Consider the following 55,455-nt stretch of genomic DNA (forward strand, 5'->3'; position numbering starts at 1 on the left):
ATCACCATCGCAAATGCAATCCTGAAAACAGGAGAGGTATGGCGTCAACAGCTCAATCAATAGACACAATTGCTAGCCTCACGCCCTCGGCTTCAGCACGACCTTTGTCCATTCATTCTGGTTGCCGTGGAAGTTCCGGTAACCCTCGGCGGCGTCTTCGAGGGACAGCCGGTGAGAAATCAGGAAGGTGGTGTCGATCTGGCCTTCGAGGATGCGTTGCATCAGCTGGTGGGTGTAGGCCTGCACATGGGTCTGGCCGGTCCGGATTTGCAGGCCCTTTTCCATCAGCGCGCCAAGCGGAAATTTATCCGCCATCCCGCCATAGACGCCGGGTATCGACACCCGGCCACCCTTTCGCACCGCCATCAGGGCCATCCGCAGCGCATGTGCCCTGTCGGCTCCGACGCCGACCTTCTGCTTGAGGGTGTCGAGCAGGTTGTCCGGCGAGAACCCATGGCTTTCCATGCCAACAGCGTCGATAACGGCGTCGGGGCCGATCCCGCCGGTCATCTCCATAAGCGCTTCCAGCACATGGGTTTGGGTGTAGTCGATTGCCTTGGCACCAAGGCCTTGCGCCAGCTGCAGCCGATGGGGGTGGTGGTCGATCGCGATCACCTGCGCGGCACCCATCAGCAGGACTGACTGCACGGCGAAGAGACCGACCGGACCGCAGCCCCATACGGCAACTGTATCACCGGGCTCGATCTGCGCATTCTCTGCCGCCATCCATCCTGTGGGCAGGATATCTGAAAGGAACAGCACATCCTCGTCAGGCACGCCTTCGGGCACAACAATAGGCCCAATATCGGAGAAGGGCACCCGAACATACTCCGCCTGTCCGCCCGGATAGCCCCCAGTCAAATGGGAATAGCCGAACAGACCACTGACCGCGTGACCGTAGGCGAGTTCCGAGGCTTCCTGTGTTTCCACCGGGTTGGAGTTGTCACAGGCGGAAAACAGCGCCTTGTCACAGAAGAAGCACTTGCCGCAGGAGATTGTGAACGGCACCACCACCCGATCCCCCTTTTTAAGGGTGGATGCCTGGCCGGTCTCAACCACACGCCCCATGAACTCGTGGCCAAGAATATCGCCCGCCTTCAGGCCCGGGATCACAGCGTCATAGAGATGGAGATCCGAGCCACAGATGGCCGTCGAGGTCACCTCGATGATTGCGTCCCTAGGGTTCACGATCTGCGGATCGGGCACTGTGTCGATGCGGACATCATGTTTCCCATGCCAGGTCAAAGCGCGCATCAGGCCACCCTCCGGTTCTCTGCCGTGGCGATTTCGCCGGTTTCGATCAACATCTTCAGACGTTTGAGTGCCAAGCGTCCCAGAAGGATCGGGTCCAGCCCCCGAAGCCGTGCATAGAGGCTGCCGAGTGTTCCCCAGCGGGGTTTCCAGGCGAGCAGCAACTGTACTTCGGTGCCGCGCGATGCGGGGCTGTCGCGCAGGAGGAGCTTGATTTCCAGGTCGGTATCCGCAGTGTCCACGCTTCGCCACGAGAGCACTTCGGGTGCACCGTGCTTCAAGTTCAAGGTCTCGATGCCCTCAGCGTCCCCGTCCACATGCCATGCAAGATTGCCATTCGGCAGGGCACGGGCTTCCAGCTTTCCCCCGAAGATCAGATTGAGCGTCGGCAGATCATGCAGCTGTCTGAGAACATCATCCGGCGTTGCGTTGATCGTGACGGTGCGTCCGCCGACCTTGAACCCGCCAAAGTCCTCGTGTTTGGCTGTCCGGCCCGGTGCATCATCATCGGGCGTCTGATCATGGTTCATACCAGTGCCTCCTCCGCATAAAGCTGGCGCATAAAATTGGCACCGAAAGCCTCGCTTCCGGTGCCATTTGTGTCAGACTTTTTGCGCTGCCGCATTTACCGCGGTTTCCGCGAGACCCGTGAGCAACTCGTCGGTCTCGCTTTCCTCGGCAAGCGTCTGCTCCAGCAATGCGACCGCGTCTTTCAGGCCGAGCTCCTTTGACCAGGTGCGCAGAGTGCCATATCGGGTAATCTCATAGTGCTCGACCGCCTGGGCCGCAGCCAGCAAACCGGCATCCAATGCAGGGCTGCCCTTATAGTCCTGGAGGATCTCTTCACCCTCTTCGAGGATACCCTCGATGGCGGCGCAGGTCTTGCCACGCGGATTCTTCCCGATGATTTCGAAGACCTGCTGCAGTCGTTCCACATGCACTTCGGTCTGTTCGCGGTGGTGCTGAAACGCCTCTTTCAGCTTCGGGTCCTGCGCACCGCGGGCCATCTTCGGAAGAGCGGAGAGGATCTTTCGCTCGGCATAATAGATGTCCCGCAGAGTATCGTGGAATAGGGTGTCGAGGGTTTTATCAGCCATGGTACAGTCTCCTTTCATGCCCACTGAACCGCAAACGGGTCGAGTTGTTCCCAAGGTTGCCGGCAGGCCTGAGATCTTCTGAATCGGCGATACTCCAGCAGTGCTGCAGGAAAACGGCGATTTTTTCTCAGACATTGCGTCCGCCGCAAAACGACAGGGCAGTCACATTGCCCGCTTCATTCGTACGCGGCTCTCCGGTCGCGCAACGACCGAGCCTTTCCGCTATCGTCATCAACGTGATCTGGCGAACATTGGCAAACGCGCGGCGGTGGTAAAATTCGGGAAGCTTCGCCTGCAAGGCGCACGTGCCTGGTAGATCTGGGGTATCGCGCATATCTTCCTCCTGATTGGCACCCAGAGCCGGGCGGCGGTCACATGGAACTGGCTCTGGACCTATCCTGCAGGGCCAGAACAGCGGCCGCCTGATCGCTCACCCGAACCCGGAGACGACCCTGCCATTGACTGAGCCTGGAGCGGGCGCTTCTTACGGCATCAGGTACCGATCCGGTGCCTGACCGGCGGGATCGGTTGCTGTAGTCAAGTGACAGTCACGCAGGAGTGCGGTCAACGCCTCGCTCTTCGTATCCGCTGGGCAGGAACATCGTATTGCTCTGCAGGTTGCACTTAACGCACGTCTGCAGAGGAGACAGCCAGATGGTGGAAAAGAAGATCCCCGCGAAGGAAAATGCAGCATCGTTTAAAGATCCGAAGGGCCCTTCGGACCCGGGGGTGAAGGTTGACGCTGGTGAAGAACATCACCTGAAACAGGCGGCGGCGTCGCTGAATGAGCCTGATGAGACGGACGCTACGGGCCAGGGGCAACGCGAAGACCAGCCCTTGCGGCATGTCAATGACACGACGCAGCAGGAAGAGAATGCAGGTGAGGCTGCGAATGTGCCTGATGATTATATCAGGGTAGCCGGGCGCAAGGAAATGCAGATGCCACCCAAAAAATGGGACAAGGTGGATGAAGAGAGCGACGAGTCCTTCCCGGCCAGCGATCCTCCCGGAAACTACTGATCCCTTGACCTACGTCGCGCCTGGACGTCCCCGGCCGGTGGTTCAATTCGTGGTCTTGGGTTCCTCAGCGGCTTTAACGGCTGAGATAATAGCCCAGGACGGCAGCAAGAAGGATCGCAGCTCCGAGGAGGAGCTTAACGCCGCCGTTTCCAGTCCAGCCGTCCAGCTCCGGTCGTTGCGTCGGTTGCTCTTTTACCTCATGTCTGCGTGCCATTGCGATCTGTTCCGATGTCGGCGGATGGCCGGCAGCTTCGTCATCAGTTCCGAGAGGCGCTGCTGCGGGATCCGGAAACGACACTTTGTCTCCAGCCTGACCGTGGTCGATCTCATCGCGAAGTTTGGCGGAGGTTACAGGTTCTTTCATGGCTCGTTCTCCTTCGTCTCTCGACTCGAACCCATGGCGGCACGACATGTTCCTAACTTGCAGGTCTCCCGGAACGATCCGCCGCATCACCGGTTATGCCCAGAAGCCCCGAACTTGAGGTAATGTCCCATGGCCCCACGCGCGAATTGGAAAGGCACGCTGAAGATTGCCAAGCTGGCCTGCCCGGTGGCGCTTTACACGGCGGCCTCCACTTCTGACCGGATCGCCTTCCACACGATCAATCGCGCCACCGGCAACCGGGTGCGGCGGGAATTTGTCGATGCCGAAACTGGCGAGCCCGTTGATCGGGACGATCAGGTCAAGGGCTACGAGGTCTCGGACGGAGAGCATGTGCTGCTTGACCCCGAAGACATCGCAGCCGCGGTTCCCGACAGCGACAAGGTGCTGGCGATCGAAGCCTTTCTGCCATGTGGAGAGGTGGATGATGTCTATTTCGACAAGCCGTATTATCTGGCGCCCGCTGATCATTCGGGCATGGAAGCGTTCGGTCTGATCCGTGACGGTCTGGCGGCAAAGAAGGTCGCCGCCATCGCGCGTACGGTGTTGTTCCGGCGGATGCGGACGGTGCTGATCCGCGCCGATGGGAAAGGGCTGGTCGCGACCACGCTGAACTTTGATTATGAAGTCCGCTCAGTAGAGGCAGCCTTCAAGGATGTTCCTGCCCCCCGAGTTGCGGGCGAGATGCTGGATCTGGCCCGCCACATCATTCAGACCAAGTTGGGCAAGTTCGACCCTGCCGCGTTTGACGACCGCTATGAAGCCGCGCTGGAGGAGCTGGTCAAGGCCAGGATGGAGGGCCGCAAGATCAAACCGCGCGCAATCGAAGCGCGCGGCAAAGTGGTGGATCTGATGGAAGCGCTGCGCGAAAGCGCTAAACTGGAGGGCAAGCCCGGCCCCGCCCGAAAACCGCGCGCCAGGTCGCCTGCAAAGCCCGCGGCAAAGCGCAAGGCGGGTTAAGTCATGGCGCTGGAGCACTATCGCCAAAAGCGTGACTTCACCGCCACCTCTGAACCAAAGGGCAGGAAGGGACGTAAAGGCGGCGACAATTTTGTCATCCAGAAACACGCGGCCCGCCGCCTGCACTATGATTTACGGCTGGAAATGGACGGCGTGCTGCGCAGCTGGGCGGTGACGCGCGGCCCCAGTCTGGTGGCAGGGGAAAAGCGGCTGGCAGTGCATGTCGAGGATCACCCGCTGGCTTATGGCTCGTTCGAAGGCACCATTCCGAAAGGCGAATATGGCGGTGGCACCGTGCTGCTGTGGGACCGCGGCACGTGGGCCCCCATTGGTGATGCAGCCAAAGGCTATGCCAAGGGTCATCTGGAATTCGAACTGTCGGGCGAGAAGTTGCAGGGCCGCTGGCATCTGATCCGGATGCAGGGCAAGCCGGGCGAAAAGCGCGAGAACTGGCTGCTGATCAAGGCGGATGATGAGGTCGCCCGACTGGGCGATGCACCCGACATCCTGGAAGAGCTGCCACTGTCGGTCAAAACCGGTCGCGACCTCTCCGAAATCGCAGGCGATGTGTCAGGCCAGTCTGTGAAAGACGGGACACCCCGGAAGGCCCGCGCAAAGGCCAAATCCGCAGAACTCGACGAAACCGAAACTGGGCTGCCCAATCCCGCGACGATCAGGGCCGCAAAGAAAGAACCTCTGCCGGATTTCATTCCGCCGATGCTGGCGACGCTTGCCCCCGCTGCGCCGAAGGGGGATCGTTGGCTGCATGAGATCAAGTTCGATGGCTATCGACTGCAAGCCTGGATTGACGCCGGGCAAGTCAAACTTCTGACCCGCAGCGGGCTGGACTGGACCGACCGCTTCGGCAAACAGGTGCCGACGGCCTTGCGCGACCTTCCCGTCGGCACCGCATTGATTGACGGCGAGATGGTGGTCGAAAGCGGCAATGGCGCCTCGGATTTTTCCGCCCTTCAGGCAGATCTGAGCGAGGGGCGCGAGGACCGATTTCTGTTCTACGGCTTTGACCTTCTGCATCTGGATGGTCACGATCTCCGCGGGCTGCCGCTGGTGCAGCGTAAAGAGATGCTGGAGCACCTTCTGGCCACATCAGGCGGCCCGTTGCGCTACAGCAGCCACTTCGAGGAAAGCGGTGCCACGGTTTTGCGACATGCCTGCCGCCTGAGTCTTGAAGGGATCGTGTCCAAACTGCGCGACTCGCCTTACCGGCAGGGACGCGGCAAGGCCTGGATCAAATCCAAATGCTCGGCCCGGCAGGAATTCGTCATCGGCGGCTATATGCCCTCGACCGCGTCGCCAAACGCCATCGGCTCGCTGGTCCTCGGTGTGTATGAGGGGAATGATCTGAGCCATGTCGGCCGAGTGGGCACCGGGTTCTCGGCCCGTATCGCGCAGGATCTTTTCCGGCGGCTGGAGAGGATCCGCAGCGATGACAGTCCCTTTGCGGCCCCGTTGACGGCGGAACAGGCGCGGCACGTGCGCTACCTGCGGCCCGAACTGGTGGCCGAGGTCGAATTCCGCGCCTGGACGGCGGACGGCCATCTGCGCCACGCGTCGTTTCGCGGGTTGCGGGAGGACAAGCCCGCCAGTGAGATCCGCCGGGAGGCTGCACCTGCCGTGGCGAAACCGGCGAAAGCCGCGCCGCGCCCGAATGTCAAACTGACGCATCCCGACCGCATCTATTGGCCCGATGAAGGCATCACCAAAGAGGGTCTGGCGGACTACTACAGTCACGTCTGGCGGCAGGTCGCGCCTTTTGCGGTCAATCGCCCCCTGGCGCTCTTGCGGTGTCCCGAAGGGATCACCGGGCAGAGCTTCTTTCAGAAACACGCATGGAAGGGGCTTAACAGTAATATCCGGCTGGTCGAAGACCCGAAGGATCCGGGTGATCCGCTGATCAGCATCGACAGTCTGGATGGGCTGATCGGCCTGGTGCAATCGGCGGCGCTGGAGATCCACCCCTGGGGAGCTTCGCTTGAGGATTGGGAGCGTCCCGACATGATCACCATGGATCTGGACCCGGGCGAGGGTGTGGAGTGGCCGCGTGTGATCGCCGCAGCACATGAGGTGCGCCAGCGGCTGGCGGACGTGGGGCTGACCGCCTTTGTTAAGACTTCGGGCGGCAAGGGGTTGCATGTCGTGGCGCCCCTTAAACCCCATGCCACATGGCCCGAGGTGAAGGCGTTCACCAAGGGTGTGGCTCTGGCGATGGCCTCCGATGCCCCTGGCGACTATGTGGCGACCGTTGCGAAGGCCAAGCGCAAGGGGCGCATCCTGATCGACTATCTGCGCAACCAGCGGGGGGCAACGGCGGTAGCGGCCTATTCTACCCGCGCCCGGCCCGGTGCGGCGGTCTCGACCCCGTTGGATTGGGAAGAGCTTGGAGCCGAGATCGGCCCGACGCATTTCACCCTGACCAATCTGCCTGCCCGACTGGCCGCGATGACACGTGATCCGTGGGAGGGGTTTCGCAAGGCCGCCGCGCCGCTGAAACTTAAGGCGCGATAGCTATTTTCCCTTCTTCTCGGCGGCAAGGCTGCGTTTCAGCGCATCCATGATGCTGACGACATTGTCCTTGGCCGCAGGTTCAGCCTTCGCCTTGGGCACACGCTTGCGGCCCCTTTTCTTCGCGGCGATCAGATCAAGTAGCCGCGCCTGGACAGGGTCGGACGCCATGTCAGGCGACCAGGGTTTTTTGCGCTCATCTATCAGATGCTTGACCAGCGTCATCAGTTTGGGATCGGGCTTCTTGTCCTCGACCTTGCCGAAATATTCCGCCGCACCGCGCACCTCATCGCCATAGCGCAGGGTCCAGACCACGATGCCATTGCCGCGCGGCTCCAGCATCACAGCGCGTTCGCGGCGATAAAGGACCAGCCTTGCGATGCCGACCGTTCCGGTATCGGCCATGGCGGCGCGGATGACGGAAAACGCCTCCTCGCCCACCCGATCCGCCGGCGAGAGGTAGTGCGGCGTATCATACCAGATCCATCCGATGGTATCGGCAGGGACAAACATGTCGATGTCGATGGTGCGTGTGCTTTCCAGCGCGACCTGATCGATCTCGTCATCCTCAAGGATGACGTAATCGTCTTCACCCCGGGCATAGCCCTTGACCTCATCCTCGTCGCGCACTGGCTTGCCGCTGACACTGTCGACATACCGGCTGACCACACGGTTGCCGGTTTTGGAATTCATCGTGTGAAAGCGCACCTTTTCGGCCTCGCTGGTCGCTGGGGCCATGGTCACCGGGCAATTGACCAGCGAGAGTTTCAGATAGCCTTTCCAGAACGGCCGGGGTGCCATGCGTCACTCCTCAGCAGTCGTTCTCTTTGTCGACCCGGCCGGGATGGTCGCGGTCCTCGCACATGGCTGTGTCAGGGTTGCGCCCGCGCGGGATCGAGGGTTCGTCGGTCCCCTGTGCGATTGCATGGTTGCGCACTTCCTCCGGGGTGACGCGCTTCTGTTCGGGCGTCAGTTCATCTCCGCCAGGGACAGCAGCTTCAGCCTGCTCGGCCGGGCTGGTTGCTTCCCAAGCCTGACTGGTCAAATCGGCGTCAGGGCTTTGCCCCAGTGATTTCTGCTTCGGATGAGTGGCGGGGTCTTCGGTTTTACGGTTCATCGTACCTCTCCGATTGATGGATATCCAACCATTCAACACGCGCCTTGTTCCCCGTGGTTCTCCCCCGCCCCCGCTATCGATGTGGGAAGTGGCGCTGACGGGACAATGAGCTCACGGTCCCGCTGGCTCGTGTCGCGCGGTCTGTCTGCGAAACTGGAGCGGGCATTTGCAGGGTCGGGATTCCGAGCTCCGCCAGCAACGCCACGCATGTTCTGGATCTTTGATCACTCAGCGGACGGTCAGCTATCCTTGCGCTGAAATCTGCCCGCTCTCCTTCAGCGACAGCAAGGGCCGCAGCCCGTTCCAGGATCAGACCGACAATGTTGAACCCTCGCGCTTCGAGATGCGCCGCCATTGGAATAGCGACTTCAAGCCGGTCCTCAATGATCACCACATTTCTGGTCATGGGATCGCTCACTGCCTCCACTTAGGCGCAGGTGTGGCGCGGACCCAACTGTCTCCGCCACAGTTCGGGCAGGGCGCGTGGGGGTCAGCAACCATCCCGCAGTGCTCGCAACAGGCAGTAGCGCCCCGGTCAGGCACATCGCCTTTAACTTCCTCCCTCGGCGGCATGATCGAGAGGCCAGGCTGCGGGTTTTCTGCCGGAAACATCGATAACTTGCCGGAAGGCTCGAGATACACAACGCGGAGGGAGGCAAGGTTCTCAACGCCTTTAAGGCGCAGCATTTCCATCAGCTCAAGTGATCCGAGCTGGCGGGCGCTCAGGCCATCACAAAGAATAACGCCATTGCGCAGGATCGCCACAGGTTGTCCTTCAATGATGCGTTTCGCGAGGCGGTACCGCCGGATTGCATAATCGACAGCTTTGTCCAGCACCACGAGGACGGCAATGACCAGCATGGCATGGGCGAGCGGCACCTCGGGGTAGAACATCGCATCTCCGACGGCGGCGCCGAGTGCGATGACAAGCAGGAATTCGACGACCGAGAGTTGCGAGATGCTGCGCCCGCCAATCCAGCGCAGCAGCGCCATGGTCCAGATCCAGATGACCAGGATGCGAAAGACGATTTCCAGGTAGAAGAGCGGCGGATCTTCACCAAGGAACAGGCGAACCCAGTCAAAGGGAGTTATCGCTTGCATGTGGCGGATTTCCTTCCCCGAGCACTGCGGTGAGAGATTCAGTGCGAGGTCAACTGGCTGGCCGTGCAGACATCTGGTCAGTCAGCAGTCCCAGCCCACCAACAACGGTCAAGAGGGCAGTGAGGTTCCTGTACTGCCAGAGTCGGAGGGACATTGGCCGTTCGCTGAAGAAGCGTTCTCATTTCCCATGATCCGGCTGTGCCAATTCAGTCCGATACGCAGCGACATAAGCCAATGCGACCAAGGCACCGCCGATCAGATTGCCCATCGTTGCAGCGAGAAGATTGGCGAATATCCCGATGACGGTGACGTCATAGCCCGCATGGTCGCCCTTTATGAAAAGGGCATATGGCAGCAGATACATATTCGCGACCGAATGCTCGAGCCCGGCGGCGACGAAAGCTGCAATGGGCAGGAGCAGGGCTGCGAGTTTCTCAGTCACAGTCTGACCGCCATAGGCCATCCAGACCGCAAGGCAGACGAGCATGTTTGCCAGAATGCCGCTGGCGAGCGTGACGCCAAAGGATTTGTCGAGCTTGGTCAGGGCGAGATCCAGCGCCGCCCTGCCGACCGCTCCATCGCCGCCCGCATGGACGTCGGCGAGGGCGATCAGCCCGGCAAGAGTCACCGAGCCAACAAAGTTCGCGATATAAACGATGCAAAGCGCGAGCAATGCCCGAGATGCCGCCAGCTGGCCGAGGGCAACCGGCCCTACCATCAGGGTATTGCCCGTGAAGAGTTCGGCACCTGCGACCAGAACCAGCACAAGGCCGAGCGCAAAGACCAGACCTGCAAGGGCCTGCGCCACACCGAAGGGCAGGTCATCGCCTTGTGCAAGCGCAATCGTGGCAAACAGCCCGCCCAGCCCGATGTAGATGCCTGCAAGGACGCCAAGCACAACCATAGGACGTAAGGACAGATTGGCCTTGTCGGTCACAGCGTCGAAGACTGCCTTCGTCAGGACGGGCGGTTCCGGCAGCGTAGTATCAGACATGTGCCTGGGCCTCCGAACTGACCCGCACCGGAACCGATTTAGCGGCCGGTGTCTTGCTCTCCTGTGCATATTGCCACAGCGGGATCAGCGCGTTGCATTCGGGGTAATAGGCGGCAATGGTGCCTTCAGGGATATCATAGTCGATGACCTGCAACCCGCCGACACTCCGCGACACACCATCTTCCGCCGCAGTGGTCAGCCTTGCCACGCCGTCCTTTGCAATCTGGAAACGCATCCGGTCGTTCGGGTTCATCATCACGATCATGCGCGAGCCGTGTATGCCGCGCAGCCGATCGGCATTTCCGTAGATGGTGGTGTTGAACTGGTCGTTCGACCGCAACGTGATAAGGCGCAACACACCGGGATCATCGTCGGTATCAAAGCTGGCATGCAGGGCCGAAGGCGTCTTGAAGTTCGCTTTACCGGTGTCGGTCTCCCAGATGCGTTCACGAGCCGGAACAGGGCGCGGGAAGCCGCCGGGCAGGTCGAGGCGGTCGTTGAAATCGTGGAAGGCGTCGGGAAAGATCGCTGCGATCTCGTTCCGGACCAGCCCGTAGTTGGCGACCCAGAGATCCCATGGCACCAAAGGGTTCTCTGGCAATGTGGCTTTGGCAATTTCGGCCACGATCTTGGGCTCAGACAGCAGTTGGGGGCTGGCCGGGCGGTATTTTCCGCGCGATGCGTGAATGCAGGTGGTCGAATCTTCCATCGTGACGATCTGTGGCCCAGACGCCTGTTCATCGATTTCCGAGCGCACGAGGGTCGGCAGCAGATAAGTCGTGCGCGCGATTATCAGATGGCTGCGGTTGAGCTTGGTGGCGATCTGCACAGACAGATCGAGATCGCGCCATTTGCGCTCCATCAGCTCGCGCTCGGGGATGGCCCGGACAAAGTTGCCGCCCAGCCCGATGAAAGCGCGGACCCTGCCGGCGACGATACCCTCGCAGGCCTCGACGGTGTTCATGCCGTCTTCGCGCGGCGGTGTGAACCCATAGCGCTCTGCCATCGCGTCGAGCGGCACCAGCGCGGTCTTTTCGGCAATGCCCACCGTGCGTTGGCCCTGCACATTCGAATGCCCGCGCACAGGGCAGATACCTGCGCCGGGCCGGCCCATATTGCCGCGCATCAGCAGCAGGTTGACCAGCATCTGCACAGAGTCGACGCCCAGCTTGTGCTGTGTCAGGCCCATACCATAGATGGCGATGACCGATTTTGCCTCTGCATATGTCCGTGCTGCCGCCTCGAGAGCCTCGCGCGGCAATCCGCAGGCGGCTTCGATCTCGGGCCAGGTGGTGGCGCGCACCATGGTCTCAAATGTCGCGAACCCGTCGGTATGGGCGTCGATGAACTTGTCATCAAGCACGCGCGGCTCGCCCGCAGCCTTTGCGGCATCGTCCCAGGCGAAGAGTGCCTTGGCCATGCCGGTCATCACCGCGATATCGCTGCCCGCGCGCGGTTGGTAGTATTGCGTTGCGATCTGCGTGGCCTTGTTGGTCAGCATCTGTCCCGGCCGCTGCGGATTGACGAAGGCTTCCCAGCCTCGTTCGCGTAATGGATTGAACACCACGATGGGCACGTCACGTTCGCGCACCTCCTGCAACGTGTGCAGCAGTCGTGGCGAGTTGGTGCCGACATTCTGGCCGAAGGACAGAATGCAATCCGTGTCCTGAAAATGCTCGAGCAGTACAGTGCCAACGGGGGTTCCGATGCTCTGCGGCAGCGCCACGGAGGTGGTTTCATGGCACATGTTGGAACTGTCGGGCAGGTTGTTGTTGCCATATAGACGGGCCAGCAGCTGATACATGAACGACGTCTCCAGCGAAGCCCGGCCCGAGGCGTAAAACACCGCATCCTTTGGCGCATAAGCGCGAAGATGTGCGCCGATATCGGCAAAGGCTTCGGCCCACGGCACCTCGACATAGGTATCGCTTGCGGCATCGTAACGCATGGGTTGGGTCAGCCGTCCCTCGTTCTCGAGGTCGTAGTCTGACCAGGTGAGCAGCTCAGTGACTGGATGACGGGCAAAGAATTCTGGCGTCGTGCGCCGGGCGGTGAGATCCCAGAAAGTGGCCTTAGCACCATTCTCGCAGAATTCCGCCAGATGGGGTTCCCCGGGTTTAGCCCATGCGCAGCTTGTGCACATATAGCCCCCGATTTTGTTGTGATCGCGCATCAACCCGACACTGGTTTGAACGGCGCGCTGTTTGACGGAGTGCTTGACCAGTGACTTGACCGATCCCCAGCCCCCCGTAGGTTGACGGTAGGCTTCGTGGTTGGCGCGATCAGACATAGCTCTCTCCTTGCTGCTATGTCTATGAATTGTCTCCGGTGCCAGTTGTTCCCACTTGCCACACGATCGTTATTCTATGGGAAGGGTCTCATCGGATCCGGGTCCATGCATCGGGTGAAACAATGATGGTTGCCCAGATCATTCCTCCTGACGCAGGCGGTTCAATACCCGGACAGGTGATCATACTGAGGGCTTTATCTTAGCGCCGGAATGATCCGCCTAAGACCCTTCGACGCGCAAATTTCGAGCCCTGGTAGCTGCACATTGAATAAACCAACCGTGACAGAACCCAGGAGATCGCGCCTGACGGAGGTGTGGTCAGAAGGCGTCCGCGTGATCGTCAGGTGACGCTAAGGAACGGCCTGTGACGTGAGGCCACGTGTCTCATTATGGCCTCCTCCTGGTTTGCGGTTGAATCAGCTATCGCGTGCCATGTTCTGCTGAGGAACATATCGCTGTCCTGTCCGGGAACATCATCAAAACCAAACGGTTTCAGATAGTCCCAATCCGGGGAGATGGGTGTGATCTGAGAGGAAGCTGTGGATACCAAGAGTTTTCAGCTCTGCAGACCCGAATAAGCAACTGACGAAAATCACGCAGGAGGAGTCCATGGCGAGCAATCTGCGATTGAGAACGATATGCATTGATTGCTGTACTGATGATCTGACCCAGGCCGTATCCTTCTGGGCTGATCTCCTCGGACTGCAATCTGAAGGGCCTGAAGCGGGAGCTGATGGTGACCCGGCGCGATATGCCGCCCTTAGGGGGACGGTAGGCCATCCCAGGTTCTTGCTCCAGAAGGTGGACCATGCTCCGCGCGTACATCTGGACTTCGATTCCGACGATCCAGTTGGGGAAGAGGCGCGGATCGTCGCATTGGGTGGAAAAGTGGTAAGCCGACAGAAGGACTGGACCGTCATGGAAGCGCCGACGGGCCACAGGTTCTGTATAATGGCATCGGGCGATTGACTGAGGAGATCGCATGACGTCTGCGCGGAGAAACGGCCATCGCAGCTGGGAATGGTCCACCTGCAGAATATATGTTGGAGGTGCCAGACCTTCGCGCAGTTTGGCGACACGGGACTGCCCGACCAGCGCTATTCGGATTCTGCAAAACAGCCGACTCAATGACACCTACACCGCCATTCGACCCTGATCTGGACGCTTGTGCCTTGGCACGTGCTCTGATCGGAGCTGCGCTGCTGGTGCGTGGTGTCGGTGGTGTCGTGATTGAGACCGAGGCCTATGCAGCCGATGATCCTGCATCTCACAGTTTCCGCGGGCTGACTGCCCGGAACCGCGCGATGTTCGGTCCCCCGGGGCATGCCTATGTTTATGTCTCATACGGGATGCATCTTTGCCTGAACGTGGTGGGACGCCCGGGCGAGGCCGTTCTGATCCGCGCGCTGCGTCCTGAATGGGGATCGGACGTGATGCGGCAACGGCGCCCGAACGGACTGTTATGCGCGGGTCCGGGTCGGCTGTGCCAGGCACTGGACATACGGATTGAAGACAATGGCAGGCCTTTTGACGGCAATGATCTGGTCCTGAATCCGGCATTAACGCCTATCGCAGGTATAGTGAGTGGCCCCCGCATCGGAATTTCACGTGCAGTGGACCTGCCCTGGCGCTTTGGATTGGCAGGGGAGAGGGGACTGAGCAGAAAATTCTAGACCTCAGTTTCCCTTAGAGACGTCGTGGGGCGACGGCGCTTTGTCGGTGCGCAACGGCCTCTATCACATTGACCGGGGACGGCATGAATGCGGCACATGCCTTCCGCATCTACCGAGGCGCGAGATGTGAGCCGCGCATCCTCTTATGGAAAGGCTGGCACATCGAACCGTCCTCAAAGCTCGCGCCAATTCGTCAACAGAGCATCGGTATCGATCACCTCGATCTGCGTATCGAAGCGGCTGGAATAGAGGTCCATGAGCTCATCATGTGTCCGGTCAGACGAACTGCACAACGCATCCTTGATCAGGATCAGTCTGAAACCCCGGTCAATAGCACCAAGCGCCGTCGCCAGGACACAAATGTCCGTCTCGCCTCCGGTCAGGAAGATCGTATCCACCTGTCCACGAGACAAAAGCTGATCCAGCGCGGCGGTCTCCCAGGGGGAATAGACCATCTTATCAATGACCTTTGCCGGCGGCGCATAAGGTGACAGGTCAGGCAGCAGGTCCACAGCCTCATTCCCGATGCGATCCAGGGTAACGCACTCCCATTTATGGTAGTAACGCCGCCAGGTACCCTTTGCATATTCGGCTCGGGCAGGGGGGAGAAACCGCGTAAAGATGGTGCGCGAAGGGTTGTGGCCGCAAATCGCAGCCACATTCGGCAAGATCCGCTCTAGCCACGGTACGGCCCAAGGGTATCCCGGGCCGAACAGACGCTGCATATCAACGCAGATATGCACGCAATCCGGCCCTAGAGGCCCATATCGTAAGCCCTCTCCCATTGCGCGTCAGGGTTTGAGGACACGCTCGCGCGCCCATAGTCGCAGCGCACGGCAGGCGGCTACGAAATCTGCGCTGCTGCCGGGTTCCAGAGGGATCAGCCCTTCATCCGCCGCGGCGTCGATACCGACTGCCTCCAACAATCCTGCGGCCCCGGGCGTATAGGCGATGAACTTGCGATGCGCGAAGGCATCGCTGACAAAATCGCGGGCCGCCACATCGCCTGCCAGCCGGTCTGCACCCTCTGGCGTCAGGATCAGCGCAACGGCGTCGAACAGCACCGATGGCCCTCCATCGATCATGTGCATCGCCGGGGTCAGGCTACCATCTTTTGCTCGGGCGCCACCCACCTTGGGGGCAACAATCTCCAGCGTGGCGCCTTCATCCGCCAGCGCGGCGGCCAGATCGGCGACTAGAGCCGCGTCGATCCCGTCGCAGATCAGCGCTCCCACCTTGCGACCCGCAAAGCTGGCGGGCGGGTTGCTGATAATGCTGAGCGCGGGAGACGGATCCAGATCACGCGGCGGCGTCGCGGCATCGGCGGGGTCGGGCAGGGTTTCGATCCCCAGCTTGTCGGCGACCATCTCGGCCAGCGGGCCGTCGATGTTCAGCAGATGCGAAACCATACGCTCGCGGATCACCGGAATTTCGCATTTCGACAGCTCGAAGATCAGTGCATTGGCAATGTGTTTTTGTTCGATCGCTGTCTGGCTGAGATAGAATTGCCGGGCCTGACTGTAGTGATCGGCGAAGCTTTCCGGGCGCAGACGCTGTTTCGGACCTTCCGGCGGGGTGGCGTGACTGCGGTGGCCGCGTGTCGGATCTTCGCGCGGGCCGCTGCCATGCGAGTTCGGCTGATAGTTCACCCGACCGACCGGATTGCGCATTGCCATATGCCCGTCCTGTTGGAAATGCGCGAAGGGGCATTTCGGCGCGTTAATCGGGATATGGGTGAAGTTCGGGCTACCAAGACGTTTCAGCTGTGTGTCGAGATAGCTGAAATTGCGGCCTTGCAGCAGCGGATCGTCGGAAAAGTCGATCCCCGGCGGCACGTTCTGCGTCATGAAGGCGACCTGTTCAGTCTCGGCGAAGAAGTTATCGGGCATCCGATCCAGCACCAGCCGCCCCACCGGAACAGGTTTGATCACCTCTTCGGGAATGAGTTTGGTCGGGTCCAGCACATCGAAATCAAAACTGTCAGCGAAATCCTGATCGAAGATCTGCAGACACAGCTCCCATTCCGGGAAATCTCCGGCCTGAAGGGCATTCCATAGATCGCGACGATGGAAATCGGGATCGGCGCCGTTGATCTTGACCGCCTCGTTCCACATCACCGATTGCAGCCCCAGCTTGGGCTTCCAGATGAATTTTACGAAGGTAGATTTGTCATCCGCATCCAGAAGTCGGAAAGTGTGGACGCCAAACCCTTCCATGAAGCGGAACGAGCGCGGGATCGCGCGATCTGACATCACCCACATGATCATATGCATGGATTCCGGGGTAAGGCTGATGAAATCCCAGAAATTGTCATGCGCCGACTGCGCCTGCGGAAAGGCACGGTCAGGCTCGGGCTTCACCGCATGGATGACATCTGGGAACTTGATGGCATCCTGAATGAAGAAGACCGGGATGTTGTTACCGACGAGGTCCCAGTTGCCTTCCTTCGTGTAGAACTTCACCGCGAAACCGCGCACATCGCGGGCCAGATCGAAACTGCCCTTTGAGCCGGCGACGGTGGAGAAGCGAACAAAAACAGGGGTGATCTCACCCGCCCGCTGAAAGATGTCGGCGCGGGTAAAGTGCGCAAGCGATTCATAGGTCTCAAAGAAGCCATGCGCGCCGTAGCCCCGGGCGTGAACCACGCGCTCGGGAATCCGCTCATGATCGAAGTGGAACATCTTCTCGCGGAAGTGGAAGTCCTCGATCAGCGCCGGGCCGCGTGCGCCGATCTTCAGGGAATTTTGGTCGTCCGCGACAGGCCCGCCTTGCGCAGTGGTCAGCGTTTCGAACCCGGCATCGGCGATCTGGTGCAATTCGCCACCACTCCCCCGGGTAAGGGTCTGGTCATGTATCCTGGCGTTTTTGGATTTCGGCATCTTCGTCTCCATGGCTGGCATTTGGCGTGCTGGTCGTCCCGGACCCGCCGGGCTGTTTGGTGTTGCCACTGGGCCGGGCATCCGGGTCGATACGGTGCCTGCCTGCGGGGTCGATCTGTTGCTGGCGCTGGTCGATGACATTCGGTGAAGGACGGCGCAGCGCCTCGGGAGAAACCTCCCCGGCGCCGCTTTCCTCGGAAGGGCGCTCCTTCTGCGGAACGGACTTTGGGTTTTTGGTCATGACGGGCCCTGGCGATGATGTCCCCAGTCGAACCGCCGCCTGCGCGAAATGTTCCGGTGCCGGGCCCAGTCCGCTTTGGCGGGTTCTGACCTCGTCTCGATAAAAACAGGGCGCACAGGAACATTGTCGCTGATGTCCTGTTCAACCCCCGCATGCCGAAGTCATCGCATGTGCAACTCAGAAACATGGCAGCGCCGACTGGTCACTGCCGCAGGTTTTTCCGACGCCTCGCCACGGTGCGTCGCGCCCGGAATATGCCAGAACCCCTGAAAGTGGAGGAAGAAATGCCTAGAAACAATGATATGCCCGAACGTGACTCGCGCGGCCGGTTCGTCAGCGATGACGATAATCGCGGCGGTGGTCGTTCCGGGAGCAATGATCGTGACCGCGATTCCCGCGGCCGCTTCATGAGTGACGACGATGATCGCGGCCGGTCAGGCCGGTCGGGCAGCTATGCCAGCGACGACCGTGATCGCGACTCGCGTGGTCGATTTGTCAGTGACGACGATGACCGTGGTCGGTCTGGGCGCAGGTCGGGTGGCTATGATGATCGCGGCGATCAGGACCGGGATTCACGCGGCCGGTTTACCAGTGACGATGACCGGGGCCGTGGCGGCCGGTCGATGAGCCGCCATGACGATGATGACCGTCGCTATTCCCGCAGCCGGGATGACGACTATGGCCGCGATCATGGTCAGGGTGGCTGGTTCGGCGACCGGGAAGGTCATTCGGAGGCATCGCGGCGGGGCTGGGAAGGCCGGCGCGATGATGATCGCGGCTCCTCCAGCCGGGCGTCCGGTCGTTACGATGATGACGACCGCCGCTACTCCCGCAGCCGGGATGACGACTATGGCCGCGATCACGGTCAGGGTGGCTGGTTCGGGGACCGGGAAGGTCACTCCGAGGCCTCGCGCCGTGGCTGGGACAACCGTCGGGACGACGACAGCCGTGGCTCCTATAGCCGTTCGTCAAGCCGTTATGACGATGACGACCGCCGCTCGTCGCGCGGCCGGGACAGTGACTCTGGTCGCGATCACGGTCAGGGCGGCTGGTTCGGGGACAGCGAAGGCCATTCCGAAGCGTCGCGCCGTGGCTGGGAAAATCGCCGCCGCTGATACCGGCATCGGCAGGGGGGCTTCGTGCCCCCCTGTTTCTTGGCTTCACGCTGATCCCGATGAAAAGGACAAGCAAAATGGAAGAAATTCGCAGAAATTATACTACATGGCTGCGCGATGCGCATGCCATGGAAGAGCAGGCGTTGACGATGATGCGGGGCATGCTGTCGCGTCTCGAGAATTACCCCGACCTCAGCGCCAGGATCGAGCGGCACATCGGTGAAACAGAGCGTCAGGCCGTTGCCTTGCGGGATTTGCTGAACAGCAGCGCCGAAGGCACTTCGATGCTGAAGGATGCGATGGGCAAAATGGCGGCGACCGGTCAGGCGCTGAGCGGGATATTCGCCAGCGACGAGGTCGTTAAGGGCAGCATGGCAAGCTACACCTTCGAGCATATGGAGATCATCGCCTACAAGGTGCTGATCGCCGCCGCCACCCAATTGGGGGACACCACCGCAGTCGCCATTTTCGAGCAAATCCTCGCCGAAGAACAGGACATGGCGGACTGGCTGTTTGACCACATGGACGAGACCGCGCGCATCTTCCTGTCCCGCGACGAGTTGGATCTCCAGGCCGGTCGCTGAATATGGCCCCGAAACCCGCAACAGTCCTGCGGGCGCTGCGCCGAAAGGATGTGCTTGATCAGGTTGCGGCCTTGCCCTGGCGCAAGGGCGAAAGCGGGGTCGAAATCCTGCTGATCACCTCGCGCCGGACAAAGAGGCTGATCATTCCGAAGGGCTGGCCCATGCGCCGTCACACCGGCCCCGAAGTCGCCGCCATCGAGGCGATGGAGGAGGCGGGGGTTGCGGGTCGGATCAAGGCCCGTCCGCTGGGGCACTACAGCTATTCGAAGGTGTTTGACGATTGTGCGCTGCCGGTGCGTGTCGCGGTCTTTCCCCTGCGGGTGAAAGAGGAGTTTTCCGAATGGAGAGAGGCCGATGACCGCAGACGAATATGGCTGAGCCGCTCAGAGGCCTGTGCGGTCGTGACGGATGCGGGGCTCGCGCGGCTGTTCTCCCGGATCTGACGAAACCAACCGTGTCGCCGCGGTCCGGCGACTGAATGAAGGAGGAGAAGACAATGAAGAATTTGCTTTTGACCACGATGCTCGTGTCGGCCTTTGCAGCCACATCTCTCATCGCGCAAACCACCGATCCGGCGGTGCCGGGCGACGGCGTCATGATGCCGGAAATCACTGCGCCGGAAGGCTTCGTGCGGCAGGACATCTCCCTGACCGCCGAAGATTTGTTGGGTGCGACGATCTATGACGCCACTGGCGATTCCATCGGGGATGTGCATGATCTGGTGCTGGACATCGGTGCATCAGGCGGCAGTACACCCGAAGGCGTTGGGGGCATTCTCCCTGATAGCAGCACAGATACCGATACAATGACCGGGACCGGCATGTCGCCCGACAGCAGCGGCGGCACGACTGGCGCGATGCCGGAAGGGTCGGCCACAGACGGCGCCATGGATGGCAGCGCTGCGCCGGATGCAGGCACCATGGGCACGACAGGAACTCCGTCTGGCGATGCGGGCACTGGAGAAAATGATGGCGCCAACACCGGGACGGCTGTCGAAGGGTCAACCAGCACCGATCCGATGATGTCGTCCGATGGCGCCAGCGGAACCGGCACGCCTGAGACCACGGCGCCCTCGGGCAACGCGGACACCGGAGCCACCGGAGATACGGCGGATGGTGCAGCAACCGATGGCACCGGAACTGACCCTGACGCAACTGCGACGGGCGCCACAGCGCCGACCGTCGGCAATGATACCCCGACCCCGGGCGTGACGGCCGGTGACGGCCAAGCGACCCATGCCGTGCTGGACATTGGCGGCTTCCTTGGCATGGGCGAGCATCGCATCGCCGTGCCGATCACCGATCTGGCGATTTATCGCAGCGACAGCGAAACCCGGGTCTACCTGCCCTGGACCCGCGAACAGCTGGAAGCGCTGCCGGCCTATGACGAAAACGACCCGACCACCCTGGGTCGCTCGAACATGCCGATGGCCAACTGACCGGACCGGGACGCGGCCCCGACCGGGGTCGCGTCCCTCACCAAATGGGAGCAGCACCATGCGAGTTCGCCCACCACTTTGCGTTTGTGCGATCCTGGCCGTCGCCAGCCCGCTCTGGGCTCAGCTGGAGGGGGAGGTCGGCCTTTATTCCGACGTCACCATCAACGGCTCGATCCTGGAGCCCAGCCCCATCGACATGCCGGACAGCGAAGGCCTTGCCGCCCTGCTGGACCTGCCTGAGGGGGCTCAAATCCAGGTCTTCGCCCGCGACCTGATCAATCCGCGCATGCTGGCCGTCTCGGAGGACGGTCACCTCTATGCCACCCGCCGCAGCGTCGGCGATGTGCTGCTGCTGCGGGATGAGGACGCGGATGGCGTCGCCGAGGCACCGGTCACGGTGGCCAGCCGACGTGGGATGCACGGCATCGCCTTTGACGGCGGCAGGGTCTATCTCGCCACGGTCAACGATGTCTATGTGGCCGATGTAGCTGCGGATGGCACCTTTGGACCGCTGACCCGGATCATCAACGACCTGCCCGATGGCGGGCAGCATCCGAACCGCACCTTGGGCATGGGGCCGGACGGGATGCTTTACATTTCGGCAGGATCTACCTGCAACGCCTGTGCCGAGACCAACCCGGAAAGCGCCACGATCCTGCGCGCGAAACCTGATGGAACCAGCCGCACCATCTTTGCCAAGGGGTTGCGCAATACCATCGGCTTCGACTGGCAACCCGGATCGGGCCAGCTGTGGGGCATGGATCACGGAATCGACTGGCTGGGCGACGAAGCGCAGGTCGAGGAACTGAACCAGATCCGGCAAGGGCACGGCTATGGCTGGCCCTATGTCTACGGCATGGGCGAGTTCAACCCGCAGGACAATCCCCCCAACGGGATCAGCCTTGAGGCCTGGGCGGAGATGTCCACCGATCCCGTGCTCGGCTACACTGCCCATGCGGCGCCGATGCAGCTGGCCTTCTATGATGGCGCGATGTTCCCCGAATGGCATGGCGACGCCTTTGTTGCCATGCGCGGCTCCTGGAACCGCCGCCCGCCTGCGGGCTATGAGGTGGTCCGCATCGACTTCGAGCGGGGCCAGCCGGTGGCGATCGAGCCCTTTCTGACCGGCTTTCTGGTGCAGGACGGGGAAATCTGGGGCTATCGGGGCCGCCTTGCAGGCGTGGCCGTGGCCCCGGATGGCGCCATTTTCGTGTCGGACGATGACCAGGGCGTAATCTATCGAATCTCGGCCACGGGCGCGGCGGAACCAGAGGCGGAGAGACGCGCAGAGATGCCAAACCTGATCCTGCCCCCGACCCCCGGCCCCATCGCACTTGACCTGTTCGAGGCGGGAGGCACGGTCCAGATCACCTCCTCCTTCGGGAATGCAGAGCCCATCCCCGAGCAACATTCGGCAGATGGAGACAACGCCTCGCCCCGCTGTCTTGGCAGGGCGCGCCAGAGGGGACGAAGTCCTTCGTGATCATTGCGGATGATCCCGACGCGGCCGCGCCGAAACCCTTCAACCACTGGCTGCTCTACGACCTTCCCGCCGATGTGACCACCTTGCGGGAGGGCCTGCCGACCGAGCCGCTGCTCCTGGAACCGAAGGGCGCGAAGCAGGGCACGAATGACACCGGCGCCACCGGCTACTTCGGCCCCAAACCGCCGGTGGACGACCCGCCGCGCAGCTATCACTTCCAGATCTTCGCGCTGGACGTCGGCAGCCTCGGCCTGAAGCCCGGCGCCACCCGGTCCGAGATCCTGTCTGCGATGCGGGGTCATGTCCTCTCCAAGGGCGAGATCACCGGCCAGTTCGAACGCTGACCCATCGAAGGGAGAGAATGATGTTAATCCGACTGTCCGCCCTCGCGCTTGGTCTGTCCATTGGTCCTACGCTGGCCGAATGCGATGCCATGGCCGGGCCGGGCTTCTTAAAGAGGCGGACGGCCTGATCGAAGATGCCGTAGGCCTTGCGCTGGACGTGGTGCTGATCGGTGCGGCCCAGGCCGTCAAGCATTACTAGCTCGCCCGTGACGGTACGCTGCGAGAATGGGAGAGTTCTTGGCATGAAGTGGCCCACGGTCTGCTCGGCTCCATCCTCGACGAGGAAAAGGCGGGCAATGCGAAGCTCACTGCACTGGCCGTCACGGCGGTCAATGAGGCGGGCGAGAAGCGCAAGTGATCGCGAAACTGGCGACCCCGCGATCTGGGGCCGCCAGTTCGGATCAGCGCCTGATGGCGCCGGATCCGGGGTCCACACTGACGGGGCTGCACTGCCCCGGGGCTGCGGGATACTGCTCATCAGCACGCAAGATTGGTCCGCTTCACTTCTCCCAATTGGCCGGATCAGATCAGTCCGCTTTCTGGCATTCCTTTGACGGGTCGCGGCCCGAGTGCCGCCAACTTTCAGGAGACATGCATTGACGGATCCCACTTCCGCCACCGCTCCGGCCCCAATCGAAAGCGCCAGGGCCGATATCGAAATCCGCAGCGTCGTGCTGGCGGATGCCGCGTCCTGGCGCGAACTCTACAAAGGCTATGCCGCTTTCTACAAAGTCCCGATGACGGAGGACATTCTCGACCGCACCTGGGCCTGGCTGGTTGATCCTGCCCACCCGCTTGAAGGGCTGGTGGCCGTCGTTGCGGGCAAGCCGGTCGGCTTCGCGCATTTCTGGCCGCAGCCGCGCCCGCTCTTGGGCCGGAATGCGGGATTTCTCGATGATCTCTATGTCGATCCGTCACTGCGGGGGCGGGGTGTCGGTCGCCTGCTGATCGGGGCATTGAGCCAGATCGCCCACAACCGGGGCTGGCCGATGCTGTCCTGGATGACGGCGCAGGACAATGCGACGGCGCGGGGGCTCTATGATGATGTGGCCAATGCCGCGAATTGGGTCACTTACGAGAAGCCGATCTGACATGGCGGCGGACCGGGTCAGACATCGTCCAGCCCGGGCCAGAAGGCTCCCGCCGATTTTGGGCGGGGGCCGAAGATGGCCTGACCCACCCTGACCACATCGGCGCCTTCCTCGATGGCGATCTCGAAATCGCTGGTCATGCCCATCGAAAGCCGTGTGATCCCGGGGTGGCGCGCCTGTGCCGCGTCACGCAAGCCACGCAGTAGCGCAAAGCAGCGCCGGACCCGGACCTGATCGGCGGTGAGGATTGCGAGGGTCATCAGGCCCAGCGGTCTGAGGCGCGGGAAGTCTGCCAACTGGTCGATGAAGGCGGGCAATGCCTCTGGGGGAAGCCCGTATTTACTGTCCTCACCAGAGGTGTTGACCTGGATGAAAACGTCGAGATCACGGCCCAGGGCCTCAAGCCTGCGGTTCAGTTCGGCCGCCAGCCGCAGACCGTCGAGGGCGTGAAACTCTGACGCGAACCGCACCAGATACTTGACCTTGTTCGTTTGCAGATGCCCGATGATGCTCCAGCGGATCGGCAGATCGAAGAGGGCGGCCTGTTTGTCGCGCGCCTCCTGCAGCTTGTTCTCGCCGAAATCCCGGATTCCGGCGGCAAAGGCATGGCGCAGAACTGAGGCGGGCACGGTCTTGGTCACCGGCAAGAGCCTTACCTCGCCGGGGGTGCGACCCGCGCGGGCGCAGGCGGCTGCGATCCTGTCCTGGACCAGCGCCAGGTTCTGCGCGAAGCGCTGCGCCGGGGCGCTGCCGAAGCGTTCGATATCTGCATCCGAGAGCAGGTCTGCCGGAGAAGGAACAAGGGACATGGCCGAACTTTTAACGATTGTGCGGCGCGAGGATAAGCACTGACAGGTCGCACCGATCCTGCCATTTTTACACAAATGACCAGACCATTCAGGGGCGGCGTCCCTCGTCTGTCAGATAGCGCAACACAGTCGCAAGAATGCGAATGCCCTTTTCCAGCTCGGCTGGTGTAAAGGCGGCAAACCCCATCAGGAAGCCTGGCCGAGGCCGCACGGTTGTATGCAGGGCAGAGAGCCCGGTCAGGCCGAGCCCCGCTCGGGCCGCGGCGGCGATCACCCGGTCCTCGGGCAGATCGCAGGTCAGAAGGCAGGGCATTTGCAAGCCGCCGGTGGGAACCTGCGCTGCGACCAGCCCGCTCAGATGTGTCTCAATCAGCCGGGCAAGGATCCGCATCCGTTCCGCATAGATATTGCGCATAAGCCGGATATGTGCACTGAAATGCCCGCCTTCGATGAAGCGCGCCAGCACCAGTTGCGGGATCGAGGCGGGGTGGCCGTCTTGCTGGGTGCGCGCGATGGTGAAGGGGGTCACGAGGTCCGGCGGCAGGATCAGATAGCCGATCCTGAGACCCGGAAAGAGCGATTTGGTGAAGGTGCCGATATAGATCGTGCGCTCATGCGGAACGAGACCCTGGACGCAGGCGGTGGGCCGTCCGGCATAATGGAACTCGCTGTCGTAATCATCCTCGATGATCCAGCCGCCTTGCCGCGCGGCCCAGTCGATCAGCGCGAGGCGCCGCTCAAGTGACAGCGTTGCCCCGGTCGGGAACTGGTGCGAGGGCGTGAGCGAAACCACCCGCGCCTTGTCCGGACTGGCAAACATCTGACGGACAATGAGCCCCTCGCGGTCAAGGGGGACGGGCACCGGCACCGCGCCTGCTGCCGCAAAGGCCTGACGCGCGCCGTGATAGCCGGGGTCTTCGACAAAGATCCGTTCGCCCGGGTCCAGCAGAAGATTTGCCGTCAGTGCCATCGCCTGTTGCGAGCTGGTCAGGATCAGCACACGATCCGCCGTGGCCCGCGCGCCGCGTTCGAGATTGACGTAATCGGCAATAGCCTGCCGCAACGGGGCGGCACCTTGCGGATCGGTCATCGACAGCGCAGCGGTGCCGTGATCTTTCAGAACCTGACGCTCCAGCCGTTCCCAGATGCGGATCGGGAAGTTGCGGGTTTCGGGCAGGCCCTGCTGAAACAGCCGGACCGGGCCGCCCGCATGCGTGCCGCCCTGTGCGACCATCGCCGCGCCACGGGTGCTGAGGCCCGCTCTGATCGCGCCGGTTTCCCGGGCTGGGGGGCGTACCTTCGGAGCCACGGGCAGCAGATCGCTGATCGGTGCGACGAAGCTGCCGCTGCCCACCCGGCGAATGACGAAGCCTTCGGCATGAAGCTGACCATAGGCCGTCTCGACCGTATCGCGCGACACCCCGAGCGAGGCCGCGAGGCCGCGTGTGGCGGGCAGGGGCTTGCCCGCCGCCAGCGCCCCGTCGAGGATCAACTGCCGGATGGCGCGCTGGATGCGGCTGTGCAGCGGCAGTCCCGCGTGATCGGGGCGGATCAGCCAGGCTTTGACGGTTTCGAGCTGGGTATGACGAAACAATTGGTCTGCCCTGGTTCTATAATGATGTGATCATTCCGTACCGCTTTTTTGGGCGCAGCCACAGGGCTGTCGAGGTGGTGTGACTTGCGACGTGCAGAAACGGCGCGATCTGTGTGCCAATGGTCTGCCCTTTGGGCCAGAATTGGCGGGATCGGACCACCCAGTCTGCAGCTAGGCCCGGATAAACACGCTCCGAAGGACTGCCTGCATCATGACTACCCTGGTTTCACCCCGCCCCAAAGACCTGTTGCCCCCGGTGATGGCCGGGCTGATCTCGGTCATCGTGAACTATGGCGGCACCTTCGTTCTGGTCTTTCAGGCGGCGCAGCTTGCCGGGCTTGATGCAGCCCAGACCGCATCCCGGGTCTGGGCGGTCTCGGTCGGGGTTGGCGTGAGTGGTCTCTTCCTCAGCTGGCGCTACCGGATGCCGATCATCACCGCATGGTCGACGCCGGGGGCGGCCTTTCTGGTCATGTCGCTCGGCACCGTCAGCTACCCCGAGGCCATCGGCGCCTATTTCCTCTCGGCGCTGGCTTTTGTCGTGCTTGGGCTTTCGGGGTTTTTCGATCGGCTGATCCGCCTCATCCCGCCCGCCATCGCCGCTGCCCTTCTGGCCGGGATCCTGCTGCAGTTCGGGATCGGTGCCTTTGGCGCCGCCAGTGTCGATCCGGCCCTCGTGATCCTGCTGTTCGTCAGCTATCTTGTCCTGAAACGGCTCACCGCGCGCTATGCGATCATCGGCATTCTGGTGGTCGGGCTGGTCTGGCTGCTGGTGCGCGGCGAGGTCGATCTGTCGGGGCTGCGTCTGGAGCTGGCTGTTCCGGTCTTTACGATGCCGGTGTTCACGCTGAATGCGGCGCTCAGCCTTGCGCTGCCGCTCTTCCTGATCACGCTTACCGGCCAGTACATGCCGGGCATGCTGGTTCTGCGCAATGACGGCTACCGGGTAAGCGCCAATCCAATCGTGACGGTGACAGGCCTCGGCTCGGCTCTGATGGCACCGTTTGGCGCACATGCGTTCAATGTGGCAGCGATCACCGCAGCCATCGTGACCGGCCCCGAGGCGCATGAGGATCCGGGCAGACGCTGGATCGGGGGGATTGCTGCCGGGCTGTTCTATACGCTGATCGGAGTTTTCGGCGTCACTTTGGCGGGGGTGTTCATGGCCTTTCCGGCTGGGTTCATCGCCACTCTGGCGGGGCTCGCCTTGCTGGGCACCATCGGTGGCAGCCTCACAACCGCCGTGTCCGACCCTGCCACCCGCGAACCGGCGCTGATCACCTTCCTTGCCTCGGCCGCGAACATTCAGCTCTTCGGGATTGGCGGGGCTTTCTGGGGGCTGGTGGTTGGGCTGCTCGCCTGGGGGGTGTTGTCACTCCGGCGGCGCGGGAATGATTGAATGGACCGGGTCATAGCCGGGCCTGACGCGCGGATTGCCCGCTCCCCGGCAGGGGAGGGCGCAGCCGGCACCATTGCGGTGCTGCGCTCGGTTGCCATAAATATCCGGCTCCGCGAGTGGCTCTTCTGCGTATCTCCGCCGAACCTGCTGCCCTTTAGCGGAAACAGGGGGGCGAACACCTATCGCCCGATCCCGGGACTTGACCGGGGCTGTTGCAGACGATTGACCTGAACAGCGGGTCCATCGACAAAATGCCATAAAGGTGGGCGGGATGACTGTTGGCACCCTGCACCCTTCGCAAGGTGTTTAACATAAATCTCAAGCTTGTGCCCGACGATCTCGAACCCATGCTCATCCGCGATCTTCTGCTGGAGCCGTTCGATCTCTTCGCAGGTGAACTCGATCACCTCGTCGGTTTCGACATTCACGAAGTGATCGTGGTGCTCAGAACCGCCGGCCTCGTAGCGGGCGCGACCGTCAGCAAAACTGTGGCGCTCGATCAAACCGTGTTCCGTGAGCACGTTCATGGTGCGATACACTGTCGCGATATTGATGCCCGGCTCGACCTCGGTGACCGCCGGTGCAGATCTTCCGCATCCGGATGGTCTGGTGAGGCCGCAAGCACCCGAAGGATGGTACGCAGCGGCCCGGTCAGGCGCATACCCTTTTCCATGCATAGCGCGACCAGTTTCTTCTCGAGGTCTTCGGTCATGCGTCCATCATATTGATTTGTCGGACCCGTCGATCTGGTTCTTGGATCGAGGCGGGTCGCGAGACCATATCAATCGTGGCTGATGGCGTCACCCCTGGACCGCAAGGCCAGCAAGGCACGCGTGATGCCTCGCAGGCGGTGTGCAGCCTCAGATCTTTCCGACGAGATCAAGCGCCGGGATAAGTGTTTTGCCTCCGACCTTCCACTTCGCAGAACAGACTTCCCCGGAATGCTCGCGCACATATTGCGTAGCTTCGATCTTGCGGATCACGTCCGAAGCGTCGCGTCCGATGCCTTTTGCGGTGATCTCCATCGCCTGGATCACCCCGTCGGGGTCGATGATGAAGGTGGCGCGGTCGGCCAGACCCTGCTCCTCGCGCTTGGCGCCGCAGTTGCGGGTGATGATGCCCACCGGATCGCCGATCATCGTGTAGCGGATCTTGCCGATGGCTTCGGAGGCATCATGCCAGGCCTTGTGGGTGAAATGTGTATCGGTCGAGACCGAGAACAGCTCAACGCCGAGCTTTTGCAAGGTGCAGAGGTAAGACATCGCAGGGTGGGTAGGCACCCACACGCCGACCCTCCCGCCCATTGCGCCGATACTCCGCCGCGACGAAATTCCAGAGTCGGATTATCGCTGCGGCTCAGACAGCAAGGGCAGCAATGCAGGATTGATATAGAAGTTCTCGCGCCCGATCTTCACCTCTTCGAGCAGCCCTTCAGCAACCATTGCTTTGAGGTAGACTGCGGCTGTCTGCCGTTTGGCGACGCCGGAATCGACCAGATCGCTGATCCGGCAATAGGGGTTCACAAAGATCAGCTCGACCAGTTCCCGTGAATAGATCTTCGGCTGGCTCTGGCGAAGCTGTGCCGCCGTCTGTTCCAGAAGGTCGCGGATCGCCCTGATACGGCCCGTTGTCCACTCCGCCGTCGCGCGGACGGCCTCGAGCATGAACAGTAGCCACTGCTCCCAGGCACCCTGGGTGGTGACCTCCAGAAGGTACCGATAGTATTGGACCTTGTTCTGGATGATGTGACGGCTGAGGTACAGCACCGGGATATCCAGAAGCCCCTTGTCGACCAGATAGAGCAGGTTCAGCACTCGCCCGGTACGACCATTACCGTCGATGAAGGGATGGATCGCCTCGAACTGATAGTGCATCACGGCCAAGCGGATCAGCGGGTCGATCTCTCTGGCCTCGTGGATGTAGCTTTCCCAGTTGGCGAGCGTGGTGCGCAGCAGGTCTTCGCCCTCGGGCGGGGTGTAGATTGCGGTGCCGGAGGTGTCGTTCATCAGGGCGGTGCCGGGTGTATTACGGATGTCGAGCGCAACCCCCTTGATCGTGCGCCCGCTCTCGACTGCGATGGCTGTCGAGAGCGGGCGCTGCTTGAGTATGCCGAACCCCCGGTGCAAGGCAGTGCGATAGCGTAATGCCTCCTTGGTCGCAGGGTCGGCCTGTCCGCCGATATCATTGGCAAAGCGGAACAGGCGGTCGGTGGTCGTAACGATGTTCTCGATCTCCGAACTCGCCTGCGCTTCAAGCAGCGGGATCGAGTTGATGAGTACGGCCTGATTGGGGATGATTTGGCCGGACACCCGCAGTTCCGCCAATGCTGCAAGCGCCTCGATACAAGCTTTCAGAACTGCTCTTGTCTCGATGTCCTGTTTTGGTGGAAGCGCGGGGAGGTCATTGAAGGGACGGTCGGGGCGGAAGGTCATGTCGATCACCTGAGATCTGATCGACATACAAAGCTGATGTGTCGACGCTATCGACAGGTTAAATATACATGTCGATTAGACGTTCTTATATCGACACATTGGGGATTTTGCAGGTTGGGAGATCATGTCCGGCCCCCAACTCGCCCAAGTATCGACGCCTGGTGCTTTCGGATCAAGAGCCCCTTCAGTTCACCCGCAGGTTCCGGCGGGCGGTTTCGCGGGCCAAGATTTCGCGCGCCGGATGCTCGGCTATCGGGACCGAAAGGTCCGTCGAGATCTCACCCGCCGCGATCAGTGCATGATAGCGGTTGCAGCAGACCCTCAGGAATGAGGTGAAATTGCCGAGGTCGTGATCGGCATCCATTGCCTCATGCCAGAGTCGGGTAATGAGTTGCGCGACGGTCATCCCGTCGCGCGCACCGATCTCGGTCAGGGTGTCCCAGAAATGGTTCTCGATCCGGATCGATGTGGCGACCCCGTCGATGCGTAAGCTATGCGTACGGCTTTGCCATTGCTCGGCATCGGCCTTGATGAAGAGTTCGCACATCGCAGGGACTCCCTTCCCGTTGATGTCAGAGGATCGCCATGAACTGTTTCAGCCAGGCGGGATGCGCGGGCCAGGCCGGCGCTGTCACCAGATTGCCATCGGTCACGGCCTCTGTCACCGCAATATCCGCGAAAGTGCCACCCGAGGCGGTGACCTCATAGGCGCAGGCCGGATAGGCAGAGCAGGTGCGGCCCTTGAGTACCCCGGCGGCGGCCAGCAGCTGCGCGCCGTGGCAGATTGCGGCGACGGGTTTGTTCGCCTCGAAGAAATGCCGGACCTTGGCCAGAACCTCCGGGTTCAGCCGCAGATATTCCGGTGCCCGGCCACCGGGTACCACCAGCGCGTCATAGCTGGCGGCATCCACGCCATCGAAATCGGCGTTCAGCGCGAAATTGTGGCCCGGTTTTTCGGAATAGGTCTGGTCGCCCTCGAAATCATGGATCGCGGTCTTGACTGTATCGCCCGCCTTCTTGCCGGGGCAGACGGCATCGACGCTGTGGTCGCAGGCCAGCAGCGTCTGGAACGGGACCATGGTCTCATAGTCTTCAGTGAAATCGCCGGTAATCATCAGGATCTTCGCCATCTCGCATCCTCCCTTGGCTCGCGGTGCAGAAAGGATAGGGCAGGGGGCGACGGGGCGGGTGTTAACGGAATACTACAGCCGCCCGCCACAGATGCGGGGGGGCGCTACTGAGGTGTCAGCCTTTTCGCGGGGCGAAAGACGCGCGATACTGCGACTGACGCTCCAACATCCAGCCCGGATACTCGGGCGGCAGTTTCGTTGCGCTGTCGAGTGCGGCCAGATCCTCGCTCGACAATGAAACCCCGGTCGAGCGGACATTGTCCTGCAACTGCTCGATCCGCTTGGCGCCGACGATCACGCTGGTCACCACCGGCTGGTGCAATAGCCAGGCGAGGGCCACCTGGGCCACCGTGCAGCCTTTGGCCGATGCGATCTCGGGTATCACCTCAATGGCGGCATCGCCGGGCGCCATATCGACGGGTGGGAAGTTCTCGAGATCCGCAATACGAACACCACGGGCAAGCGGTCCTCAAGTTCTTTGCTATGGACGACGCAGAGCGTGCTGACGGAATGCAGACATGATCGGGCTTAAAGGGATTGCCTTATGGTATGCGCTTCAGATGGTTCACTGATCAAGTTCTGCGCGACTGATGCGGATGGCCATCGTCGGCACTGGTCTGACCAGGACGAGGTCCGAATCGCCGAGGAGAGGCTGCGCTGCTTCCGGACGCGTAAGGCGACTGCCCGCAGGTATGGGATTTCGAGTAGCTGCTTTTGATCTGCTGGTGGGAGTATGCAGGCGGGACGCTCGGTTCGCTGGAGGCTGGCGGCGGTTTCGCCCCTTCGCATCTGGCGAGGCTGCTGCCCGTGCTGGATCCAAGGTGATCGCCTTTCCGGCGAGCGGGTCTGAATCGCGGGCGGGGTGACAGATATGCGCTGAGGGATGAACAGCCGCGCGCCGAGAGTTCAGTTGGTTGACGCCCGTCTCTGCGGTATGTGCCCTGCTCATCTCACTGAGCGAGAGTCTTGCAATAATCGGATGCAGGAGAGGGTACTGTGAATACAATGCCGCAATTTTGCGGAGCCGCTGCGTAGGTCCGGCAGGCAACACCAAACATGAGCATCTGATGTATTGACTCACAGCTCAGAATTTGACCGCCGGCAGCAGCTCCAGCTCATGCACGGTATGTCTGGTCTCAAGCATGATGGCCCCGTTTTCCTCGCGACCGATAAGCATGTCCCCGGCGACCAGCTCAATGGTCTTTCCATCGAGACACAGGATACCCCCCAGATCCACGAAAATCGTCGCGTCCTCTCCGGTCCCGAATACATCGCTCACGCAGCCTACGGGTTCGTTTCGGGATGCAAAGACGTGCTTTCCAATCAGCAAGGCGCGGGTGATCTCGGCAGGCTGCAAAGGGGTCATCATTCCTTATCCTCTACTCTGTCGGGCAGGCCATCATGTGTCGTGGAGGCGAGTTCTTCCAGCTCTGCCTCGGTCATAGTGTCGAACATTTCTTTTGACGCTCCGACAAGATCTTTGCGCTCCGTCTCACCCCGTTTCGCCGATAGCGCCGCGCCGGCTGCCTTTTGTTGGGCCTTCGATTTAGCGGGCATTTCTTTTTCCTTTCCTTCAGCTGTCTTCATCTGTGCTGGCACCATCGCCATTTGCAGCGATGCGTCGTGAAACCCGTCGCAACACCCACAGCGCGAGGATTGCCAGGACCGTTGCCATAATGGCGAGAGGCAGGAGGCCGCTGCCACTGGCGAGGCCAATTGCTCCGGCCATCCACATTCCGGCGCCCGTGGTCAGCCCGGTTACCCTGCCGCCAGAGGTGATGATTGACCCTGCGGCAAGGAAGGCCACACCGGCAGTTACTGCCTCGATCAGGCGAAGAGGGTCGGTCTGAAGCTGTGTGGCACCCCTGAACTCCTGTGCCATGATTTCGGCAGCGATCACCGTGAAGAGGCAGGCCGCTATAGAGACGATCATATGGGTCCGCAGCCCTGCAGCACTGGCATGGAGCTCTCGCTCGAACCCAATGGCAGCGCCGAGCAGGGCGGCAAAACCAAACGCAGCAAGGCAGCTTCGGCGCTGACTGCCATGAATGGGTCGCGGAACTCGGAGCTCACGAGAGCAAGAATGTTCTCGATCATCTGTCTTCACCTGATGCGAACGGGTGTCGGCGGAATGGGCCATTGGCTCCCAGAACCTTTAAGGCCTTCTCCCGGTTCCCAAGTCTGGCTGGAGCAGGCGGAAACCGACCGGCTGATCTGCCAGGTTACGGCATCTGGCTGCCGACGGGTCATCTTTCCAGCATTGCGGCGGAACAAGGGGCGCAGTGGTCAGTTTGTCTCACTGAAGGTGCCGCTTCGCATGTCAACCGGGCGTAATGGTATGATGAATGTGATGGTTTTCCCGGTTTCCCGTCACGGCCAACGCAATGGCAGTCGAGCTTCTGTCCCATTTGCTGCGGCATCTTCACCGCCCCTCGGTGCCGGAAGACGACAGCAGGGGAAAACGCGACATCAACAGGAGAGACCTTATGGACCACAGCAAACATATTCCACTGACCCAGCAGGAGTTGACGGAAGCCGTCCTGACCTCTGCGCCGATCTATGGAGCCGATGACCGCAAGGTGGGCACCATCTCGCATGTGCATGGCAGCGGCCCGACGACTCAGGTGGTCGTTGATGTCGGTGGCTTTCTTGGGATCGGTTCCAAGCCGGTGCTGCTCAGCACTGACCAGCTGAACCTGATGCGGGACGAGAATGGCGAAGTTCATGGCAAAACCGCTTGGACCAAAGAACAGCTCAAGGAACTGCCCGAGCATCGCCATTGATGGCGAAACGACGGAACCCCGGGTACGTCTCACGCGTCGAACGTCGGAATTACCGGTAAAAGGCGTTTGCTCCGGCAGGCGCCTTAGCTTCGGAAAAGGTCCTGCCCGGATGGAGCCATGGTCCAGGCATTGACCTCATCCCACATCAGGGTCCCGTCCAGGGTGGCCTTAAACCGGATATGGCTCACGGTGGGAAAGGGAGGCTTCCACCTGTCTTTTCTCAGCACAGGCGTCTCAAAGAAGCGCCCCGCCGAGCCATTGAGCCATCCATACCAACGCCCCAAGACAAAGGCCCGCCAGAAGAAGCAGCGCTCCATCCCTCGTCAGAACAGCCGCTGCCACGAGGGCAATGAAGCCGGATGCAACGGTTCCGGTGCCAGGCACCAGTTCCATGAATGGCATGACGAGGGTGAGGCCGAGGATCAGAAAAAGCCATAGGTAGAGGCAAGGCTTTTCGGTGAGGAAGGTCAGCCGTGGTTGCAGGATGTGGTCTATGACGGCAATGGGCTTGCGCAGCCATGAAACCGCTGACCTGAGGCGCTCGCCGGTGATGGCGCGCTCCGAAATGAAGTCCGGCAACCAGAGGTGACGCCGCCCGGCAATCATCTGCGTCACGAGCAGGAATTCCAGCAGTGCAACCACGGTTGTCACGCCGGGCACGATGCTGGCCGGAGAGACCGCGATCAGTGCGAAAACCAGCATGAGGGTTGCGAAGGAGCGCGTGCCCGCGGCCTCGACCACCCTGCCGACGCTCACAGACTCCGCCTCGGCCACCGTATCGAGCTGGTCCAGAACTGCGCTCAGAACATCATCGTTTTCTGACATAGCCTGGCCGGTCCCCTTCCTGTTCAAGTGAGGGGAAACCCGTTCACGACAAGACTGTTCCGAAATTCCCGGAACAATCTGCACTATCCCCGGTTCAGGGTTCCCAGAGCATCCCGGATGCCGCTTCCAGCCCAGTTCACAGCCAGGGAAACGACATGACCGCCCCACCGAAAGGTTCACCGCCAAACCGTATCGCCAATGATCCGACCAGCTACCCGCTCAGTCATCCGGGACGCCGCCAGTTTCTGAGGGTTTCCGCCGCCAGTCTTGCTGCAGCAGGGCTCTGGCCACCGAATGCGGCAGACGCGCAAACCCTGCCGCCCCTCGCTGAACACCCTCGGGTCTTTTTCTATGAAGCCGAATGGGAGTTCGTCCTTGCAGCTGTGGGGCGCCTTATCCCCTCTGACGGTGCCGGACCGGGCGCGATCGAGGCGCGGGTTCCGGTCTTTATCGACCGCGAACTTGCGGGAGAATTTGGCACCGCCACGGATTGGTATATGGATGGACCGCATCAGCCAGATGCGCCGCCTGAACTCGGCTGGCAGTCACCGCTGTCGCCAGCCGAAATCTACCGTGCCGGCATTCCGCTCTTCGACGAATGGTGTGTCAGCAGCCACGGCGCGGGTTTCGCTGATCTCACCGCAGAGGCGCAGGACGAAGCTCTTGCAGCGCTTGAAGACGGCGATGTGCCGCTGCCGCCGGAACTGCGCGATTTTTTCGACATCCTGCTCGCCAATACCAAAGAGGGCTATCTCTCCGACCCCATCCATGGCGGCAATCACGGTATGGCGGCCTGGGTGCATATCGGCTTTCCCGGTGCGCGCGCGCATTACAGGGAATGGGTGGGGCGGCACAATATCCCCTATCCGCTCGGCCCGGTGTCGATCTCGGGCGAGAGGGCCTGAGCGATGGCAAGGCAGGACCCGAAAAAAGATGTGGTGATCGTTGGTCTCGGCTGGACCGGGCGATCATGGGTATGGAACTGGCCCAGGAGGGGCTGGAGATCCTGGCGTTGGAACGCGGCCCCGACCGCCGCACCGTGCCGGAAATGAAATACCCCGATATGATCGATGAGTTGTCCCAGGGCGAGCGGCACAAGCTGACGCAGCGCCCCTCGCAATCGACCATCACCATCCGCCGCGATCTGAACGAGACAGCGCTTCCGATGCGCAAATGGGGCTCGTTCCTCCTCGGCAATGGCGTCGGCGGTTCGGGCGTGCATTGGCACGGTCAGAACTGGCGGCCGCAGCAGGTCGAAATGGAGCTTCGTAGCTATATCGCCGACCGCTGGGGTGAAGAGATCATCCCCGAAGATATGACCATCGGCGACTACCCCGTCAGCTATGATGAGCTGGAGCCGTTTTTTGATCGTTTCGAATATGTCGCCGGGATCTCCGGCACGGCGGGCAATCTCAATGGTGAGATCCGCGAGGGCGGCAATCCATTCGAGGGCTGGCGGTCACGCGACTACCCTATGCCCGCTTTGCCTGTCACTTGCAACGGAGTGAAATTCGCCGAGGCCGCAAAGGCGATAGGCTATCATCCTTTCCCGCGCCCGGGCGGCAATGCCTCCACCTCCTATGTCAACGAATACGGAATGCAGATGGGGGCCTGCAATTTTTGCGGCTTTTGCGAACGCTATGGCTGCTACCAATACTCAAAATCCTCGCCGCAGACGACAATCCTCGCGGCGCTCTTCCGCAAGCCGAATTTCAGCTACCGCACCGGGGCCGAGGTCTTGCGGGTCGAGGTGTCCCAGGATGGGCGTACCGCAACTGGTGTGACGTATTTCGACGAGCAAGCCGGGGAAGAGGTGTTCCAGCCCGCCGATATCGTCATTCTCGCCGCCTATCAGATCGAGAATGTCCGGCTGATGCTGCTCTCGGGCATTGGACAGCCTTACGACCCGGCCACGGGTGAGGGGGTGACGGGGAAGAATTACGGTTATCAGATCACCGGCTCAACCTCGCTGTTCTTCAAAGACGAGCATTTCAACCCCTTTGTCGGCTCGGGCATCAATGGCATGTGCATTGATGATTTCGGCATGAACGCGATTGATTTCGGGGCGGAAGGCTTCATCGGTGGCGCTTACATCTCATCGGCGCAGACCAATGGCCAGCCGATCCGCTCAATGCCACTGCCCGAGGATACGCCGGAATGGGGGGGCGGTTGGAAATCGGCCATCGCTGAATGGTATGGGCATGAGATGAGCATCTCGCATCATGCCTCGGTGATGTCTTACCGCGGGCATTATTGCGATCTGGACCCGACCTATAAGGATCGCCATGGCCGCCCCCTGATGCGGATCACCTTTGACTGGCACCCGAATGAGCTGCGGCTGAATGCCTTTTTGCAGGAGAAGATTGAGGCGCTGGCGCGCTCGATGCGGCCCGATCTGATAAAATCCAGCTACAAGGATTTCGATAGTCGTTATGACGTGCGACCCTATCAGACCACGCATAACAGCGGCGGCGCGATTATGTCTGAGACACCCGAGGGTGGTCCGCTGAACCGCTATCTCCAGGCCTGGGACAAGCACAATGTCTTTGTGACCGGGGCGGGGACTTTCGTGCAGAACACTCAATACAACCCGACCGGCCTCGTCGGCGGGCTTGCCTATTGGGCGGCGGATGCGATCCGGCGGCAATATCTGCGCAATCCCGGCCCTCTGGTGTGAGGGGGGCGCAGAGATGAAAACCTTCCTTCGCCTCTTCGTTGCCCTCGCAGTGGCCGGCGTGCTTGTTATCGCAGCGATCATGTGGATCCCTGTCAGCCGCTCACCCGCCTCCGAGGCTTTGCCGGACGATTGGACGCCCGAACCGGGGGAGGGCGAATACGCCATGCGGGCGGGCGATTGCATGGCCTGCCATACGATTGAGGATGGTGCGGATTTCGCAGGCGGGCGGCCGATCCACAGTCCGCTTGGCACGATCTACACTGCGAACATCACCCCGGATCCTGAAACCGGGATTGGCGGCTGGACGCTCGATCAGTTCCGGGGCGCGCTCCTCGATGGGCTGAGCGCCGATAGCAGCCATCTCTATCCGGCCATGCCCTATCAGAATTACAGGCTTCTGAGTGAGCGCGATATCCGCGCGCTTTACCGCTATTTTGTGGAAGAGGTGGAGCCGGTCCGCAACGACGTGCCCGAGCCAGAGCTGCCATTCCCCTTCAACCAGCGTTGGGGCATCCGCGCGCTGAACTGGCTGATCCTGAACCATGCGAGTGGATTCACCGGCATAATGGGCGTGCCGGAGCTGGACCGTGGCCAGTATCTGGTCGAAGGACCTGGTCATTGCGCGGCCTGCCACAGCCCTCGCACCGTCTATATGGGGCAGGACGGGATCACGGCGGATGAGCCCGCCTTCCTGACTGGCGGGCATATCGATGGCCAGGAAGTCCCCGCCTTGCGCGGTCCGGGAAGCGTGATCCGTGAGTGGCCGATTGGCGAGCTGACAGCCTTCCTTGCCACCGGGCGTAATTTCGCCTCTGCCGCGAACGGCGAGATGGGCCTCGTGGTTGAGCATTCCCTGCAGTATCTGACGGACGAGGATATCATCGCCATGGCGCGCTTTCTGAAGGCGCTGGACGGCCAGCCGCATGACCCGCCCGAGATGGCAGTGCCTCAGGGGCAGCTTTCCTTACCGGTCCCTGAGGCAGATACGCGTGGCGAGGCCACAGCGCTGATGCTCACCGAAGCCACCCCCGATATGCCTCTCGGCGCGAGGGTCTTCCTGGACAATTGCGCCCATTGCCATTTCGTCACCGGGCGCGGCTCGCCGAAAATCTTCCCCGCCCTTCAGGGCAATACGCTGGTGCTGTCCGATGAGATCACCCCTCTGGTCTCGATCATCCTCTGGGGTGCCACGGTGGAGGGAACGGCGCAGCGCCCGATGCCATTGGTGATGCAGGGCTATGATGCGCGGCTGAGTGATGACGACATCGCCGCCCTGGCCAGCTTTCTCAGACAGGCCTGGGGGAATGACGCTGATCCGGTTTCTGCCGCCGACGTCGCCGATATTCGCGCAAATGAGCGACCTGTCGCGCGCGAGGAAACCACTAGGGCATTTGACTGATCTGACGGGAACATCCCCCGCTGCGGCTGGTTCCTTTCCTGAACTATGGAGGAAAGCCAATGAAAGCAGCGACACTCGCCCTTCTGTCGGCGGCTCTTATGCTGCCGCTCAGCACATATGCCCAGGAGGCAGCCCCGGCAGCGGAGACGCCGCAGGGAACCAGAGTTACCTTCGTAAATACGGAGGGAAGAGAGACCGGCACCGCCACCCTGACCGAGACCAGGGAGGGTGTTCTGATCGATCTGGAGCTTGGCGCTTTACCAGCCAACGCATGGCTCGGATTTCACATCCATGAGACGGGCAATTGCGATCCGCATACCGCGCATGAATCGGCCGGCGGGCATTTCAATCCGACCGATGTGGAACATGGGGTGCTTTCGGCAACCGGCCCCCATGCCGGCGACATGCCGAACATTCGTACCGATGCTGACGGCTTCGCCCGGGTGCAGGTCCTCAATCCGAATGTAACGCTCGGCGGGGGCGATAATTCGGTCACGGGTCGCGCTTTGATGGTGCATGCCGGTGCCGATGACCACCGCAGCCAGCCAACCGGAAATGCGGGAGACCGCCTGGCCTGTGCGGTTATCAGATAGGGCGGGTTCCGCACAGGAACAAACAGCACCCCCGATGGTTCACCAGCAGCGCGCAGATGCAATCCGCGCAGACCGATCACCCTCCGGTCAGGGACCGGAAAACGAGGAGGAATAAGGAATGGCCAATCGGCGTTATGATGAAAGCCAGAACGATCAGCGCAACCGGACCCGCTATGAACGAGATGGCGGCGGTCGTCAGGATGAACACACAACAGCCTGGCGACCGCGCGACTACGACCAGCCCCGCGCACGGGAGGACGATGCCGAACAGCGCTTTCGCGCAGGATCCCGCTGGGATCAGAACCGGCGTGACTTTGAGCGGGCGCCCGGACGCGCTCATGACGATTACAGTGGCGAGGATTATGGGCGTCGGGATTACGGGCAACAGGACCGTGGCAATGCCTACGGATTTGCGCGCCACGAGCGCAGCTACGATGACGAATCCCGCAATCGCGCGGATGACAGCTGGCGGGATCGCGGAGAACAGGGCGGTTTCCGTGAAAGCACGGGTTATCCACCCTATGTTGCGGGCTATCCACCCCGCAGCTACGATCCGGGCATGTATTCGGCGTTCCAGGGCCAGGGCCGGGATGAACCCGGAGCCAGGGGATTTCGCGGTCATGGGCCGAAAGACTACAAGCGCAGCGACGACAGGATCCGCGAAGATGTCTGTGACCGCCTCGCCGATGCCGATTCAGTGGATGCCAGGGGCATCTCTGTCGAGGTAGGGAGTGGTGAGGTGACGCTCAACGGGCATGTATCCTCACGGCAGGCGAAACGTGCCGCTGAAGACGCGATTGAGCATTGTTCGGGGGTTCACCATATCCAGAACAATCTCCGGATCCGCGAAAGCGGGGATGAGGCCGCGTCGGATAACATTCCTTTGGCGGATACCGGTAAATCCCGCAGCAAAGGTGCCTGAGGGCCGACCTGGTGCGAGGAAAAAGTGAGAAAGGTATGGCGGCCCGCAGAAAGTCGGGCCGCTGAATTACGAGAAATCCAGCCTGTCGATGTTCTCCGCTCATTCTGTCAGCCCGGCAGTAGCAAATGACCCGGCCTGTCCCATGCCAGAGCACGGAACAGGCCGGGGAGGGGCGGGATTTCATGGCCTTATCAGCGGATACGGCACTGAACTCACTTGCCTGAAACTATGGGGCTGTCAGTTCTTCCGGCGTATTGGGCACTGGTGGGCTTTCGCGAGTGGTGGGAGGGTTCGCTGTGCTCCCGGTTTCACCAGGCTGGGCCCCTGGTTCAATCACTTCGGCAGGAATGGTCGATTGCGCGGGTTCGTTTACGGTCCCGGCATCAAGGCCGGCAGGGGGCTGCGGATCACTTTCCACGACCTCTTCTCCGATCCAGTAGACAATGATGATGACGCCAAACAGCGTGGCGGCGGCAATGCCCAGCAGAGGTGCCCAGTGCCGCTTTCGCTGCTTGTCGAGATTGGTGTTTGGCGCTGACATGGTGCTCTCCTTTCTGTACAGATCACTGCTTACAAACAGCAGCAGGGCGAGGATGTTCCCGCATATCGCCCCTGTCTCTGTCAGCTGAAGTGAGAGGGCCTGCTATCCGGCCGTCCTGGTTCTGGCGCGTTTGCTGCAATCCTGTGACCGAACAAGAGGTGCCCCGGCAGAAAGGAACAACTCTTCTATCCGGAAGTTATAACTTTCCGGAGGCATACCAGCCCGCAGGTTTCTCACCCCGCACAGGCAGATCCGGCGCAGCTGGCAGCCGAAATGGTCAGCGCGCGATCATCCGGGACTACAGAATGAGCCGGGAGCCATGCTGTGGATGCCGGTGCGGCCACCGCTGCCGCCGAAAACAGCTGAAAGGAAAGCTCATGCCCCAGACTCTGACAGCCATTCTGTTCGTGATCATCGGGATTGCCCTTGCGGTGCCCGGAGTTCTTCTGATCTTCCTCGGCGGTAGCCCGGCTTATCTGTTGATCGGACTTGGTGTGATTGTCACCGCAGCGCTTTTGTGGCGCCGCTCTGTCCTGGCACTGCCGTTCTATGGGATGGTCGTTGCGGCTGTCATGGTCTGGTCGCTCTGGGAGGTCGGGCCGGACTGGTATCAGCTGGCGCCGCGCGGCTGGCTTTTGGTGCTGATGGCGATCTGGCTGCTCTGCCTGGAGATTCTTCGGGGCGAGCGGTCCGGACTGCGGGGAACGACGCTGCTTGGGTCGGTTGTTGTCGCCTCGGGTCTGGTGGCAGTCTGGTCACTCATGCATGATCCGAAGGATATGGCAGGCGCGCTGCGCGAGGATACCGTCAATCCTGCGCCGGCGACGGGGGCAGACTTCACTGAGGCGGACTGGCAGGTTTACGGGCGGGGCAGTTACGGTCAGCGCTATTCGCCGCTTGATCAGATCACCCCTGAAAACATCGGAGATCTGATCGAGGTCTGGCGCTATCAGACGGGCGATGTCCGGCTGCCAGAGGATGTGACCGAGACTACCTATCAGGTCACGCCGCTGAAGGTGGAGGATCGGCTGTTTCTCTGCACGCCCCACAATCTGGCCATAGCGGTGGATGCCGCGACGGGGCAGGAAATATGGCGTTATGATGCCCGTTCCGGGATGGAGCCTGATCGACAGCACCAGACCTGTCGTGGCGTGACCTGGTGGGAAGATGAAACGCTCACTGCCGGAACCGCTTGTGCCACCCGGGTCTATATGCCGACCGCCGATGCCCGTCTTATCGCGCTGGATGCGCAAACCGGGCAGCTTTGCGAAAGCTTTGGCCAGGGGGGTGAGATATCGCTGTTGCCAGGAATGCCTTATCAGCCTGCGGGCTATTATTACTCCACCTCGCCGCCGGTTGCGGTGGACGGAAAGCTGATCATTGGCGGTGCGGTCAATGACAACTTTTCGGTCAGGTCGCCTTCCGGCGTGATCCGCGCCTATGATATCCGCACAGGTGCGCTGATCTGGAACTGGGACAGCGGTAATCCGGGTGATACTGCTCCCATAGATATCGCCGGAGGCGCGACCTATTCCGCCAATTCTCCCAACAGCTGGTCGATCTTTTCATATGATGAGGCGCTTGGCCTCGTCTATATCCCGCTTGGAAACCAGGTCCCCGATCAGCTAGGGGCAGGGCGCAGCGCGGCAGTCGAGGCCCATTCTTCTTCGGTCGTGGCACTGGATATTGCGACGGGTCAACGGGCCTGGGTCTTCCAGACCGTCCATCACGACCTCTGGGATATGGATGTGCCCGCGCAACCGGTACTGATTGATCTCGATCTTTCTGTTGGGCGGGTGCCTGCGCTCGTGCAGCCGACCAAACAGGGTGATATCTATGTACTGGACCGCCGTAACGGACAGCCGCTGCTGCCGGTTCGTCAGCGGGCGGCACCCGCCGGCGCGATCCCTGGTGAATGGACAGCGCCGACACAACCGGTCTCGGCGCTTTCCTTTGAGCCGCCGATGCTGCGCGAGGCTGATATGTGGGGGGTGTCGATCTTCGATCAGCTCGCCTGCCGGATCCGGTTCCACCAGCTGAACTATGAGGGGCGCTATACACCGCCCTCCATGGAGGGAAGCATTGTCCATCCGGGGAACTTTGGCGTGTTTAACTGGGGCTCCATCGCGGTCGACCCGGTGCGCCAGGTGATGTTCGGGATGCCGACCTATCTGCCCTTCACTGTGGAGCTCGTTCCCGCGACGGACATCCCGCCGAAAGGCGAAGATGAAAAGGCCTCTGAACAGGGGCTCAATCGCAATGATGGTGCGGATTACGGGGTCTTCATGGGGCCGTTTCTGGGGCCGCTCGGGGTGCCATGTTCGGCACCGCCCTGGGGTTATGTGGCCGGTGCTGACCTGCGAAGCGGCGAAATCACCTGGATGCACCGGAACGGCACAGTTCGGGATATGACGCCGTTGCCGCTGCCGTTCAGGACCGGGGTGCCGGGCATCGGCGGGCCAATCATTACCGGCGGTGGGATCGCTTTCCTTGGCGCCACCGTCGATGATTATCTGCGTGGCTATGACCTGACGACGGGGGCAGAGATCTGGCGTGCGAGGCTGCCTGCAGGCGGCCAGGCCACGCCGATGACTTATGCCATCGATGGCCGCCAGTATGTTGTCATCGTCGCCGGGGGGCATGGTTCTGTCGGCACAAAGGCCGGGGACTATGTCATTGCCTATGCGCTTTCCGGCAATCCCCCGCCATTGGGGGGAGAGGCTCGCAAAGGGCAGGAACAATCTGGCGCAGCATCGGTTTCACATGCAGACGATGACCAATCTGCACAGGAGTGAGACCGATGAAAGCGAAGACACTGGACGATCTGTTCCTCGACCTGCTGAAAGACGTCTACTACGCCGAGCGTAAAATCCTGAAGGCCTTGCCGAAAATGGCCCGCGCGGCGCAGTCGGCAGAGCTGGGAGGGGCTTTTGAAAAGCACCATGACGAAACTCAGATCCATGTCGAGCGGCTCCAGCAGGTGTTCGACATTCTGGGTAAGCCCGCACGCGGAAAGACCTGCCCTGCCATCGAGGGCATTCTCGACGAGGGTGAAGAGGTGATTGAGAGCTTCAAAGGGTCGCCGGCGCTGGACGCGGGTCTGATCGCCGCCGCGCAGGCGGTCGAGCATTACGAGATGGCCCGCTACGGCACGCTCAGGAACTGGGCGGAGCTGATGGGGCAGGGTGAGATTGCAAAAATCCTGCAAAACACTCTTTCCGAGGAAGAAGCCACCGACAGTGCCCTGACGGAGATCGCGGATGGTTCGGTCAACCAGACTGCGCTCACAGCGGCATGATATTTGTCCTGTCGCTTGCTCCCGGCGACAGGATGTATAGGGCTGGCCGTGCACTGCGCAGGGCCAGCCCGTGAAATGAGCAGGGCACCGCAACCCTTGGCGATGGGGCCATTGCCCCGCAGGATCAGGGGCAGGAGAGAACCCTCCTGCAAGTTTTCCGATGGGGAACCGTAGGCCCTGCTATGTGTTCAGATATGTCAGATCACTGCTCCGAGGATAGAACATGCGTGTCAAAACACGATATAAAGGTCGGGTCTCTCGTGACGCTGCGAAGCCCTCTGTTCTGGATGACGAGACTTATCCGGCAGATATGGAGGATCAGCGTGCGCAACCGGATGGTTTGGGCGAGGACAAGCCCGGGCCCAAAAATCCGAAGTCGATACCGAACCCCGATGGATAGTGCCTGAACGACTGTTGTCAGTCACATGTCCGGCTACGCCAGGTGAAATGATTATGACCAGGCCTCCCCCCTCACCGCGAAAACGCGAAAAAGCTGGTTTGCTGATCGTAGTGACCCTCATCGTAATGGTTACAGGATTCTTTGTAACTCGTATATTCTGGCATGCAGAGGTCCGGGAGCGTGACCCGGAGAGCCTTGAGGCCCCGGACAGGCAAAATGACGGGTCGTCGGCGCCGGCGGCTCAGTGACAGCAATCCCTTGGATATTCCATGCGAGGCAGGCTTCGCATCAGTTGGGTGTGAGGTTTTGTCGAAAGTATTTGTCCCGGTGACTCACTGATAGACCAACCCGATAATTTATCTTGATTCATTTGTGCAGGAGCACAATTATTCCGGCGCAAAATGTCGTAAAGGACTGATTTCACGGACGGGTCTACCACTATGGACAGCAAAGTTGATCGGGTCATGAATGGCCAGGTTCATGATTTTGACTGGAGCGCCACGCCACTTGGGCCACGCTCAGACTGGCCGGTCGCCCTGCGTATCACTTCGGACCTGATCCTGCGTTCCGACTTCCCCAAATGTCTGTGCTGGGGGCCCGAGATGATCACGATTTACAATGACGCCTTTGTGCCAATTCTGGGGCAGAAAGCACCCTGCCTTGGTATGCCATTCAGACGGATATGGTCCGAGGCCTGGCACGAGATCGGGCCGATCGCTGATCGTGCGTTGCAAGGGCAGTCCACGTTCATACGGAACTATGAATTGCAGATCGAACGGGGAGACGGCCCGGAATACGGCTGGTTCACCTTTTGTTACAGCCCTGTGGCTGATGAAAACGGCATCATCTTGGGGTTCATGAACACCGTCATTGAGACAACCGGTGAGGTCATGACCGCACGCCGCAGCCGGATTCTCAACGGTGAACTGCGCCATCGGATCAAAAATGCCTATGCGAAGGCCATTGCCATCGCGCGTCTGACCTTCCGCCAGGCAAGGTCGGTCGAAGGGGCACAGGAGGCGGTTGTCAGACGTCTTTGTCAGCTTGACCATGCACAGCGGGCGCTTCTTGCTGATATCGATGGGACCCTTGATATACGCAAGCTGATCACGGACGCCCTTGCTGGCAGCCTGCCTGAGAACCGCCTTACCATGCGCGGCCCCCCTGTGATGATTGAGGCAGATCAGGTTTTCGCGCTGAGCCTGGCTTTGGGCGAACTTGCGACCAATGCGCAGAAATACGGGGCATGGTCGAACGGGAGCGGCCAGGTCTGCATAGATTGGGCACAGCATCGGGGCCAGCTCGAACTGGTATGGCGAGAAACTGGTGGCCCACCTGTTACCGAGCCCGTGTACAGCGGCTTCGGGCGTGAGCTGATCGAAGATGCCCTCAGGCACGAGTTCCGAGGCGAGGCTTTTCTGGACTTCAACCCAGCAGGGGTGGTTTTCACGCTGCGGTCTTCCTCCATCGAGCTGAACTCTGTGGATCAGATCAGCGGCTTGCCACCTGTTACTGCCACGGTCGCGCCCGATATATAGCTCGACATCGGCTCGGCCAGCATTACATAGGCCGAAGCCAGCTCGACAGGCTGTGCCGGTCGCTTCATTGGGTAGTTTTCACCGAACTTTGCGACTTGCTCAGCGGACATGCTGGCCGGAATCAAAGGGGTCCAGACCGGGCCGGGCGCCACGCAATTCACACGGATCCCCTTTTCCGCGAGGAGTTGCGCCAGGCCACCGGTGAAGTTCTGGACCGCGCCTTTGGTGGTCGCATAGGCAAGCAGCGCCGGGTTTGGCATATCGGCGTTGATCGAGGCCGTGTTGATGATGGCACTGCCGGGTCGCATATGCGGAATCGCCGCTTTGCTAAGCCAGAACATGGCATGAATATTGACTGCGAAGGTGCGCTCCCATTCCGCATCTGAGATGTCTTCGAGTGCGTCGAACGTATCCTGGTGTGCGGCATTGTTGACCAGAACGTCGATGCGCCCGAATTCCGCGACGGCTTTCCCGACAATAGCCCGGCAATGCCCGGCGGCGGAGATTTCACCCGCGATGGTCAGGCAGCGCCGACCGCTCTCGCGGATCAGCTGTGCCGTATCTGCTGCATCCTCACCTTCATTGAGGTAAGCCAGCACCACATCTGCGCCCTCGCGCGCATAGGCTATGGCAACAGCTCTACCGATGCCGCTGTCACCACCGGTGATCACCGCCGCCATTCCTTCAAGACGACCGGCACCTATCCAGCTTTTCTCACCATGATCTGGTGGTGGCTGCATCCTGCGGAAGGTCCCGGGCAGTTCCTGGACCTGTTCCGGGAAGGGCAGCTTTGGGTAGTTGAAATGATTGGGTTCCATTCCACTATTCTTATCACCATCGGTTTTTTCATGTCCCGGCGCGTTGGCGATAATGGTGGGGGGGGGCAGCCTTCTCAGACGAATTGTGCATCTCGTGACCTCCGTATCACTGATTTTTGTTTGAACCGGCAAGACGGCTGCATGTTCCTTAATTGACAGAGATCGATACGCTTTGCAGCTTCACAGTCCCGGGAGAAGAGTAACACTATGAGAAATCCTGATCTGAGCTCCTTTCTCCCCGAACTTGCAGGAAAATCGGTGCTTGTCGCTGAGGATGAGTATCTGCTCGCAACTGACCTTGCACAGTTCCTGCGGCGAGGGGGAGCCTGTGTGATTGGTCCGTTTCCGACGGTGAAAGAGGCGCTGAACAGTTTACGCGCTGGTGCAAAACCGGACTTTGCTATGCTTGATGTCAATCTGAGAGGAGAGATGGTGTTTCCCCTTGCTGATCACCTCGTTGACGCGATGATCCCATTCATATTCATCACTGGTTATGACACAGCGACATTGCCGCAAGCATATGCGGAGATTCCCCGTCTGGAGAAACCGATCAATCTCTGACCCGTACCCTGGGAGGCGGACATCCTGGATAAGCGGATATCCGCAGATTCGGAGGGGGATAGGTGTAACTTTCTAATAAATATAACATTTTCATAACTGATGTGAAGGTTGCTACATTTGCATCATGCTTCATACTGGACCGGCACAGTCCGATCCGCGCCGGACCCGCAGCATCGGAACCGCCGAACCAGCCGCGAGACGGATAAGAGATGCAAAACCTTTCTGGCCGCCAAATAATGATAGTCGAAGATGACTATTACGTTGCCTGCGAACTGGCAGATCATTTTCGTGCGGCCGAGGCGACGGTACTCGGACCGTTTCCTTCGATCTCGGAGGCATCGGATTATGTCGAGGATACCGATCTCGCGGTGCTTGATGTAAATCTGAGGGGCCAAAAGGTTTATCCTCTGGCCGATCTGTTGATGGGGGCGGCCGTTCCGTTCGTCTTTTATTCTGCGCATGAGATTGCCAGAATTCCGCGACGGTTTGCCCATATTGCCCGGTTGCCCAAGCCTCATGTGGCTAACAAGGCTGTGGCATTTCTGAAAAGTCAGGTCCATGCGCAGACGCTGGTCGCGCTCCTTCCGAAGCTCAGGCTCTCCGCACGGCTGATGCTGCCTGACGGATTGGCCGCAGACCGGCTGGTCGAAGCGACCCTGATGCTTGCTCTGGAAGAACATTCCAGCCTGCCAACGCTTCCCCCTCTGGAGGAATGGCTGCAACAGCTCATGAAACGAGCCTTGGCAGAGCGAGGGTGCGATCTTCTGCAATGAGCAGTTCTCGGCGGGAGCCACTGTCGTTGTCCGCAAAGACGGACTATTGATGACGCGCTATACGCGAGACGACCGGGATATCTGATGAGCGACGCTACCCCTTCTGATCTGACGAAAGATCCTGCAGATCTTCCCCCAGATGTAGCCGCGATTGTCGGCATTGGTGTCGCCGCGAGGTCGCTTGACTCGTTACTTGGTATATTATCCTCGACAGAGCCAGGCCTTGGCGGCGCCTATCTGATTGCCATAGGTGGTAAGGATCGCCCCTCGGGTGAAGATGTCCTCGCACGGGCGACCGCTGTTTCCTCGCTCACAGTTGCCATGGCCGAGGATGGTGCGCCACTTCTTCCTGAACATGTCTATATTGCCGGTGCTGACCGGCTGATGACGCTTGAGGATGGTCGCATATGTGTGCGCGGTCAGCCCGCTGGAGAGAAGGCAGGCGCCGTCGACACGATGCTGGAGTCCATAGCGCGGGCGGCGGGACGGCATTCTGTCGCAGTCATTCTCAACGGGTTGTATGCCGAGGGGGCCGTCGGCCTGCGGGCCGCAAAGGAATGTGGCGGTCTGACCATTGGGGAATGGGATCCGGATGACGCCGACAGGTCGGACAAGGCGGGTCCTTCGGCTGTCCTTGACATAAGGGGCACTCCAGGCCGGATTGCCGCTGAAATCGACCTCTATATTGGCAATATCGCGGTCCTGCCCGAGGCGAGTATTCGCCTGACTACTGAGGCCGTTGAATCGGAGATCGCCGAGATCGTCAGCGCTTTGCGCAAGGTCACCGGCAATGACTTTCACGGCTATAAGCGGGGCACCTTCGTGCGCCGGGTGCAGCGGCGGCTTCAGGTGCTGCAACTGCCTGATATCGCGGCTTATCTTGGCCTTCTGAGGGAAAATCGCGACGAGGTGCAGCGGCTTTTTCAGGATCTTCTGATCGGCGTGACGCAGTTCTTTCGGGATCCACAGGAATTTGAGCTCCTGGAACGGGAAATACCTTCGCTGTTCGAGGGGAAGCGGGCCGGTGACATGGTGCGTGTCTGGGTCCTGGGATGTGCGACCGGGGAAGAAGCCTATTCCATTGCCATGCTCCTGAAAGAACATGCGGCAACACTTGAACAATCGCCGCGTATTCAGATTTTTGCCACTGATCTTGACGCCCGCGCTCTGGGTCTGGCACGGGCCGCTCGATACGCGCCGGGCATTGCAGATCATATACGACCTGATCGACTGGAGCGCTGGTTCACGCGCGAAGGCGATACTTACAGTGTTGTGAAAGAATTGCGCGAGATCTGCATCTTCTCGCCGCATAACCTGGTGCGGGATGCACCGTTTTCTCGTATAGACCTGCTGTCCTGCCGCAATCTGCTGATCTATCTGAATATGGAGGTGCAGGACCGCACCATACCCCTGTTCCACTTCGCGCTGAGGGCTAACGGGCTTCTGATGCTGGGCTCTTCAGAGAACGTCACGCGCCATCAGACGCTATTCGCACCGGTTGACCGCAAAAACCGCCTGTTTCGCAGGCTGGAGACGGCGACACGTGTTATCCCGGACTTTCCGCCGTCGCTACGGCCGCAAACAGGCACTGCAGTCGCCCTTGCCGCTCCGGATACATTGCCGGTGCCTTTGCCACGGCTCTCGGACAGTATCAGTCGTCAGGCTGATACGATCGCAGAGCGTTTCTCCCCTGGCTATGTCGTCATCGACACGCAATTCGAGGTGCTGCATTTTTCCGGGCGGATCGGACGGTTTTTGGAACCCCTTGCCGGTGCTGCGTCGCTGAGCCTGATCAGCCTCGTTCACCCCGACCTGCGCGGCGAGCTGCGTGCTGCGCTGTACCGGGCCATGTCAGAGGGGAAACGCGTGGAACTACCACGTCAGCTGATCCGGCATGACGATCAGGCCTCATGCGTCAACATCGTCATCGAGCCGCTCAGCCGGGACCATATCACTTCGCTGGTTGTTGTCTTCCAGCATGTCGGTCCGGCGGGGGAGGAGAGCGAGCGAGCGGCTCCCCGGGGGACCGATGACCATCTTCACAACCTGGAGAACGAGTTACGGCTCACGCGAGAGCGGCTTCAGGCGACCATCGAAGAGCTGGAATCCACCAATGAGGAACTGCGCTCTTCGAACGAGGAATACCAGTCGATCAATGAGGAACTGCAGTCTACGAATGAAGAGCTGGAAACCTCGAAAGAGGAACTCCAGTCGGTCAATGAAGAGCTTCAGACGGTCAACCTGGAGCTGGGCCATCAGATTCATGAACTGGCGCGCAGCAATTCGGACATCAAGAACTTGCTGGAAGCCAGCCAGATCGCCACGATCTTCCTCGACAATGATTTCAGATTGAGGACCTTCACCGCCTCGGCGCCGGAGCTGTTCCATCTGCTGGAAACCGATGTCGGCCGCCCGCTGGATCACGTGGTGGCTCGGATAAGCTATCCCGAGATTCATGAAGATGTGAAACAGGTTCTGCAAACTCTGATTCCGGTTGATCGTATGGTGAGCGATACAGCCCGCAACCGCCATTACGCCGTTCGGGTGCTGCCCTATCGCAGCATCGACAATTTCATTGGCGGTACGGTACTCACCTTCACCGATATGACCGCCACCAGGATTGCGGAACGGGCGCTGCTAGACAGTGAGGCAAGGCTCCATACTCTGATTGACGGATTGCCACAGTTAATCTGGCGCGCGGATCCTTGCGGTTCCTGGACTTGGGTCAGCCCGCAATGGACGATCTATACCGGCCAGTCTGCGGAAAAAAAGGCTCTGGGCGAAGGCTGGCTGGAACAGGTTCATCCCGACGATCTTGGTGCATTGCAGGCGGCCTGGGCTTCGGCCTCAAGCGTGGCTGTAACCGAAGGATTTGAGGCAGATTTCCGGCTGATGAATACGGCAGACGGAATCTGGCGATGGTTTCAGACCCGCGCCACTGCCGTCCGCGACTGCGACGGGCAGATCATAGAATGGCTGGGCACTTCAACCGACATGAACGAATTGCTCAGCCTGCAAGATCGGCAGCGCGTGTTAGTGGGCGAGTTGCAGCACCGGACCCGGAACCTGCTTTCCGTCGTGCGCCAGGTTGCCCAGCGGACCCTGCAATCGGCAAGTGATCTGGGGGATTTTGGTCAGCGTTTCCGCGACCGGCTCGAGATGTTGGCGCGGGTTCAGGGTCTGCTCTCAGATCTTGACGAAAATGCAAACCTCAGCTTCGACGTGCTGGTGAAGGCTGCGCTTTCGGCGGTGGGTGCTGATCCCGGTGAACGAGTGAGCCTTGAAGGTCCTGCCGATGTGCCTCTGAGTCCCTCCGCGGTGCAGATGTTGGCTATGGCACTCCATGAGTTGGCCACCAATGCTGTAAAACATGGTGCCCTGAGAGGCGCGGCAGGGCATCTGCATATTGGCTGGCAGATCGAGGGCGAAGACAGGTCCCGGCTGCATATTACATGGCATGAAACCGGCGTTTCCATGCCTGGGGCAGAACCTGCCTGGGGGCAGGGGCGCGAGCTGATCGAGCGCGCATTGCCCTATCAGCTCGATGCGGAAACTTCCTTCCTGATTGGTTCGGAAGGTATCACCTGCACCATTTCATTGCCGATCTGATCTTCTGTTGCCAGCAAGGGCTTGGTTCCGATGGAAATATTCCGGGAACATTCCTCGCCTTCGGTGGATTGTAGTCACAGAGCCAGACCAGATGGAGGTGATGATGGAGAAGGAACGCGAGGACCTGCCGAAGGTCATGCCCGAAGATAAGGAATTGCCCGTCTTTGACCGGGGACAGGAGGATCTGCCCTGGCCTCCGGATGCGGCATTGCCGGCCGACGATGAGGGAAATATTCTGCCCGGAAACGATCCGCTTGACGAAGACCCGAATGACAATGGTTCGGAAGAGCAATTCGATCCGGAAGATCGCCGCAACTCACCCCTTCCTGCGTCTAATCCGAAGATGCCACCGGATATGTAAGCATCCCGGTAGCAGTCAAAAATCTGATAACCGGGCGGTGAGAGGCCCAATCCGCTTCAGATGGAAAGCCCGCTGTAGTCGCCTCAGCAATTGACTGCGATCAGGTCGCGCAATTCTGTTACCTTAAGATCATCCATGATCATTTGTCGACCGCGGCTGATCCGACTTTTTACAGTGCCGATCGCGCAATCGCAAATCTGCGCCACATCCTGATAGCTTTCGCCCACCAGAAAGACGAGCACCAGCGCTTCGCGATACTGGGAAGGCAGTCGACTGATCGCCTGAATCACGTGATTGCAAGCCATACGCGCATCATGCACGGGAAAGGCGATCACCTGACCCGAGACGCAATCCTGCCCACCGACCGGCTCGCGGGAACTTTTCATGACCCCGGTAAGGAAGCTATTGCGCATGATCGTAAAAAGCCAGGCCCGAAGATTGGTGCCTGGCTGGAAGCGGTCAATATTCGCAATGGCTTTGACGAGTGTCTCCTGGACAAGATCGTCTGTCTCGGCCCACCACGTGTAAGATTTCGGGCATATATGCGCAGAAAGGGGATCATTTCGACCACCTGTTGCGAAGCTGCTCCATCCTGCGGTCGTGTCGGATTCGAGATGGTCATAATGCTTCTCCCTTTTTCCTCAGCATGGAAGGGAAACCTGGACCGGGCGTAGTAAGCTCCTGAGAATCTCGCGGGGCGGCGACATTCCGCTGCTTTACTCAGGCCGGATCGTCGTCTCGCCCATCCTGACTGGCAGGGAGGTCGGCTGAGCGCTTGTCAAGCGCCCTGCCGAGTTCGGCTGCAAGGGCATGAAGCCGATCGGGAACCGGCTGATCCATAACTGCCGAAAGCAGTTCCGGGCTCGCGGCCCGTATCAGCGCTTCTTCCTCGGTTACCTGCGGGTCAGGGCCGGGGAAAGGAATCACGGAATTACTCATCGTCAAAACCCAACATGCCATTCCTCGGCATTCACTTTACCCGGTTCCATCATTTATGACAGCCTGAATTGCGGATCTCCCAAACCTGTGTGGGAATTGGACGACACAAGGCCGTGTGTCCTTGCGCCGTCCAACTGCCAGATACTGCGCCATCGATGGTCACTTTCCGGCGCAAGAGCGTTCTAATGCCGCGAGCCGATTCTAAGCTGGCTCAGGACCTCACTGACGCCTCTGCAGCCACGGACCAGGTCCTCTGCTGCTTGTTTCTCGGTCCGGGACGTTACGCTGCCCTTCAGCGAGACAACACCGGCCTCTACCTGAACTTTGATGTCGGTTGCATCTATGTCGTCAGCCTCGGTCAGGCGGTCGCACAGATCCTCAAAGATCCGGTGATCTGACCGCGTGTAATTCATGGGACCCATGCCCCGGAAGGAATCCCGCGGTTGATCACGGCCGGACGGGGGCCAGTTTCCGGGTCCGCTTTCACGATCCAGTCCGCCATAATTACCGGGATCCCATTCTCTGCGCCAAAGATGACGTTCGTCCGGATCCCAGGATCGCAAACCCGGTGTGCGGGGCGATACATCTTTGGCATGTTCGGCCCTCTCTATGCGCCGGTGTCCGTGGTCGTCCTCATCTTCCCTGACGTTTCGCCTCTTGTTCACCATGTTGCGCCCTCCTTGCATTGCTGAACGGCCATCCGCCCGCAGATCAAAGCCAGGCTGATCAAACCTGATACATCGCAGGAATGTTCCGCAGAACTGATGTAGCGCCGCCAGGGGGAACAAACTTTACGGTCGCTGGTTCATGCATCCACCTGGTCACTGGTGTTCTGGCAGATCCGGAAACCGCGAGGTGGCCACTCATCGAGGAGGACGAAATGAGACGTCAAGGATATGCAGTCCTGATGATCGCCGCGCTGGTGGCACCATCTGTCATGCTGGCACAGGAAGATGTTCCCCCGTCGCCGGAAACCTCTCCGGCTCTGCAAGCGCAGACCATGGAGGGCCTTGCAACCGCTGACTGTGAAGAACAACATCGCTTGTTCGATATCAACGGTGACGGCTATATCAGCCAGTCGGAATCTGAGCGTGACTATGCGCGCGCTGGCATTGATGGCGTGATAATCGGGCCCGAGGGGCTGACCCGCGACCAGTTTCTCGCGACCTGCGCAGCAGACAGCTGGTCACAAAACACCCCTGAAGCGGGAGCCCCGCTGGAAGGCGCGAACAGCTTTACCGAGGAGCAGGCCCGGCAGCGGGCCATTGCCTGGAATGTCACGGATGTCTCGCCGCTCACCCTCGACGATAAGGGCATCTGGCGTGGCAACGGCAAGGTGGGCGCTGACGCAGTGGCTGTCGCCATCGACTACAAGGGTAACGTCGTCACCACGCCGTCCGCCCAGTAAACTCCGCAACTCGATAAGCAGGAGCAATAAAATGGCTGTTCTCACGAGAGTTTACGAAGATTTCGCAACGGCAGAACGTGCGCGCGCGAGCCTTGATGCCCTTGGTTGGGGGGATATCGAAGTCTCGATACTGGGCAACGAGCGGATGCGTGAGCATTACGCATCGGTCAACTCTGCGCCCAATGACATGTCGGGTACCGCGACGGGTGCGGGGATTGGTGCAGTCGCTGGTGGCGGTGCCGGATTGCTCGCCGGCCTCGGGATGCTTGCCATTCCCGGGATTGGTCCACTGGTTGCCGCAGGCTGGCTTGCGGCGACAGCGGTGGGCGCAGCCGGTGGCGCGGCGGTCGGGGGTACGATTGGCGCCCTGACGGATATTGGCATCAGTGAAGCTGATGCACCGGTCTTTCACGAGGCCATGCAGCGTGGCAATGTTGCCCTGACCGTCCGTTTCCCCGAAGAACGCCGTGCGGAGGTGACTGCAGCGCTTGCAAAAGTCCGGGAGGTTGGGATCGGCGATCTGCGCTCGCGTTTTGAGGTCGGCGGCTGGCGCTATGACGAGGCTGAGGCAGAGCGTCAGGCCCGACTGCGTGAGCATGATCCGTCGCGTATTCCCCCTCTGTAACCAGTTCCGTTGTTTTCCCGCACCCCTTTCGGAAGGGTGCGGGATTTCAGGTGACTATCGCCACCGACAACTGCCTGGAAACAAAAAACACTGGCGGCGCCCTCTCTGGGCAGGCCGCCTGTCTGCTTTGGGGGAACTGGAGCAAGGCAGCGAAAATACGCGCAATAGTGCGGCCAATGGTTAATTCCGGAACATCCTGCCCCCCTGCCAGTTGATGAACCGGCTCGCAAAGGTCGAGCAGTTTCATGGAAATGGAGGTGTACCATGGCTAATCCGAACCAGCCCGATCGTGATCAGGGCAACGACAAAACGAACCGCACCGGCAATCCCAACAATCCCGCCGGTGGCGCAAAGCAGCAGGAGCAGCAAGCTCCGCGCGACCAGAAAGGCCAGCAGGGCGGTGCCCTTGGCCAAGGTCAGCAGAACCGTGATCAGCAG

Annotated in this window: 58 protein-coding genes and 1 pseudogene (1 of these 59 only partly in view); 29 read left to right on the forward strand and 30 right to left on the reverse strand. The window is 60.6% G+C overall.

What is annotated here, in order from left to right; all coding sequences use genetic code 11:
- Positions 1-78 precede the first annotated feature (78 nt).
- The 4 genes from AC4FS3_RS24025 to AC4FS3_RS24040 all read right to left on the reverse strand — a co-directional run bounded on the left by AC4FS3_RS24025 (position 79) and on the right by AC4FS3_RS24040 (position 2,682).
- On the reverse strand, positions 79-1,254 hold the full coding sequence (locus AC4FS3_RS24025) for a zinc-dependent alcohol dehydrogenase (RefSeq protein ID WP_491022606.1): 1,176 nt from the start codon (positions 1,252-1,254) through the stop codon (positions 79-81).
- The gene (locus AC4FS3_RS24030) at positions 1,254-1,781 is read right to left on the reverse strand and encodes a hypothetical protein (RefSeq protein ID WP_491022607.1); all 528 of its coding nucleotides are present in this window, start codon (positions 1,779-1,781) and stop codon (positions 1,254-1,256) included. Before AC4FS3_RS24030 ends, AC4FS3_RS24025 begins: the two co-directional genes overlap by 1 nt.
- 72 nt (positions 1,782-1,853) lie before the next feature.
- The gene (locus AC4FS3_RS24035; protein WP_491022608.1) at positions 1,854-2,348 is read right to left on the reverse strand and encodes a YciE/YciF ferroxidase family protein; all 495 of its coding nucleotides are present in this window, start codon (positions 2,346-2,348) and stop codon (positions 1,854-1,856) included.
- A gap of 127 nt (positions 2,349-2,475) precedes the next feature.
- Positions 2,476-2,682, reverse strand: a complete 207-nt coding sequence (locus tag AC4FS3_RS24040; protein WP_491022609.1) for a hypothetical protein — start codon at positions 2,680-2,682, stop codon at positions 2,476-2,478.
- Between the two features lie 320 nt (positions 2,683-3,002).
- Here AC4FS3_RS24040 and AC4FS3_RS24045 point away from each other — a divergent pair, with 320 nt between their 5' ends.
- A complete protein-coding gene (locus tag AC4FS3_RS24045) occupies positions 3,003-3,368 on the forward strand; it encodes a hypothetical protein (RefSeq protein WP_491022610.1) in 366 nt (121 codons plus the stop codon).
- Positions 3,369-3,441: 73 nt separating this feature from the next.
- Here AC4FS3_RS24045 and AC4FS3_RS24050 read toward each other — a convergent pair whose 3' ends face one another.
- On the reverse strand, positions 3,442-3,732 hold the full coding sequence (locus AC4FS3_RS24050) for a hypothetical protein (RefSeq protein WP_491022611.1): 291 nt from the start codon (positions 3,730-3,732) through the stop codon (positions 3,442-3,444).
- Positions 3,733-3,861: 129 nt separating this feature from the next.
- Here AC4FS3_RS24050 and ku (AC4FS3_RS24055) point away from each other — a divergent pair, with 129 nt between their 5' ends.
- Together ku (AC4FS3_RS24055) and ligD are read left to right on the forward strand one after the other, a co-directional pair.
- A complete protein-coding gene (gene ku, locus AC4FS3_RS24055) occupies positions 3,862-4,710 on the forward strand; it encodes a non-homologous end joining protein Ku (protein ID WP_491022612.1) in 849 nt (282 codons plus the stop codon).
- A gap of 3 nt (positions 4,711-4,713) precedes the next feature.
- The gene (gene ligD, locus AC4FS3_RS24060) at positions 4,714-7,236 is read left to right on the forward strand and encodes a DNA ligase D (RefSeq protein WP_491022613.1); all 2,523 of its coding nucleotides are present in this window, start codon (positions 4,714-4,716) and stop codon (positions 7,234-7,236) included.
- On the opposite strand, the gene ku (AC4FS3_RS24065) is transcribed toward ligD, so the two are convergent.
- From ku (AC4FS3_RS24065) to AC4FS3_RS24085, 5 genes are all read right to left on the reverse strand, one after another.
- On the reverse strand, positions 7,237-8,034 hold the full coding sequence (ku, locus tag AC4FS3_RS24065) for a non-homologous end joining protein Ku (RefSeq protein ID WP_283180012.1): 798 nt from the start codon (positions 8,032-8,034) through the stop codon (positions 7,237-7,239).
- Between the two features lie 10 nt (positions 8,035-8,044).
- Positions 8,045-8,350, reverse strand: coding sequence for a hypothetical protein (locus AC4FS3_RS24070; RefSeq protein ID WP_491022614.1), 306 nt, complete (start codon positions 8,348-8,350; stop codon positions 8,045-8,047).
- A 414-nt stretch (positions 8,351-8,764) separates the two neighbouring features.
- On the reverse strand, positions 8,765-9,451 hold the full coding sequence (locus AC4FS3_RS24075; protein ID WP_283180010.1) for a DUF421 domain-containing protein: 687 nt from the start codon (positions 9,449-9,451) through the stop codon (positions 8,765-8,767).
- Between the two features lie 178 nt (positions 9,452-9,629).
- Entirely contained in the window at positions 9,630-10,445 is an 816-nt protein-coding gene (locus tag AC4FS3_RS24080) for a formate/nitrite transporter family protein (protein WP_491022615.1), read from the reverse strand.
- Positions 10,438-12,735 (reverse strand): FdhF/YdeP family oxidoreductase, encoded by a 2,298-nt coding sequence (locus tag AC4FS3_RS24085; RefSeq protein ID WP_491022616.1) that lies wholly within the window; start codon positions 12,733-12,735, stop codon positions 10,438-10,440. The genes AC4FS3_RS24080 and AC4FS3_RS24085 overlap by 8 nt, the downstream gene beginning before the upstream one ends.
- A gap of 609 nt (positions 12,736-13,344) precedes the next feature.
- On the opposite strand from AC4FS3_RS24085, the gene AC4FS3_RS24090 reads away from it, so the two are divergent.
- Positions 13,345-13,704, forward strand: coding sequence for a VOC family protein (locus AC4FS3_RS24090; protein ID WP_491022617.1), 360 nt, complete (start codon positions 13,345-13,347; stop codon positions 13,702-13,704).
- Between the two features lie 158 nt (positions 13,705-13,862).
- Positions 13,863-14,408, forward strand: a complete 546-nt coding sequence (locus AC4FS3_RS24095; RefSeq protein WP_491022386.1) for a DNA-3-methyladenine glycosylase — start codon at positions 13,863-13,865, stop codon at positions 14,406-14,408.
- Between the two features lie 173 nt (positions 14,409-14,581).
- On the opposite strand, the gene AC4FS3_RS24100 is transcribed toward AC4FS3_RS24095, so the two are convergent.
- Genes AC4FS3_RS24100 through AC4FS3_RS24110 form a run of 3 tightly spaced genes read right to left on the reverse strand, consistent with a single transcriptional unit; the run spans position 14,582 to position 17,528 of the window.
- A complete protein-coding gene (locus AC4FS3_RS24100) occupies positions 14,582-15,193 on the reverse strand; it encodes a cysteine hydrolase family protein (protein WP_491022618.1) in 612 nt (203 codons plus the stop codon).
- 6 nt (positions 15,194-15,199) lie between these two features.
- Positions 15,200-17,299, reverse strand: coding sequence for a catalase (gene katE, locus AC4FS3_RS24105; protein WP_491022619.1), 2,100 nt, complete (start codon positions 17,297-17,299; stop codon positions 15,200-15,202).
- Positions 17,256-17,528 carry a hypothetical protein gene (locus AC4FS3_RS24110; protein WP_491022620.1) on the reverse strand — a complete coding sequence of 91 codons (273 nt, stop codon included), beginning with the start codon at positions 17,526-17,528 and terminating at the stop codon, positions 17,256-17,258. Before AC4FS3_RS24110 ends, katE begins: the two co-directional genes overlap by 44 nt.
- A 284-nt stretch (positions 17,529-17,812) precedes the next feature.
- On the opposite strand from AC4FS3_RS24110, the gene AC4FS3_RS24115 reads away from it, so the two are divergent.
- The 7 genes from AC4FS3_RS24115 to AC4FS3_RS24145 all read left to right on the forward strand — a co-directional run bounded on the left by AC4FS3_RS24115 (position 17,813) and on the right by AC4FS3_RS24145 (position 23,583).
- Positions 17,813-18,643, forward strand: coding sequence for a hypothetical protein (locus AC4FS3_RS24115; RefSeq protein WP_491022621.1), 831 nt, complete (start codon positions 17,813-17,815; stop codon positions 18,641-18,643).
- 77 nt (positions 18,644-18,720) lie between these two features.
- Positions 18,721-19,227: a ferritin-like domain-containing protein gene (locus tag AC4FS3_RS24120; RefSeq protein ID WP_491022622.1), complete on the forward strand. Its 507-nt coding sequence runs from the start codon at positions 18,721-18,723 to the stop codon at positions 19,225-19,227.
- A 2-nt stretch (positions 19,228-19,229) separates the two neighbouring features.
- The gene (locus tag AC4FS3_RS24125; RefSeq protein ID WP_491022623.1) at positions 19,230-19,670 is read left to right on the forward strand and encodes an NUDIX hydrolase; all 441 of its coding nucleotides are present in this window, start codon (positions 19,230-19,232) and stop codon (positions 19,668-19,670) included.
- A 53-nt stretch (positions 19,671-19,723) separates the two neighbouring features.
- The gene (locus tag AC4FS3_RS24130) at positions 19,724-20,665 is read left to right on the forward strand and encodes a PRC-barrel domain-containing protein (protein ID WP_491022624.1); all 942 of its coding nucleotides are present in this window, start codon (positions 19,724-19,726) and stop codon (positions 20,663-20,665) included.
- A 58-nt stretch (positions 20,666-20,723) separates the two neighbouring features.
- Positions 20,724-22,148: a PQQ-dependent sugar dehydrogenase gene (locus tag AC4FS3_RS24135; RefSeq protein WP_491022625.1), complete on the forward strand. Its 1,425-nt coding sequence runs from the start codon at positions 20,724-20,726 to the stop codon at positions 22,146-22,148.
- On the forward strand, positions 22,145-22,492 hold the full coding sequence (locus tag AC4FS3_RS24140; RefSeq protein ID WP_491022626.1) for a YbhB/YbcL family Raf kinase inhibitor-like protein: 348 nt from the start codon (positions 22,145-22,147) through the stop codon (positions 22,490-22,492). Before AC4FS3_RS24135 ends, AC4FS3_RS24140 begins: the two co-directional genes overlap by 4 nt.
- Positions 22,493-23,088: 596 nt before the next feature.
- Complete coding sequence (locus AC4FS3_RS24145) at positions 23,089-23,583, forward strand: GNAT family N-acetyltransferase (protein WP_491022627.1); 495 nt, start codon at positions 23,089-23,091, stop codon at positions 23,581-23,583.
- Between the two features lie 17 nt (positions 23,584-23,600).
- Here AC4FS3_RS24145 and AC4FS3_RS24150 read toward each other — a convergent pair whose 3' ends face one another.
- Positions 23,601-24,392 (reverse strand): YggS family pyridoxal phosphate-dependent enzyme, encoded by a 792-nt coding sequence (locus tag AC4FS3_RS24150; protein WP_491022629.1) that lies wholly within the window; start codon positions 24,390-24,392, stop codon positions 23,601-23,603.
- Positions 24,393-24,480: 88 nt separating this feature from the next.
- On the reverse strand, positions 24,481-25,986 hold the full coding sequence (gene pdxR / locus AC4FS3_RS24155; protein WP_491022630.1) for a MocR-like pyridoxine biosynthesis transcription factor PdxR: 1,506 nt from the start codon (positions 25,984-25,986) through the stop codon (positions 24,481-24,483).
- Positions 25,987-26,197: 211 nt separating this feature from the next.
- Between pdxR and AC4FS3_RS24160 the strand changes: the two genes are divergently transcribed.
- The gene (locus AC4FS3_RS24160) at positions 26,198-27,385 is read left to right on the forward strand and encodes a benzoate/H(+) symporter BenE family transporter (RefSeq protein WP_491022631.1); all 1,188 of its coding nucleotides are present in this window, start codon (positions 26,198-26,200) and stop codon (positions 27,383-27,385) included.
- 179 nt (positions 27,386-27,564) lie between these two features.
- Here the strand turns inward: AC4FS3_RS24160 and AC4FS3_RS24165 are convergent, their stop codons facing one another.
- The 10 genes and pseudogenes from AC4FS3_RS24165 to AC4FS3_RS24210 form a co-directional block, all read right to left on the reverse strand.
- A complete protein-coding gene (locus AC4FS3_RS24165; RefSeq protein WP_491022632.1) occupies positions 27,565-27,912 on the reverse strand; it encodes a Fur family transcriptional regulator in 348 nt (115 codons plus the stop codon).
- 333 nt (positions 27,913-28,245) lie between these two features.
- Positions 28,246-28,671, reverse strand: coding sequence for a redoxin domain-containing protein (locus tag AC4FS3_RS24170; protein ID WP_491022633.1), 426 nt, complete (start codon positions 28,669-28,671; stop codon positions 28,246-28,248).
- A 57-nt stretch (positions 28,672-28,728) separates the two neighbouring features.
- A complete protein-coding gene (fic, locus tag AC4FS3_RS24175) occupies positions 28,729-29,817 on the reverse strand; it encodes a protein adenylyltransferase Fic (RefSeq protein ID WP_491022634.1) in 1,089 nt (362 codons plus the stop codon).
- A gap of 184 nt (positions 29,818-30,001) precedes the next feature.
- Entirely contained in the window at positions 30,002-30,364 is a 363-nt protein-coding gene (locus AC4FS3_RS24180; RefSeq protein ID WP_198839191.1) for a ribbon-helix-helix domain-containing protein, read from the reverse strand.
- 25 nt (positions 30,365-30,389) lie between these two features.
- Positions 30,390-30,947 (reverse strand): DJ-1/PfpI family protein, encoded by a 558-nt coding sequence (locus tag AC4FS3_RS24185; protein WP_323718388.1) that lies wholly within the window; start codon positions 30,945-30,947, stop codon positions 30,390-30,392.
- 115 nt (positions 30,948-31,062) lie between these two features.
- A pseudogene (locus AC4FS3_RS24190) lies at positions 31,063-31,416 on the reverse strand (aldo/keto reductase); the annotation flags it as partial.
- 615 nt (positions 31,417-32,031) lie between these two features.
- Complete coding sequence (locus AC4FS3_RS24195) at positions 32,032-32,316, reverse strand: hypothetical protein (RefSeq protein WP_491022635.1); 285 nt, start codon at positions 32,314-32,316, stop codon at positions 32,032-32,034.
- On the reverse strand, positions 32,313-32,504 hold the full coding sequence (locus AC4FS3_RS24200) for a DUF3008 family protein (protein ID WP_491022677.1): 192 nt from the start codon (positions 32,502-32,504) through the stop codon (positions 32,313-32,315). Before AC4FS3_RS24200 ends, AC4FS3_RS24195 begins: the two co-directional genes overlap by 4 nt.
- A gap of 16 nt (positions 32,505-32,520) precedes the next feature.
- Positions 32,521-32,946, reverse strand: coding sequence for an MgtC/SapB family protein (locus AC4FS3_RS24205; protein WP_491022678.1), 426 nt, complete (start codon positions 32,944-32,946; stop codon positions 32,521-32,523).
- Positions 32,877-33,044: a hypothetical protein gene (locus AC4FS3_RS24210; RefSeq protein WP_491022683.1), complete on the reverse strand. Its 168-nt coding sequence runs from the start codon at positions 33,042-33,044 to the stop codon at positions 32,877-32,879. Before AC4FS3_RS24210 ends, AC4FS3_RS24205 begins: the two co-directional genes overlap by 70 nt.
- Before the next feature lie 389 nt (positions 33,045-33,433).
- Here AC4FS3_RS24210 and AC4FS3_RS24215 point away from each other — a divergent pair, with 389 nt between their 5' ends.
- Positions 33,434-33,730 carry a PRC-barrel domain-containing protein gene (locus AC4FS3_RS24215; protein WP_491022636.1) on the forward strand — a complete coding sequence of 99 codons (297 nt, stop codon included), beginning with the start codon at positions 33,434-33,436 and terminating at the stop codon, positions 33,728-33,730.
- A 234-nt stretch (positions 33,731-33,964) separates the two neighbouring features.
- Here AC4FS3_RS24215 and AC4FS3_RS24220 read toward each other — a convergent pair whose 3' ends face one another.
- Positions 33,965-34,555, reverse strand: a complete 591-nt coding sequence (locus tag AC4FS3_RS24220; protein ID WP_491022637.1) for an exopolysaccharide biosynthesis protein — start codon at positions 34,553-34,555, stop codon at positions 33,965-33,967.
- Positions 34,556-34,710: 155 nt separating this feature from the next.
- Between AC4FS3_RS24220 and AC4FS3_RS24225 the strand changes: the two genes are divergently transcribed.
- The 5 genes from AC4FS3_RS24225 to AC4FS3_RS24245 all read left to right on the forward strand — a co-directional run bounded on the left by AC4FS3_RS24225 (position 34,711) and on the right by AC4FS3_RS24245 (position 40,146).
- A complete protein-coding gene (locus AC4FS3_RS24225; RefSeq protein ID WP_491022638.1) occupies positions 34,711-35,460 on the forward strand; it encodes a gluconate 2-dehydrogenase subunit 3 family protein in 750 nt (249 codons plus the stop codon).
- Between the two features lie 65 nt (positions 35,461-35,525).
- A complete protein-coding gene (locus AC4FS3_RS24230; protein WP_491022639.1) occupies positions 35,526-37,232 on the forward strand; it encodes a GMC family oxidoreductase in 1,707 nt (568 codons plus the stop codon).
- Positions 37,233-37,245: 13 nt separating this feature from the next.
- Positions 37,246-38,631, forward strand: coding sequence for a c-type cytochrome (locus AC4FS3_RS24235; protein WP_491022640.1), 1,386 nt, complete (start codon positions 37,246-37,248; stop codon positions 38,629-38,631).
- A 59-nt stretch (positions 38,632-38,690) separates the two neighbouring features.
- A complete protein-coding gene (locus AC4FS3_RS24240; RefSeq protein ID WP_491022641.1) occupies positions 38,691-39,224 on the forward strand; it encodes a superoxide dismutase family protein in 534 nt (177 codons plus the stop codon).
- Between the two features lie 118 nt (positions 39,225-39,342).
- Positions 39,343-40,146 carry a BON domain-containing protein gene (locus AC4FS3_RS24245; protein ID WP_491022642.1) on the forward strand — a complete coding sequence of 268 codons (804 nt, stop codon included), beginning with the start codon at positions 39,343-39,345 and terminating at the stop codon, positions 40,144-40,146.
- A gap of 226 nt (positions 40,147-40,372) precedes the next feature.
- Here the strand turns inward: AC4FS3_RS24245 and AC4FS3_RS24250 are convergent, their stop codons facing one another.
- Positions 40,373-40,687, reverse strand: coding sequence for a hypothetical protein (locus AC4FS3_RS24250; protein ID WP_491022643.1), 315 nt, complete (start codon positions 40,685-40,687; stop codon positions 40,373-40,375).
- Positions 40,688-41,064: 377 nt separating this feature from the next.
- Between AC4FS3_RS24250 and AC4FS3_RS24255 the strand changes: the two genes are divergently transcribed.
- The 3 genes from AC4FS3_RS24255 to AC4FS3_RS24265 all read left to right on the forward strand — a co-directional run bounded on the left by AC4FS3_RS24255 (position 41,065) and on the right by AC4FS3_RS24265 (position 45,923).
- Positions 41,065-43,482: a membrane-bound PQQ-dependent dehydrogenase, glucose/quinate/shikimate family gene (locus AC4FS3_RS24255; RefSeq protein WP_491022644.1), complete on the forward strand. Its 2,418-nt coding sequence runs from the start codon at positions 41,065-41,067 to the stop codon at positions 43,480-43,482.
- A gap of 5 nt (positions 43,483-43,487) precedes the next feature.
- Positions 43,488-43,985, forward strand: coding sequence for a YciE/YciF ferroxidase family protein (locus AC4FS3_RS24260; RefSeq protein WP_491022645.1), 498 nt, complete (start codon positions 43,488-43,490; stop codon positions 43,983-43,985).
- Between the two features lie 840 nt (positions 43,986-44,825).
- Positions 44,826-45,923, forward strand: a complete 1,098-nt coding sequence (locus AC4FS3_RS24265; protein WP_491022646.1) for an HWE histidine kinase domain-containing protein — start codon at positions 44,826-44,828, stop codon at positions 45,921-45,923.
- Here the strand turns inward: AC4FS3_RS24265 and AC4FS3_RS24270 are convergent.
- Complete coding sequence (locus AC4FS3_RS24270) at positions 45,872-46,741, reverse strand: SDR family oxidoreductase (RefSeq protein ID WP_491022679.1); 870 nt, start codon at positions 46,739-46,741, stop codon at positions 45,872-45,874. The two genes, AC4FS3_RS24265 and AC4FS3_RS24270, sit on opposite strands and share 52 nt — an antisense overlap.
- 207 nt (positions 46,742-46,948) lie before the next feature.
- Between AC4FS3_RS24270 and AC4FS3_RS24275 the strand changes: the two genes are divergently transcribed.
- The 4 genes from AC4FS3_RS24275 (at position 46,949) to AC4FS3_RS24290 (ending at position 52,045) form a co-directional block, all read left to right on the forward strand.
- Positions 46,949-47,302 carry a response regulator gene (locus AC4FS3_RS24275; RefSeq protein WP_491022647.1) on the forward strand — a complete coding sequence of 118 codons (354 nt, stop codon included), beginning with the start codon at positions 46,949-46,951 and terminating at the stop codon, positions 47,300-47,302.
- A 209-nt stretch (positions 47,303-47,511) separates the two neighbouring features.
- Positions 47,512-48,075: a response regulator gene (locus tag AC4FS3_RS24280; protein ID WP_491022648.1), complete on the forward strand. Its 564-nt coding sequence runs from the start codon at positions 47,512-47,514 to the stop codon at positions 48,073-48,075.
- An 84-nt stretch (positions 48,076-48,159) separates the two neighbouring features.
- Complete coding sequence (locus AC4FS3_RS24285) at positions 48,160-51,684, forward strand: CheR family methyltransferase (protein WP_491022649.1); 3,525 nt, start codon at positions 48,160-48,162, stop codon at positions 51,682-51,684.
- Positions 51,685-51,787: 103 nt separating this feature from the next.
- Positions 51,788-52,045, forward strand: coding sequence for a hypothetical protein (locus AC4FS3_RS24290; protein WP_491022650.1), 258 nt, complete (start codon positions 51,788-51,790; stop codon positions 52,043-52,045).
- Positions 52,046-52,128: 83 nt separating this feature from the next.
- Here AC4FS3_RS24290 and AC4FS3_RS24295 read toward each other — a convergent pair whose 3' ends face one another.
- Both AC4FS3_RS24295 and AC4FS3_RS24300 read right to left on the reverse strand, forming a co-directional pair.
- Positions 52,129-52,587: a sigma-70 family RNA polymerase sigma factor gene (locus tag AC4FS3_RS24295; RefSeq protein WP_491022680.1), complete on the reverse strand. Its 459-nt coding sequence runs from the start codon at positions 52,585-52,587 to the stop codon at positions 52,129-52,131.
- A gap of 579 nt (positions 52,588-53,166) precedes the next feature.
- Positions 53,167-53,670 (reverse strand): BON domain-containing protein, encoded by a 504-nt coding sequence (locus tag AC4FS3_RS24300; RefSeq protein ID WP_491022651.1) that lies wholly within the window; start codon positions 53,668-53,670, stop codon positions 53,167-53,169.
- 221 nt (positions 53,671-53,891) lie between these two features.
- On the opposite strand from AC4FS3_RS24300, the gene AC4FS3_RS24305 reads away from it, so the two are divergent.
- The 3 genes from AC4FS3_RS24305 to AC4FS3_RS24315 form a co-directional block, all read left to right on the forward strand.
- Positions 53,892-54,392 carry a hypothetical protein gene (locus AC4FS3_RS24305; protein WP_491022652.1) on the forward strand — a complete coding sequence of 167 codons (501 nt, stop codon included), beginning with the start codon at positions 53,892-53,894 and terminating at the stop codon, positions 54,390-54,392.
- A 31-nt stretch (positions 54,393-54,423) separates the two neighbouring features.
- Positions 54,424-55,017 (forward strand): hypothetical protein, encoded by a 594-nt coding sequence (locus AC4FS3_RS24310; protein WP_491022653.1) that lies wholly within the window; start codon positions 54,424-54,426, stop codon positions 55,015-55,017.
- Positions 55,018-55,281: 264 nt separating this feature from the next.
- A protein-coding gene (locus AC4FS3_RS24315; protein WP_491022654.1) for a hypothetical protein crosses the window boundary here: on the forward strand, positions 55,282-55,455 show its 5' portion. It continues 21 nt past the right edge of the window; 174 of the gene's 195 nt are visible here — the first part of the coding sequence; its start codon is at positions 55,282-55,284; the stop codon falls past the right edge of the window.

It is taken from the genome of Pseudogemmobacter sp. TB195, from assembly GCF_058313095.1.

Coding starts and splice junctions, on each gene's coding strand:
- AC4FS3_RS24025 (WP_491022606.1), bottom strand. CDS start 1,254: ATGCGCGCTTTGACCTGGCATGGGAAACATGATGTCCGCATCGACACA.
- AC4FS3_RS24030 (WP_491022607.1), bottom strand. CDS start 1,781: ATGAACCATGATCAGACGCCCGATGATGATGCACCGGGCCGGACAGCC.
- AC4FS3_RS24035 (WP_491022608.1), bottom strand. CDS start 2,348: ATGGCTGATAAAACCCTCGACACCCTATTCCACGATACTCTGCGGGAC.
- AC4FS3_RS24040 (WP_491022609.1), bottom strand. CDS start 2,682: ATGCGCGATACCCCAGATCTACCAGGCACGTGCGCCTTGCAGGCGAAG.
- AC4FS3_RS24045 (WP_491022610.1), top strand. CDS start 3,003: ATGGTGGAAAAGAAGATCCCCGCGAAGGAAAATGCAGCATCGTTTAAA.
- AC4FS3_RS24050 (WP_491022611.1), bottom strand. CDS start 3,732: ATGAAAGAACCTGTAACCTCCGCCAAACTTCGCGATGAGATCGACCAC.
- ku (WP_491022612.1), top strand. CDS start 3,862: ATGGCCCCACGCGCGAATTGGAAAGGCACGCTGAAGATTGCCAAGCTG.
- ligD (WP_491022613.1), top strand. CDS start 4,714: ATGGCGCTGGAGCACTATCGCCAAAAGCGTGACTTCACCGCCACCTCT.
- ku (WP_283180012.1), bottom strand. CDS start 8,034: ATGGCACCCCGGCCGTTCTGGAAAGGCTATCTGAAACTCTCGCTGGTC.
- AC4FS3_RS24070 (WP_491022614.1), bottom strand. CDS start 8,350: ATGAACCGTAAAACCGAAGACCCCGCCACTCATCCGAAGCAGAAATCA.
- AC4FS3_RS24075 (WP_283180010.1), bottom strand. CDS start 9,451: ATGCAAGCGATAACTCCCTTTGACTGGGTTCGCCTGTTCCTTGGTGAA.
- AC4FS3_RS24080 (WP_491022615.1), bottom strand. CDS start 10,445: ATGTCTGATACTACGCTGCCGGAACCGCCCGTCCTGACGAAGGCAGTC.
- AC4FS3_RS24085 (WP_491022616.1), bottom strand. CDS start 12,735: ATGTCTGATCGCGCCAACCACGAAGCCTACCGTCAACCTACGGGGGGC.
- AC4FS3_RS24090 (WP_491022617.1), top strand. CDS start 13,345: ATGGCGAGCAATCTGCGATTGAGAACGATATGCATTGATTGCTGTACT.
- AC4FS3_RS24095 (WP_491022386.1), top strand. CDS start 13,863: ATGACACCTACACCGCCATTCGACCCTGATCTGGACGCTTGTGCCTTG.
- AC4FS3_RS24100 (WP_491022618.1), bottom strand. CDS start 15,193: ATGGGAGAGGGCTTACGATATGGGCCTCTAGGGCCGGATTGCGTGCAT.
- katE (WP_491022619.1), bottom strand. CDS start 17,299: ATGGAGACGAAGATGCCGAAATCCAAAAACGCCAGGATACATGACCAG.
- AC4FS3_RS24110 (WP_491022620.1), bottom strand. CDS start 17,528: ATGACCAAAAACCCAAAGTCCGTTCCGCAGAAGGAGCGCCCTTCCGAG.
- AC4FS3_RS24115 (WP_491022621.1), top strand. CDS start 17,813: ATGCCTAGAAACAATGATATGCCCGAACGTGACTCGCGCGGCCGGTTC.
- AC4FS3_RS24120 (WP_491022622.1), top strand. CDS start 18,721: ATGGAAGAAATTCGCAGAAATTATACTACATGGCTGCGCGATGCGCAT.
- AC4FS3_RS24125 (WP_491022623.1), top strand. CDS start 19,230: ATGGCCCCGAAACCCGCAACAGTCCTGCGGGCGCTGCGCCGAAAGGAT.
- AC4FS3_RS24130 (WP_491022624.1), top strand. CDS start 19,724: ATGAAGAATTTGCTTTTGACCACGATGCTCGTGTCGGCCTTTGCAGCC.
- AC4FS3_RS24135 (WP_491022625.1), top strand. CDS start 20,724: ATGCGAGTTCGCCCACCACTTTGCGTTTGTGCGATCCTGGCCGTCGCC.
- AC4FS3_RS24150 (WP_491022629.1), bottom strand. CDS start 24,392: ATGTCCCTTGTTCCTTCTCCGGCAGACCTGCTCTCGGATGCAGATATC.
- AC4FS3_RS24160 (WP_491022631.1), top strand. CDS start 26,198: ATGACTACCCTGGTTTCACCCCGCCCCAAAGACCTGTTGCCCCCGGTG.
- AC4FS3_RS24165 (WP_491022632.1), bottom strand. CDS start 27,912: ATGAACGTGCTCACGGAACACGGTTTGATCGAGCGCCACAGTTTTGCT.
- fic (WP_491022634.1), bottom strand. CDS start 29,817: ATGACCTTCCGCCCCGACCGTCCCTTCAATGACCTCCCCGCGCTTCCA.
- AC4FS3_RS24180 (WP_198839191.1), bottom strand. CDS start 30,364: ATGTGCGAACTCTTCATCAAGGCCGATGCCGAGCAATGGCAAAGCCGT.
- AC4FS3_RS24185 (WP_323718388.1), bottom strand. CDS start 30,947: ATGGCGAAGATCCTGATGATTACCGGCGATTTCACTGAAGACTATGAG.
- AC4FS3_RS24195 (WP_491022635.1), bottom strand. CDS start 32,316: ATGATGACCCCTTTGCAGCCTGCCGAGATCACCCGCGCCTTGCTGATT.
- AC4FS3_RS24200 (WP_491022677.1), bottom strand. CDS start 32,504: ATGCCCGCTAAATCGAAGGCCCAACAAAAGGCAGCCGGCGCGGCGCTA.
- AC4FS3_RS24210 (WP_491022683.1), bottom strand. CDS start 33,044: ATGATCGAGAACATTCTTGCTCTCGTGAGCTCCGAGTTCCGCGACCCA.
- AC4FS3_RS24215 (WP_491022636.1), top strand. CDS start 33,434: ATGGACCACAGCAAACATATTCCACTGACCCAGCAGGAGTTGACGGAA.
- AC4FS3_RS24220 (WP_491022637.1), bottom strand. CDS start 34,555: ATGTCAGAAAACGATGATGTTCTGAGCGCAGTTCTGGACCAGCTCGAT.
- AC4FS3_RS24225 (WP_491022638.1), top strand. CDS start 34,711: ATGACCGCCCCACCGAAAGGTTCACCGCCAAACCGTATCGCCAATGAT.
- AC4FS3_RS24230 (WP_491022639.1), top strand. CDS start 35,526: ATGGGTATGGAACTGGCCCAGGAGGGGCTGGAGATCCTGGCGTTGGAA.
- AC4FS3_RS24235 (WP_491022640.1), top strand. CDS start 37,246: ATGAAAACCTTCCTTCGCCTCTTCGTTGCCCTCGCAGTGGCCGGCGTG.
- AC4FS3_RS24240 (WP_491022641.1), top strand. CDS start 38,691: ATGAAAGCAGCGACACTCGCCCTTCTGTCGGCGGCTCTTATGCTGCCG.
- AC4FS3_RS24245 (WP_491022642.1), top strand. CDS start 39,343: ATGGCCAATCGGCGTTATGATGAAAGCCAGAACGATCAGCGCAACCGG.
- AC4FS3_RS24250 (WP_491022643.1), bottom strand. CDS start 40,687: ATGTCAGCGCCAAACACCAATCTCGACAAGCAGCGAAAGCGGCACTGG.
- AC4FS3_RS24255 (WP_491022644.1), top strand. CDS start 41,065: ATGCCCCAGACTCTGACAGCCATTCTGTTCGTGATCATCGGGATTGCC.
- AC4FS3_RS24260 (WP_491022645.1), top strand. CDS start 43,488: ATGAAAGCGAAGACACTGGACGATCTGTTCCTCGACCTGCTGAAAGAC.
- AC4FS3_RS24265 (WP_491022646.1), top strand. CDS start 44,826: ATGGACAGCAAAGTTGATCGGGTCATGAATGGCCAGGTTCATGATTTT.
- AC4FS3_RS24270 (WP_491022679.1), bottom strand. CDS start 46,741: ATGGAACCCAATCATTTCAACTACCCAAAGCTGCCCTTCCCGGAACAG.
- AC4FS3_RS24275 (WP_491022647.1), top strand. CDS start 46,949: ATGAGAAATCCTGATCTGAGCTCCTTTCTCCCCGAACTTGCAGGAAAA.
- AC4FS3_RS24280 (WP_491022648.1), top strand. CDS start 47,512: ATGCAAAACCTTTCTGGCCGCCAAATAATGATAGTCGAAGATGACTAT.
- AC4FS3_RS24285 (WP_491022649.1), top strand. CDS start 48,160: ATGAGCGACGCTACCCCTTCTGATCTGACGAAAGATCCTGCAGATCTT.
- AC4FS3_RS24290 (WP_491022650.1), top strand. CDS start 51,788: ATGGAGAAGGAACGCGAGGACCTGCCGAAGGTCATGCCCGAAGATAAG.
- AC4FS3_RS24300 (WP_491022651.1), bottom strand. CDS start 53,670: ATGCAAGGAGGGCGCAACATGGTGAACAAGAGGCGAAACGTCAGGGAA.
- AC4FS3_RS24305 (WP_491022652.1), top strand. CDS start 53,892: ATGATCGCCGCGCTGGTGGCACCATCTGTCATGCTGGCACAGGAAGAT.
- AC4FS3_RS24310 (WP_491022653.1), top strand. CDS start 54,424: ATGGCTGTTCTCACGAGAGTTTACGAAGATTTCGCAACGGCAGAACGT.